The following is a 57671-nucleotide window of genomic DNA, read 5'->3' on the forward strand; positions in this document are numbered from 1 at the left end:
CCATCAACCATGCGTAACCGCAAGTTTAAGTCGGCCATACCGACTTAAAGGCCACCAACCGTGCGTAACCGCAAGTTTAAGTCGGCCATAACGACTTAAAGGTCACCAACCGAGCGTATCCGCTAGTTTAAGTCGATCTCGCCGACTTAAAGGCAGCCAACCGAGCGCAGACGCAAGTTTAAGTCGGTCCCGCCGACTTAAAGGCAGCCAACCGAGCGCAGACGCAAGTTTAAGCCGGTCCCGCCGACAATCTCGCTCGCCTCAGCGCCGCCACCGGCCCAGCAAACCGCCTCTCCGCTCGCATCGCAACGCTTAAGCGGCTACTTCCGCTTGGCTCTCGCGTTCAGCGTCTTGACGGCCTCCAGTACTTCGGCTGCGTGGCCCTTCACCTTGACCTTGCGCCATTCGCGGACCAGATTGCCCTTCGCATCGATCAGGAATGTCGAACGCACGATGCCCATGTACTCTCGGCCATACAGCTTCTTCATCTGCCAAACGCCGTACTGCTCGCATACCTTGTGCGCCTCGTCCGCCAGCAGTACGTACGGCAGCTCCTTCTTCGCTATAAAGTTCAAGTGCGACTTCACGCTGTCCGTGCTGATGCCGAGCACCACCGTATTGTGGTTCTCGAACTCGCCATAGTTGTCTCTCATATCGCAAGCCTGCTCCGTGCAGGTCGGCGTCATATCCTTCGGGTAAAAGAACAGAACGACCTGCTTCCCCCGCAAATCCATAAGCGACAGCGTCTCGCCAGTCGAAGCAGGCAGCTTGAATTTAGGTGCTTTTTTGCCTATTTCCAGCGTCATCGTTTCTCTCTCCTCTCTCAGCCCATCCGCAATCTAAGATCCCGCCCCGCGATACCGCTTCACGCCGTGATTCCATAGTGCAAGCCCGAGTCCGAATACGATCAGTCCCATGACCGGCGTCAGCAAAGCAAGCTGCGACAAGTCATCTGCTTTTTTCTCCAGGAAGAACGATGCCGGGATAACCCCCACGAACGCGAACGGCAGCAGCCAGGTGAGGAAAAAGCGGATGATTTTGTTATAAATGTTCACGGGGTAACGCCCGTAATTCTGAATGTTGTAGATCAGCGGCACGATGCCCGTCGGGGCGTCGGAGTAAAAGGATATCGCGCTCAGCGCGGTATACATACCCGCATAGATCAGTACCGCGCCAAGGACGAGCAGCAGCAGCACCAGCACATCAAGCACGCCGAACGGCAAGCCGAGCTCCGCCCAGCAAAGCCCCATAATGATAGCTCCGACCAAGGAGCCGATCAGCGATGGCGGATCAACATTCTCCAGCAGCACCTGGAACAGACTATGCGCGGGACGCGTCAGAACGCGGTCCATCTCGCCTTTGACAATATAACGTTCGCTGAAGTTCCAGATGCCAAAGAACGTGCTGAACACGCCGTACGGAATCATAAAGAAGCCATATACGAACACGACCTCCGCCTCCGACCAGCCGCCGAGCGTAGGCGTGTGCTGGAACACGACGAGGATAAAGATAAGGTTCATCCCTTGGAACAATAGATCGGAGATGACCTCGATCCAGAAGTCGGCGCGGTAGGTGAGCCTTGTTTTGGCATAGTTTTTGATATACTCCCAAAATAAAGCCATATATCGAATCATGTCTTAACCCCCTTGCACGAACAGCCGCTTGCGAGCTGCACGCCATGTCAGCCCGATCGGAACGAGCAGCAGCAAGAACCAGAACGCTTGAAGTCCGAACACTCCCGCGGCTTCGCCGATGGGGGTCCGCCCCGTAAAGACCGAGCTCGGCAAATACGTGATGGCCTGGAACGGAAGCCACTGCATTATCCCCGACAACCAGCCCGGGAAAAAGGCGATCGGCACGACGACGCCCGAGAACAAATCGACCATGACCCGCTTCATCCGCATCATGCCCTCGTTGTTTTCGACGAAAAAGGCGAACAGTCCCGTCAAAATATTAATCTGCGAATTAATCAGGAAGCTGAAGAACAGCATGACCAGATACACGAGCCAAACGACAGGATCGGTCGGAAGCTTTACCGGGAACAGCAGGCATACGATCGCCAGCCCCGGAATCATAAACAGCATGAAGCGGAACAACCCTTCCCCGAAGCCCTGCATCATCTTAACCAGCAAGTAAGAATAAGGCCGAATAAGCTGCACGGATACGCTGCCGTCGCGAATCTCGTTCGCGATTTCCCGATCCAGATTGTTGAAGTAAAACGCCCGAGCCATCCACGAAACCGCGATGTAAGTCGTCATCTGGGGAACGGTGAACCCCGCCAGCGACTCCTGACTTCCGTAGATAGCCAGCCACAGAAAGTAATACGCCCCGATATTAATGGCATAAATTACGATGCCGCTGTAATAATTTACGCGATAAGCAAGCATCATCAGGAACCGGATGCGAATAAAATCCAGATAGGCACTCGTCATGACGAAGCGATCTCCTTTTTCGCCGCTGCCGCCTCTGCTGAGCCGGATTGGTAGATCGCCCGGACGATCTCGTCCGTGTTCGTCTCGAAAATTTTAATGTCGCGAATATCCGCTCCCCCGACGACTCTTGCCATCGCGTCGGATACGCTGACGGAATGCGGCACGAACAGCTTGGCAGTCACGTCGTTTTCGATACTCCATGACACATCCAGCCCTTCGGTCAATCCGCTCAGCCTGGCAATCGGCGTATGGGCGGCGAATTGAAACTGGATCTCGCGGCCTTTGCTCCACCTGGCTTTAAGATCCTCCAAACCTCCATCGTAGATGATCTGCCCGTCATCGAGCATAATAACCCGGGAACATAACGCCTCGATGTCCTGCAGATCATGCGTCGTCAGCAAAATCGTCGTTCCTTCTTCCTTGTTCATCTGCATAAGGAAGTCGCGTATTTCCGTCTTGACGACGATATCGAGGCCGATCGTTGGTTCGTCGAGAAACAGGATCGACGGATTATGCAGCAGCGACGCCACCAACTCGCAGCGCATCCGCTGACCGAGACTCAGCTTGCGGACGGGGCGGTTCAGGAGATCGCCCAGTTGCAGCCTTTCGACGAGATTGTCGAGCCGCTTGCGGAAGTCGGGTTCTGACACCCGATACACCTTGCGAAGCAGCTGGAACGATTCGATAACGCCGATATCCCACCAAAGCTGGGAACGTTGGCCGAAGACGACTCCGATTCCGTTCACGAACTTCTCGCGATCCTTGAACGGGACGTAACCGTTCACCTTTAATTGACCGGCTGTGGGCACAAGAATGCCCGTCAGCATTTTGATCGTAGTCGACTTGCCGGCGCCGTTCTCTCCTATGTATCCACAAATCTCGCCCTGCGAAATCCGGAACGAAATATCTTTTACCGCACGGACCTCCCGATACTCTCGCTTGAACAGATCCTTGAAGGCGCCGGAGAGTCCTTCTCTATTCTTTTGCACGCGGAAGTCCTTGCGCAAATCTTTGACATCAATAGCTAACATTGCGTTGTAGCAGCCCCTCTCGCTTCGACATTTCCTGGGAAATAGCGATTATATTGTACCCCAAATGATAAAACTTGCAACTATATGCGCCTGAGCTTTATAATTTTATGATATGTAATCATACCTCAGTTATCGTGGGTCGTAAACGGAAGGTTACAGGGAAGTCCTATGCAGCCTTAATCTATAGCAGCGGCAAAACCATGATCTGAATCCACTTGGCGTCTATTCGAAAGGAGACCTATTAAACGCAATGCGTACGCGGTCAGAAACCCCTAAAAAACAGTCACGTTGGAAGTGGCTTATCATTACTTTATCGATCATCATCGTTGCCGTAGTCGCGGCCCTCGTCTATTGGGGAGTCGGCGTCTACAGCGCGCTAGATGATTTTAAGAAGGAGCCGGAAAAGTCCCGGTTCACCGACGTCACTCCCGAGAAGCCCGTCGAGGTTCCCAAGTGGGAAGGCAAGGAGCGCGTGAACATTCTGCTGCTGGGCGGCGACGCCCGCGACGCGGACGAGAACGGAATCGCGCGGTCCGACTCCATGATGGTCGCATCGTTCGATCCCGTCACGAAGAAGGCCCATCTTTTCTCCGTGCTTCGAGATACTTATGCGAGAATCGAAGACCACGGCAAGGGGCGCATCAACTCCGCCATTACAATGGGAGGACCTAACCTCGCCATGAAGACGGTTGGCGACCTGCTTGGCCTCGAAATCCAGTATTTCGTCTACACCGACTTCGAAGGGTTTAAATCGCTTATCGACACGATCGGCGGCATCTACTTCGACGTTGAGAAAGATATGCGCTATACGGACAACGCGGACGGCAATCGCTACGACATCGATCTGAAGCAAGGCTACCAGCTGCTGGACGGCGACAAGGCGCTTCAGTACGTACGCTTCCGTCACGACGCCATGAGCGATTATACGCGGACGGAGCGTCAGCGTAATTTCCTTAAGGCTGTTGCCTCCGAGCTGCAGTCCGGCTGGAACCTGATCCGAATGAAAGAAATTCTGGAGAGCGTTTCGCCTTATATCGAGACGAACTTGACCGTGGGAGATATGCTGAAGCTTGGACAGCTAGGCGTAGAGAGTCATGTCGGCGGTACGGCTCAAATCCCTCCGATGGAGCTTGTCAGCGAAGAGCATGTAGGCGGCGCGTCCGTCATCGGCATTCGCGACGAAGACGCGCTGATCGGATTCGTGCAGGAAATCCTGTCGACGGACGAGACGATCCCGGTGCCTTCGGAGTCGCCCGCGGCGGACGGATCATCGGAGGGCGATGGTGGCGGCACGAATAGCGGCTCCGGTTCTTCCGAAACTTCAAACCGCTCCGGCTCGAGTTCTTCCGCCCGCTAACGAGGCGCAAGACCAGTCGCCCCTCATGATCATCTACTTAAGAGCGACGTCGGGCCCTGCAAACCTATATCGCGCAAAATGAATAGAGCACCTATGTGCTCTATTTCCTTGTTCCGGCTAAGTTGTAGGCGTTATAAATGCTTATACGCCCCATTTCCGGCGCTCGCAAGCTCCATAGGCGTTTTAAACGCCTATACCGCCCATTTTCGGCGCTCGCAAGCTACATAGGCGTTATAATCGCCTATACGCACCACTTTCGGCGCTCGCGAGCTACATGAGGCTGTCGATTCATTGTGAGTAACGGAGCTGAAACGTTCAACTTTCGCTAACGGACCTCAGAGCCTCTATTTGCAGCATTTTCGCGATATTGAAAATCTAACGGACTCAGATGATGCTATTTGGTGCAGCGCCGCCCATTCTATGCGGTTTTGACGGAAGTAAGGTCGTCTGTGTCCGTTACAATTAAAACAGGCCCCATTTTTGCGAAATAGCGACTGTGGTGTCCGTTACGATCAGCCTTTACTTCACTGCGCTGCCGTCCACAATGAATCGACAGCCTCTACATACGCGTTATATACGCCTATACACCCTACTTTCGGCGCTCGTGAGGAGCTACACAGGCGTATTAAACGCTTATTCGCACCAATTTCAGCGCTCGCGAGCTCCAGCTATTAACCTTATTAACTATTCATCTCCACTCGAAAGGGGTTCTCCTACTCATGACCATTCATCGTCCAACCTCGGATCGACTTTATCAAGAAGCGCTTCAGCATATCGTCGGCGGAGTCAACAGCCCTTCCCGCTCTTACAAAGCCGTCGGCGGCGGCGCGCCTGTCTTTATGAAACGCGCCGAAGGCGCCTACTTCTGGGATGTCGACGACAATCGATATATCGACTATCTGGCCGCTTACGGCCCCATCATTACAGGACATGCCCATCCGCATATTACGGAGGCCATTATCGAGTCCGTGCGCAACGGCACGCTGTACGGCACGCCGACCGAGCTCGAAATCAAGCTGGCCCGCATGCTCAAGGAAGCAATCCCTTCCATGGACAAGGTGAGATTCGTCAATTCCGGCACGGAGTCCGTCATGACGACGATCCGAGTAGCCAGAGCCTATACGAAGCGGAACAAAATCATAAAATTCGCCGGCTGCTACCATGGCCATTCCGATCTTGTCCTCGTCGCGGCCGGTTCGGGTCCATCCACGCTGGGCATCCCGGACAGCGCGGGTATTCCGACAAGCATAGCCCATGAGGTTATCACCGTTCCGTTCAACGATCTGGACGCGCTTAAGGAAGCGCTGGAGCGCTGGGGCGACGATACCGCCGCCGTTATGGTGGAGCCGATTGTCGGCAATTTTGGCATGGTGATGCCGCATGAAGGCTATCTGGAGGGTCTCTGCAAGCTGACGCGCGATGCAGGAGCGCTTGTGATCTATGACGAAGTAATTAGCGCATTCCGCTTTCACTACGGATCGTCGCAAACCTATCATGCCTTCCCTGATCACAAGGCGATCGAACCGGATCTCACCGCGCTGGGCAAAATCATCGGGGGCGGCCTCCCTATCGGAGCTTACGGCGGACGCCGCGAAATTATGGAGCAGGTCGCGCCGCTCGGCCCCGCTTATCAAGCGGGAACGATGGCAGGCAACCCGGCTTCCATCTCCGCCGGCATCGCCTGCCTGGAAGTGCTGCAGGAGCCGGGCATCTATGATCGGATGGATCGTCTGGCCACCAAGTTGGCTGACGGAATGAGGGAAGCTGCGGCCGCGAACGGAATTCCGCTGACGGTTAACCAGATCCGCGGCTCGTTCTCCGCCCACTTCTGCGATCATCCCGTCACGAACTACGACGAGGCGCAGGATACGGACGGCGAACGCTTCGGCTCTTTTTTCCGCGCCATGCTGGATCAGGGCATCAATCTTGCGCCGTCGAAGTATGAAGCCTGGTTCTTGACGACCGCGCACACGGATGCCGATATCGAAGCAACGATCGAAGCCGCCAAAAAAGCTATGGCGCAGCTGTAATTTCTGCACCGCGTGCAACCCTACGCGCGGTGAGGCGGTACGGGAGTCACGACCCATTACCAAAAGAAACATTCCATTCGGGAGAGGAGCTGCTTGGAGGATGAAGGAAGAGTTGCTGGCTATTGTGAAACGTTTGGACAAACGCCGCGAGACGGCGCCGTTATCGCCTGCCGAAGTATGGGACGCAAACCTTGACGAGGATATCGTAAAGCTCGGGAAGAAGTATCCGCCTGCGAACAAGCAAGACATCGCCCTGATGGCCGGCCTGCATCTTCGCAACGACAGTCTGGATCGTTCCCACTCTTACGCCCAGCAGATCGAAGACGACGCAACGGGAAGCTACTGGCATGCGATCATGCATCGGATGGAGCAAGATTTCTGGAACAGCAAGTATTGGTTCCGCCAAGCGGGCCGCCATTCCGTCAAGGAGCGCACACGATCTGCTATTGCGGAGTGGTTGTCGACGCAGCCCGGATTAGACTCTTTTCCCGCCAATCCCATTGTTAACGCCCTTAAACGATTCCGGGACGTCGACGGCTGGAATACGGACGACTTCGTCGACATCATCTCCTTGCAGGAATCCGGCAAAGCCGCCGAGGATACCCGAGTCCTGCTGGAGGAGCTTCAGCGGATCGAGTTGATGGAGCTGTTCCGCTACACGTTGGAAGCATCGAATCGATAACACCGCACCGCGCCAAACAGCCTGTCTCATCGATGAGACAGGCTGTTTGCGCGGCAAGCAATCTAGATGACAATCAAATGAAACTGCAGTTCGAGACCCATGCACACCCGTGTAGCCATAATCACACGCCGCCTTATAAGGTGAGTTCTCCCCCATCCTCGTCAAGACGGATAATCCATAACAACCAGCCGATCTTCCGCCTCCGAGGAGATTCCCCCGCGACCGTCGGTGTTGTTGGTGATGAAATAGAGCTTGTCGCCGACCAGCTTGACGTCCCGGATCCGTCCTTCATCCTTGTGAATAACCGCCATCTCGCCTGTAGAAGGCGTATATCGGTAGATCGCCTCGCCTCGGAGCGTCGCGATGACCAGCCTTCCCTCGTCGTCGATAACCGTACCGGATGGCGCGATCGCGGGGTTTCCCGTATGGTATACCGGAGGCGTCAGTCCCTCCTTCTTATCGTCTCCATAGACGGTCGGCCAGCCGTAATTGGCGCCAGGCTGGATGACGTTAATCTCGTCATGTCCGCCAGGATTGCCCGACGGGCCATGCTCCGTGCTGTACATGCTGCCGTCCTTCGTCCACGCCAGCCCTTGCGGATTGCGGTGTCCGTACGAATATACGTATGAGTTCGGGAACGGATTGTCGGTCGGGATATCCCCGTCCGGCGTCATCCGCAATATTTTGCCGGCCAGACTGTCCCGGTTCTGCGCTTCGCTTCGATTTTCCGCATCGCCCGTCGTCGCGTAGAGCATGCCGTCCGGCCCGATGGCGAGTCTGCCGCCGTTATGGTTGCCGCTGCCGGGAATGCCTTCCAGAAGCGCCTTCTGTTCGGACCACTCGGCGCCTTCCTGTTTAAGCTGCACGATGCGGTTCAACGCCTTGCCTCCTTCCTCGTATGTATGATATACATACGCGAGCTGGGACTGGTCAAAGTCCGGCGCCAGCAGGAAGCCTAGCATACCTCCCTCTCCGCGATGAAGGACGGCCTTCTCCAGCCTTACGTTCTGACGCTTCTGCTGCCCGTCGGCGATGACGACGATATGCCCCTCACGCTCTGTCACAATGAACTCGGATCCATAAATCGTAATGGACCAAGGAATTCGAAGCTTCTCGGCCAATACGACGTATGGCTCTCCCTCGCCACTCTCGACAGGCTCTTCGGCAGCACTCGGCTTCTCGGTAGGCGCCAAGGTCGGCTCGGTCGTTTCCGTTGTTACCGCAGATGGGTGTGAACTCGAATCCCTCTCTTCATTCGCAGGCCCGCTGCAGCCTGCCAGAATCGCGAGGCTGAGCATCCATGCAAAAGCCCCCTTCTTCGTTCTGGACATCCTATCATCCTCCCTATACTCTCTTCATGAACGCAGCACTCACATCATGCTCGATCAGCGCGCAACGTTCGTCGCCCCCTCTAACCCTCTAACAAACAAGGACAACATAGCGCCTTGGCGTCTCTGTTGTCCTATCCTTCGAACATGATTAACTTCATCGGCTATATGGACGGAAAGTCCCATTATCCGACCGCTTCCGCTCCGGCCAGCTTGTCTAGCAGTTCAGCATGCACAAGCCCGTTCGTTGCGGCTATATTCCGAACCGCAAGATTATAGGGACGGCCACGCGTGTCCGTTACCAACCCGCCGGATTCCTGTACGAGCAGCGCTCCTGCCGCAATATCCCAGCTGCTGAGGCCGATCTCCCAGAAGCCGCTGAGCCTGCCGGCTGCGACATATGCAAGATGTATCGCCGCGGATCCTGCGATCCGAAGATTGCGTACCTCCGGCGCCACGCTCTGGATCCCCTTTAAGTTAAGCGGCAGCGCATAATGATGATCCGCCGGCAGTCCGGTCGCGATCAGACTGCCGCGCAGCGTCTCTTCTCCGGAGACGCTCATTTTTTTGCCATGCACGTAAGCGCCTTTCCCCTTCTCCGCCACAAACAATTCGTCCTTGCACGGATCATAGATGACGCCTACGATGACTTCACCCTGATAGGCTAACGCAATAGAAACACAGAAGAATGGGAAGCCGTGCACGAAATTAGTCGTGCCGTCGATAGGATCGACGATCCATAAGTATTCCGCGTCGCTCATCTCTGCAAGCGCTCTCGACGACGCTTCCGGTCCAGGCTCTACGCCTTCTTCGCCCAAGAAAGAATGATGGGGGAAGTGCGTTCCGATCAAGTTGCGGATCAGCCGCTCCGAGCCCTTGTCCACCTCGGTCACAAGGTCGTGAGCCGAATATTTGAGCTCCAGCTTGGAGTAGCCGCCCAGCTTGGTCATAATCCATTCGCCCGCCTTGGCGGCGCAGTTGATGGCAACCGCGGTAAAGCTCTTGCCGCCAATGATCGAGCCGTTACTGCTTTCGTTCAAGTCTATCACTCTCCCAGCTATAGAGGTAGTTGTCCATTTCGAATTCATCTTTTTCCGTTCATATCTACTCATCTTATTATAATACGTCCGTTGCCCGTGACTGGTTTCATCGTAATCCATCGAATGCCTGCTATCCGTCAGACGGATGATACACCCTCGAATATGAGCTGGATCGCAAGCGCCAGCAGCGTAATTCGAAGCAGCCACAGCAGCTTGTTACCGCTCAGCTTTACTGCGATTCGCGCGCCGATCCGTCCTCCAATCCAGGCTCCCGGAACGAGCGCAGCCACTAACAGCCAGTCAATCTCGCCTAAAGCTACATGCATGCCGCTCCCCAGAATGGCAGAGAGGAAGATGACGAACATGGACGTAGCGGTCGCTACATGCGGCGGGAAGCGGTAGAGAAGCACCATCATAGGTACGAACAAGGAACCTCCGCCTATGCCGAACAATCCGGAGATCAAGCCGACGCAAAATCCAATAGCCAGAGCCGACCATAGACCGTATCCATACGTATGAACGTTTCCTTGCGCATCTGTGATCGAACGCTGGATCGGCCACTCCTTCGCAAACGGTTTCATATAGTCCCGTCCGATCAATAGACCTGCCAGAAGCAGCATCAGCGAACCGAACAAGAGCTGGAACACGCCCGCCTGCATAAGGCCGGTCAGTGCCGCCCCCAAAATGGAAGCAGGTCCGCTCGTAATAAAGAAAAGCAGGCCGCTTCTGTAGTCCACAATTCCCCTCTTGGTGTAGCTTAATGTTGAAGCAAGCGCCGTCACGATCAATACCGTAAGCGAAATACCGACTGCCGTCGCGTGTTCGATCGGTTCGCCGATCAGCGTCGGGGCGAATAAGAGCAGGCCGGGAACGATAATGATCCCCCCGCCCAACCCGACGAGACTGCCGAAAGCGGCAGCCACAACGCCCAGCAGCATTAACAAAATCCATTCCATTCTTTGAAAGCCACCTTATCTATTCCGAATCGCTTTGGCAAAATTCTCAATCGTAGAACCATGCCATTATTATCCGTTCGGTTCAATCTCCACACAGCCGCCGTCCAGCACCTTTACCCCTTCGCCTCTCCGCTCCAGCTCCTTCAGATCCTCCATCAGCCGTAATAGCGCTGCGTCCTTGTGCTTCGCCTCCAGCATACAATCAAGCGCCGACGTCGTTCGCGCCGCTTGCCGCAAGAAGGCCAGCACGGGCTCCGCAGCAACCAGATCGGCATGGCCGCGCGGATCGGACAGGCTCTTGGGACTGGAGACATGAATCTTGGGAGGCAACTCCCGCTCAGTGCCGAGTCCCAGTCTGTCCCGCTCTATCCGCCAGGTTTCCGAGATGCGGGGCCAAAGCGCTTCTGTAAGCTCGTCCTCCGGAATGTCGCCTGGATTAACGGCGTGATGATGGATGTCGAGCACCATGGGCACGCCTGCCTCCTCGGCCGCTGCCAGCGTCTCCTTTACGTTAAACGTCTTATCATCGTTCTCGAGCGTCACACGCCGCTTTATTCGATCTTCCAGCTCTCCGAATTGGCGAACGAAACGTTCGGCCGAAGCAGGCTTGTCTCCATAAGCGCCGCCCATATGGATGTTATTTTTGCTGCGCTCGTCCAGCCCCATTGCTTCAAGCATCCTTACATGGTACTCCATATCCCTGATGGAGCTCTGCAGCACTTCGGGACGCGGCGTACTGAATACGCAGAAGTGATCGGGATGGAAGGAGACACGTATGCCTTGCTTCCGTGCATAATCGCCCACCTCGCGAAAGGCCTCTTGCAACGCCTGGAACGGGTCCCAGTCTAACAATGCATCATGAGTGGCGAGCGGAATCAGCTTGGAGGAGAACCGATACATTCGAATATCGTGCGCCATACAATGTTTCAGAATCCGCAGCGTGCTCCCCAAGTTCTCTTCTGCCAGCCTCTCCAGCCTTCTGAGCGCCGCATCGCGATCGCCCAGCTTCGAGAAGTTGGCATAAGTCTGAGTGCGGGAAGGCGAGGCGTTCTGGACGACCAGACTCATGGCGACGAATCCGAACCTTACAATCATGGTTTATTCCCGCTCTCCGAAAAACATTTCGTGCGCAAGCGCTGTCTGCACCCTTGATTCTTCTTCCGTCAGCTTGCGCACAAGCTCCATCTCCACTTGGGTGACTTCTTCTCCCTGGAAATTGATCTCCGCGATCGACGCCAGTATGCGTACGATGGCAATTGCCTGGTTGCCTGGCGTATAGGCGATGACCTTTTGCCCTGTCGGGAAAACGCGGAAACCGCTTTTTACCATCTTGCCCTTGCCGTACTCCAACAATTCATATAACTCCTGCTCCGACTTAAACTTGCATACCGAGTTAAACTCCGTCTCGAATCCCATATGTATGCCTCCCTTGTATATCGATTAGCTGTAATCATAATTGCTCTATATGGACGGGTACAGCCGAGACGCTTCTTGCGCGCCCCGGCCGCTGCCGAAAGTCCCTTCCTGCTTTTTGAACTCGCATTTATTGCACGCTTTCTCCCGTGTAATCGATGCGTTGCTTGGCAGCATGGCGTTCGACAGCCAGATCGATCAAGCTGGTAAGCAACTTTTTATATGGCAGTCCGGATTCGCGCCACATGAGCGGGTACATGCTAAATGGCGTAAAGCCCGGCAGCGTATTGACCTCGTTAATGAACAGCTTGTTGTCTTCCTTGCGCAGGAAGAAATCCACGCGCGATAGTCCCGAGCCGTCGATCGCCAGAAATGCCCGCACGGCCAGCTCGCGTACTTGCTCCGCGATCCCTTCCGGCAGCTCTGCCGGAATGATCATGCTGGACTTGCCATCGATATATTTTGCCTTATAATCGTAAAATTCATTAGAAGGCGCAATTTCGCCGGGCACGGATGCCTTCGGTTCGTCGTTGCCGAGGACGCTAACCTCGATCTCGCGCGCGTCTACAAACTCCTCGACGATGACCTTGCGGTCGAAGCGCAGCGCATAATTAACCGCCTCGATCAGTTCTTCCCTGTTGCGAGCCTTGGACACGCCTACGCTGGAGCCCAGATTGGCCGGCTTTACGAAACAAGGATAGCCGAGCGACACTTCGCATTCCATAATGAAAAAGGAAGCGTCCTTCTCCCATTGCGTGCGGTTGAAATACCGGAAGACGCATTGCGGCAGTCCCTCCTGCGCGAATACCTTCTTCATCATGATCTTGTCCATCCCTACGGCAGAGGCGAGAACGCCGGCGCCTACATAAGGGATATTCGCCATCTCGAACAAACCCTGGATCGTGCCGTCTTCTCCGAACGTGCCGTGCAAGAGCGGGAACATGACGTCGATCGGCGCCTCGGCCGGCGTATCGCCGCTAATCGCGATAACGTTAGTCTGTCCGCTAATATGCGCCTCGCCGCCGGGAACGATTGCCGTATGGCCAACTTGTCCCGAACCGTTGTCAAGCGCAGCAAACAGCGGCGCCAGCGAGCCGGACGAGCCGTTTTCGCTGGATTGGAATCTCAGCGCCTCCGCCGACTCCGGCGGAGACAGCAAAACGGGACCGCTCTTCCATTCGCCTTGCTTTGTAATATAAAAAGGTTTGATTTCGTATTGTCCGTAATCGAACTCGCCCATTACGGCGAATGCCGTCTGTAGAGACACCTCGTGCTCTCCGGATTTCCCCCCGTATACAAGACCTACTCTAACTTTGCTCCCCATGGCAATCCTCCGGTACGTTTATATATTTGCGCTCAGGTCGCCTGCGCTGCCATGCCGAATCAACATCAGATCATATCGGAGATATGGAAGAAACGATATCTTGTCGCAGGCGTCCAAGCATAAGAATCGCGATAATCCCAGTAACGGTGCCTGCTGGCGACCGTATTGGCGTTCACGAGCGGCTGGCCTGCGGAATCGAAGGCGGTGACGATGGTGCTGTGCTGGAATCTCCCGTCGCCATTCCAATCATAAGTAATGACGTCGCCGAGCCCGAGCTCGCCCGCCGATTGCACCATAATGGCGCGAAGTCCGGATTTGCGGGCGGCGCTCAAAAACGCCGTCATGGAATTGGCGACCGCCCAGCTGTAGCTCCACCACTCCTGGCCTTTGTTGCGGCCCTTGTACCACCATCCGCTGCCCCTTCTACCAGTATAGTCCATCGTTGCATTGCCTGCAAAGAGACATTGGGAAACGTAATTCGTGCAATTCACCTCGAACAGCTCATAAGCCGGGTTGCCTTCGTTCCACCAACGATCAGCATAGGCGGCAGCCAAATCCCTCCTGTAACGAATAGCTGCAGACCGGAGTTTGAAACCCGGCATTAGGTCATAATTTAAGTAAGGCATTGACGGCGCGATCGCCGCGGCGTCAGGAGCTGATTCCTGCTCCTCTTGCCATTCATGAACGGATGCCCCGTACTTGGGACGGCGTTCGGCAATGACGGGTTCGATCTGCATGACTTGCCATCCCCCGTCCGCAAGCCTTAGCCAGAGACGTTCGATTTCATAACGCTCTTCCATGTAGAATAATCCCGACTGTTCCATTCTGCGCTTTACGTGCAGGCGCAGCAGGACGGACACTTCGCCGGCAGACTCGTTCACTCGGATCAACTCGGCTTTCGTCTCGCTGCCCGCGGGAAGAACGCCGCGGAACAGATCCCGCTCGCGAAGCCTCTGCAGCCGTTTGCCGAATCGTTCGCCGTGAACGGGATCGAGTACGTAATCCGTCAGGACCCGCGCATGCTGATCCGTCTCCGCTTGATTGTACAAGCGGACATAACGCTGAATCGCCGCCTTCCAGTCCTTCTTTCCCTCATGCGGCTGAGAGACAAGTCCGGAGGACTGCAAAAGCGAGCTGAGCTTCGCTTTCTCCGGGGCATTGGCCATCCGCTCGGGCGCCGGCTCTGAGCGCGGCCGCCGACTCGGAGTTCCGGCTGTCGGCGACGTTTTCGCGACGCGCTTCTGCCGCCCGCCGGCGGCACCGATTCGGCTGCTTGGTTTGGACATCGTAATCCCTCCTGGCTATCAATCAATATCCATGAACAAGGTGAAACGGGCTGTCGCCGTCCTTTGAAGGTGCAGCGCGTTTCGTTCCGACACCGAACGCGCTTGCAAGAAGGGAGTCACCGTCCTTGCGAGACGCGCATAGAACAACTGGTTCATTATATGACGGAGCCCGCGAAATCATGTGAATTGTGGTCATAATTGGACTTTACGATGCCCTGTTTTAAAGCTATACTAGAGGCATAAGGTTTTTGAAATCGTGTTTCACAGAATGAAACAACGATCATTTTTTTAGAAGAGGAGAATAATGATGTCCAAACAAAATCAATATTCTGTTCGCACGACACTGGAATCGGGCGGCAAATCTTATGCCTACTACCGTCTAGGCGGTCTGGATGAGCAAGGCTTGGGCGACATTTCCAAGCTTCCGTTTTCCATCAAAGTTTTGCTGGAGGCAGCCGTTCGTCAATTCGACGGCCGCGGCATTACTCCCGAACATGTTAAGCAATTGGCCAACTGGGCAAACGGTCGCGAAGACAAGGAAATTCCTTTCATTCCCGCCCGTATCGTTCTTCAGGACTTCACGGGCGTACCGGTCGTCGTCGACCTTGCGGCAATGCGCGACACCGTCAAAAAAGCCGGCGGAGATCCGAAAAACATTAACCCGCTCGTGCCGGTCGATCTCGTAATCGACCACTCCATCATGGTAGACGCCTTCGGCAGCCCTCAAGCGCTTGAGTACAACACAAAAGTCGAATTCGAACGCAACGAAGAGAGATACCGCTTCCTGCGCTGGGCGCAGACGGCATTCGATAACTTCCGCGCCGTTCCTCCGGGCACGGGCATCGTTCACCAGGTTAACCTGGAATACCTTGCTTCCGTAGCGGCTACAAAGACGGTTGACGGCGAGACGGTCGTTTATCCGGATTCCCTGGTCGGCACGGATTCCCATACGACAATGATCAATGGTCTCGGCGTTGTGGGCTGGGGCGTTGGCGGCATCGAGGCGGAAGCCGGCATGCTGGGTCAACCGCTGTACTTCGTTATGCCGGAGGTTATCGGCTTTAAGCTGACGGGCAGCCTGGCCGAAGGTTCCACGGCTACCGACCTTGCTCTGACCGTTACCCAGATCCTCCGCAAAAAAGGCGTTGTCGGCAAGTTCGTCGAGTTCTTCGGACCCGGCCTCTCCAACATCAGCCTGGCGGACCGCGCTACCGTTGCCAACATGGCTCCGGAATACGGCGCTACGATCGGCTTCTTCCCTGTCGATGGCGAGACGCTGGACTTCATGCGCCAAACAGGCCGCAAAGAAGAGCAAATCGCGTTGGTAGAAGCTTACTACAAAGCACAGGACATGTTCCGTACGGACGAGACTCCCGACCCTGTGTTCACCGACGTAATCGAGCTGGATCTGTCTTCGATCGTTCCTTCCCTTGCTGGACCGAAGCGTCCTCAGGACCGCGTCGAGCTGACTTCGATGAAGGAAGCTTTCAATGATATTATCCGTACTCCGATCGATAAAGGCGGCTACGGCCTGTCCGACGAAAAGATCGCTGAGCAGGTTCCGGTACAGCACAATGATGGCGTTCAGTCCAAAATGGGCACTGGCGCGGTCGTGATCGCCGCGATCACAAGCTGTACGAATACATCCAACCCTAGCGTTATGCTCGGCGCGGGTCTCGTCGCGAAAAAAGCCGTCGAGCGCGGCCTTACGAAACCTGCCTACGTAAAGAGCTCCCTGACTCCAGGCTCTCTGGTTGTAACGGAGTACCTGAAAAAAGCCAATCTGCTGGACTCGCTCGAAGCGCTTGGCTTCCACGTTGCCGGCTACGGCTGCGCGACTTGCATCGGCAACTCCGGCCCGCTTCCTGACGAAGTAAGCAAGGCCATTGCCGACAACGATATGACGGTGGCTGCCGTATTGTCCGGCAACCGTAACTTCGAAGGCCGCGTCCATGCGCAAGTAAAAGCCAATTACCTGGCTTCGCCGCCGCTTGTCGTTGCTTACGCGCTTGCAGGCACGGTTAATATCGATCTTACGAACGATCCGATCGGTCACGACCAAGATGGTCAACCGGTGTACCTCAAGGACATCTGGCCAACGAACGCCGAGATCAAAGACGCTGTCGCAACGGCGCTGAATCCGCAAATGTTCAACGACAAATACGAGAACGTATTTACGCAGAACGAGCGTTGGAACGCCATCGACGTGCCGGAAGGCGAAAGCTACGAGTGGGATGCGAAGTCGACATACATCCAGAACCCGCCGTTCTTCGAGAACCTGGGCTCCGAACTTTCCGATATCTCCGATATCCATTCGGCTAGCGTGCTTGCGCTCATGGGCGATTCCGTTACGACGGACCATATCTCCCCTGCGGGCAACATTACGGTTAACAGCCCGGGCGGCAAATATTTGATCGACAACGGCGTAGAGCGCAAGGACTTCAACTCCTACGGCTCCCGTCGCGGCAACCATGAAGTCATGATGCGCGGCACGTTCGCCAACATCCGGATTCGTAACCAAGTGGCTCCGGGCACGGAGGGCGGCGTAACGACTTACCTGCCGACCGGCGAAGTCATGTCGATCTACGATGCATCCATGAAGTATCAAGCCGAAGGCAAAAACCTTGTCGTTATCGCAGGCAAGGAATACGGAACGGGCAGCTCCCGCGACTGGGCAGCCAAAGGCACTTACCTCCTGGGCGTGAAAGCTGTCATCGCCGAAAGCTTCGAGCGGATTCACCGCTCCAACCTGGTCGGCATGGGCGTTCTCCCGCTGCAATTCCAGGAAGGCAATGGCTGGAGTACGCTTGGCATTACGGGTCGCGAAACGTTCGACATCGTCGGCCTGTCCAACGATGTTAAGCCTGGCGAAACCGTAACCGTCAAAGCTACCCGCGAAGACGGCACTACGTTCGAATTCCCAGCGATCGTTCGTCTGGACTCCCTTGTGGACGTGGACTACTACCGTAACGGAGGCATCCTCCAAACGGTGCTTCGCCAAATGATCGCGAACATGAACTAAGAAATAGAGATTAAACAAAAAGAACCTCACAACACTATTTGGTGTGTGGGGTTCTTTTTTCATCCCGCGCTTACTTGCTCATCGTCCCCATCCGCTTTGCCGATTCTTGGATGACCGGAGCATATCCGCGCATCGTCTTTAGCGTCATGCGGCTGGAGGGCCCGGAAACGGATAACGCCGCAGACAGATTGCCGGATCGATCAAAGATGGGAGCCGATAGCGCCGCGGCGCCGGCTTCGCGTTCCTCGAAGCTTGTCGCATAACCCAGCTCCGTCACCTCTGTCAGATTCCTCGAGTACTGCTCCTTATCAAAAGAATCCGGCCACTCCAGCGATTCGAGGATACTGTTCCTTACCGACTCCTCGGAAAAGGCAATCAGCACCTTGCTTGACGCGCCGGCATAGAGCGGCAGCCTGACGCCAATCGGCGCCACGCGGCGCACAGCCTGGTTGCTCTGTACTGCTTGTATGCGAATCCGCTCCGAGCCGTCCCGTACGTAGATACTGACAGTCTCGCCCAACTGATCGCGCAGACGCACCATTTCCGGCAGCCAGATTGTTGCCTGGTCGTCGGAGCCCGACAAGTTGGCCGACAGCTCCCACATCCGCAATCCCAGATGGTAGCGGTCCGTCGAACGGTCGCGCTCGATAAAACCCTTCTCTTCGAGGGTAGCGAGCATCCGATGCACGGTACTTTTGTGCAAGCCGACATGTTCCGCAATCTCCGTCATTGCCCAATCGGTTCGATGCGTAAAGCACAACAATATATCCAACGCGCGGTCAACGGCTCGCACGGTCGATTTCCCATCCTCCACGAACACGCACCTCCTCTATTTATAATATATATATCCCCATTAAGTTTCAACGAATGAAACCGAATTCCATAATGATTGAAATCTATTCTCATTAGTATACATGAATCGCTCCATGGACGTAAAGATCATTGAATCATTACAAAATGATTACAGTCTATTAACATCCCCCTAACAATGCCTCGACATGAATTGACAGGCCGCCCGTATAGGACTACGATTAAAGTACTATACAATTAATAGCGCTTACATCGTCTTCATAACATAATCGCTTTTTGCAGAAGGAGGGCATGACGATGAACGCAACGATCGGAACTCCGCAGCCGCTTGAGAGCGTTGGACTAAGCGCCGTCCCTCAAGCCTTGCCCCTTCCACCCTTTCTAAAAACCAGTCTTGCTGTAGCCCAGCGGCGCAAGCATAAATGGATTGCAACGATTGCAGCTATAATTGCCATGTTTTTTATCGCGATAGTCATTTTCCATGGTTATGTAGCGTGGATGCTGGCTTATCCTTATGTTGCCCCGCTTGCCTCCAATCCCAAGGAAGCGATCGGCATCGATTACGAGGAAGTTATATACCCGAGCCATAGCGGCGAGACGACCGTCAGCGGCTGGTATCTTCCCGCTCCGGCAGTAGATGGTTCTAGCGATTTTTCGAAACGTACCGTCGTCTTTAGTCACGGATACGGCGCGAACCGCGAGGAGAGCTGGGTGCCCATGTACGATCTCGCCAAGCTGCTCCACGATCTAAGCTACAATGTCCTGTTATTCGATTACGGCTATGCCTCCAAACAATACAAGGCTCCCGCTACAGGAGGCCGGGAGGAATCGCAGCAACTGCTGGCTTCCGTCAACTACGCGCGTTCCCGCGGCGCGGAGGATATCGTCGTATGGGGATTCTCCATGGGTGCGGGCACGGCGCTCCAGACGGCGCTCGTAACGGACGAAATCGACGCGATGATTCTGGATAGTCTGTTCGTCCCGAGCTCGGAAGCGCTGTTCGATAATTTGAACCAGTTCGTGGAGCTTCCGAGATTCCCGTCGCTCCCTCTCATCGAGACGATGATTCCGCTCTGGACCGGTACGGACTTCGGATCCATTCCGGCGGAGGAAGTTGTAGCGCATCCCTACGATATGCCCATCTACATCATACACGGGACAAAGGACGCCAAGGCGTCTTACGAGACGGCGCAAGCGATCTCGGCGAACCAAAAAAATGCGATGTCCCGATCCTGGATTGTGGAGGATGGACAACACGAAATGATCTTCCGGAAGCATCCTACAGAATACATCGGCCGAGCCGCGATGTTCCTCAGCCAGGTCGATTCTGTCATCGCGGCGGAGCATGAAGGCGAGCCCGCTGTCCAAGTCGCGGCTGTTGAACAATAGAAAAGGAGCAAGGAGCATGCCCTGGTAAATGCAGGCAGCTTCCTTGCTCCTTTCTTAAGTTCCTTCAAGAGGTTATTGCTTCAGCAATGCTAGAAATTCCGAGCGCAGCGGCGAGCTTGTTCTGAATTCGCCTCGAACGGCAGAGGTTACCGTCTTGCTGCCAGGCTTCTTTACGCCTCTGGAGCACATGCAGAGATGTTCCCCCTCCACGACGACCATCACGCCATGGGGAGAAAGTTCTTGCTCCAGAATATCGGCGATCTGCGTCGTAACTCGCTCCTGCACTTGAAGCTTTCGCGTAATCGCATCGACCAGACGCGCCAGCTTGCTAAGTCCCGCGATCTTGCCGCTGGGAATATAGCCGATATGAGCCTTCCCGAAGAAAGGCGCCATATGGTGCTCGCATAGGCTGTAATAGACGATGTCTCTGACGATGACCAGCTCTTCGTGCTGCTCGTCGAATGACACGCCGAGCACTTCGCGGGGATCGACATCGTAGCCCGCGAAAATTTCCTCATACATCCGTGTAACCCGCGCCGGCGTTTCTAGAAGTCCTTCCCGCTCGACATCCTCGCCGATCAGCTTTAGAATTTCCTTCACATGATGTTCGATTTGCTCCCGGTTGCTTGCCACTTTCGAATTGACGTAATCCTTCCGTCCCGCCATTCGCCACCGCTCCTTCCGCTCACTGCCGGTCCCCCGTTATTTGCGGGGAAACTTTTGATTTTTCATCATATTTTGAGCTTTCGACATTTGTTGTTTGTTTAGATTGTAGCCCATTTGCTTCGCCATCTTCTGAATCATCGCAGGATCGTTTTGCATACGCTCGATCTGTCTGCGAAGATAGAAAACGCCGATAAGAAATCCGCCAACCGCTCCGAGAATCAAAGTAACGATCGGGATTACGATATTGTACCATTCCATGCCGTTCACCTGCACCTTTCCATATTTCGATAACACTTACAAAGCTGACATCCATGTATCATAGCATGTCCAAGCCCTGCGGCGCAATGAATTCGCGCAAGGTAAAACGGTTGTATAGTCCCCTGGCAGCCCAGCGCGTATAATTAGGCGAATTACGCGCGTTCTCGCTCCCGAATCGCCCCTATTGCCGCTTCGATCGAAGCAATGGCTTCCTCGTCCCGTTCCCTCATCGAAGCCTGTTCCAGAGCTTCTGCCGCGGCCTCGCCGCCGATCCGGCCAAGCGACCAGGCAGCCGTCCCGCGCAGCACCGGCCTGGGATCATCGTGGAGTACACGAATAAGGTCCGGTACGGCACTTGCTTCCTTAAAGTTGCCAAGCGCGATGACCGCGTTGCGCTGAATCGGCTTCCGTCCGCGCCAAGCGGAGGAGGTATGACCGTAACGCTCCTTGAACTCCTTGTTCCCCATCGTCAACAGAGGAATGAGAAGCGGCTTGGCGAGCTCGTTATCCGGCTGCAGCTCGGGCTGATTGGTCCAGTTTTTGCCCCGGTTGACGGGACATACGATCTGGCATGTATCGCAGCCGTATAGACGATTCCCGATCTTGCGCATAAATTCGTCCGCCACCATTCCCTTCGTCTGGGTGACGTAAGAGATGCAGCGCTGAGCGTTCAGTTGGCCCGGAGCGACGATCGCCCCGGTGGGACAGGCGTCGATACACTTCGTGCAAGAGCCGCAGCCTTCCGTTACGGGCTCGTCGGGGGGCAGCGGAAGATTGGTAATCATCTCGCCCAGATAAATCCAGGAGCCCAGCTCGGGGGATATAATCGAGCAGTTTTTGGCGCTCCAGCCAAGCCCTGCCCGCTCGGCAACTGCCCGATCCGACAGCTCTCCTGTATCCACCATGCTTTCGACACGCACGTCCGGAACGCGCTCCCTCAGCCATTGCTCGAGCCTCGCCAGACGGTCGCGCAATATTTTGTGGTAGTCCTCGCCCCATGCTGACCTGGACATGATGCCTCTCCTGGCGCCGGGTTCCGACTTCGGCGGGTCGATCAGCTTGGATGGGTACGCAACCGCTATCGCTATAATGCTTTGGGGTCGGTCGAAAATCAGCGACGGGTTCGTGCGTTTCTCGATATCTTGCTCCTCGAAGCCGGATTCATAGCCGAGCTCGCGATGCCGAATGAGGCGTTGCTTGAGCGTTACGAATGGGTCCGACGATGCGACGCCAATCGCATCGATTCCCAAACTTTGCGCAGCCTCTTTCATCTCGTCTTTCAACGCTTGCCACTCGTCTGTCATCGCCATCGGCTTATAACCGTTTGATCGCTTCGCGCGCCAGCTCGTCGCAGCGATTGTTCCATTCATTGTCGCTATGGCCTTTCACCTTTACATACTCCACCTTGTGCTTGCCCATCAGCTCCCACAGCTGCTTCCACAGATCCTGATTTTCCACGGGCTCCTTCTTGCTGTTCTTCCAGCCGTTGCGCAGCCAGCCATGAATCCAGCCCTTTTGGAAGCAATTAACGACATAGGCAGAATCGCTGTACACTTTGACCGTGCAAGGCTCCTTAAGCAGCGCGAGCCCTTCGATCACGGCCTGGATTTCCATCCGGTTATTCGTCGTCGCCTTCTCCCCGCCGGAAATCTCCTTTTTGTGCGCACCGTAAAACAATACGGCTCCCCAGCCGCCGGGGCCCGGATTGCCCGAACAGGCTCCGTCTGTATAGATCATGACATCTTTCAATGGTAACCCCCCATTCTTTCTAGCATAGGTCTTGATAAATCCTGACTTTTACAACAGCCTCAACTGCGGGATTGGCCATACTATCGCTTCCGCCCGGCCTATGATTAGTTCTCTCGGTACGGCATGGAACGTTCGGCTATCCAGGCTCGCCCGCTCATGTCGATTATCCCCCATGACGAAAAAATGCCCTTGCTGGATAACTTCTGGTCCGTAGTTCATACCTTCGATAGGCGAATCCGTATATGGCTCGTCCACCAGCTCGCCGTTAATATACAACTGCTGCCCCGCTATCTCGACTCGGTCGCCCGGCATGCCGACGATTCGCTTTACGAGATATCGCAACTTGCCCTCCGATCCCGACGGATCCTTCAGCACGATGACATCGCCCCGGCCTGGACTCCCCAGCAAATAGCCTATTTTGTTAACGAACAGCCACTCGTCCTGTGCCAGCGTAGGCTCCATGGAGCGGCCATCCACGGTTGAGAGGTTAAATACGAAATAATGTAATAACAATACAAGTCCTAATGATAAAAGTATCGTCTTTAGCCAATCCATCATCTCGCGTCGCAGCGTCTTCATTGTTCGGCTTCTCCGAACCTCGTCAGCCATTCCTCGTAGTAACGTATCACCACGTCGTCCTGAAACGGCTCACGACTGCTTTCAATCCGCGACAACAGAGCATTCAGCCCTTCGCGCACCTTATCCTCGACTTGTCTTGGATAATGGTACAACTGCTTGTGCTGTTCGTATTCGTCCTGATCGACGATATAACGGCTTCCGTCGGCCGTTCTAATGACATCAAGATCATAGTCGATATACGTCAATACGCCGCCCTGCAAATAAGGAGGGGATGCCACGTTGCAATAATAGCGCACCCCGCTTGTCTCCAGCAGCGCAACGACATTAAACCACTCGCCGGGGATGAAGAAGGACACGGCCGGTACTCTGCTGATCCACTGCTTGCCGTCGGATTCCTGGATGGGAGTCTGCCTGTTAATGAGCACGATCATCGATTCGGCCCGATGCCCGGGTGCGAGCGCATCGTCCGGCACAAGCCAATTCTGCTGCCAGAGCCGATGGATTTGACCATTGTGTTTGAAGCTTTTGATCACGCATCGTTCATATCTTTCCATGCTGTTCATGCTCCTTGCTAATGGTAGTTCGAACGCGCATATATAGTAATAAGAAAAGCATATCCGAGCGCCAATTGCAACGGCGATGCTGGATATGCCCCTAATATACCGTCCTTGAAGGACTAACTCTCTATTTACCCGGCAACAATGCTAAGCTTCTGGAACGCATGGAAGAAATCCGACGTTTCGTACCCCATCGATTCATACAGAGGCAGTACAGGCTCATTATGTTCGTCAGCCGTAATAAGGATCTTGCTGACGCCACGCTGTTCGAATCGTCCGCGCAAGCCCGTTACAAGGGCCTTGCCGATGCCGATCCGTTGATGCTCGGGGGAAACTGCGATGCGATAATAATACCCTTTGTTATTGTCGATCGTGCCGATAATCATGCCCACGATCTCTGATTCTTTGACAGCGACAAGCACTAATTCGCTATCCCATGACAATTGGCGAGCAAATGCTTCCATCGTTTGCTCATAACATTCCTCGGTAAGCACTTCCTCAAGCAATGCAGTAAGTGGTTTGTAATCGGATAATTGGAAGGAACGAACGTTCATACCTTAACACCTTCTATACCTTGTCATAGTCGAGTACTTGTCTATCATACGACGAATTCCGCCAAAATCACACTAAAAAATTTAAAATTCTTAAAAAAATCTATATAAATCGCCCATTTTCTACTGAAAACGCTTAATATTAAGCGCTTACACGATTTATTGCTTATGCAATTTTCATTTTTTCCATAATTATGCGCTTCTTTTGCATAAATCAAGGAAGCTATGGGAAATCTACAGGTTGATGTCGGCGGGAAAGTCGCGTTCAAGCATTTGACTTTTTCAACAACGATGTTGATTTATTCATTCCGATAGAGGATAATGGGAATGATTACACACTACATACCATTTAGGAGGACCTTATCAATGGCACATCAACTTCCTGCTTTGCCTTACGCGCACAACGCTTTGGAACCGCACATTGACGCAACGACAATGGAAATCCATCACGGACGTCACCATAACGCTTATGTAACGAACCTGAACGCTGCACTGGAGTCCGCTCCCGAGCTGCAAGAGAAATCGATCGAAGATTTGATCGCTGATCTTGCAAGCGTACCTGAGTCGATCCGTACGGCTGTCCGCAACAATGGCGGTGGACATGCTAACCACAGCCTGTTCTGGGAAACAATCGGACCGAACGCGGGCGGCGCTCCTTCTGGTGCTCTTGCAGCGGCTATCGAGAGCGAGCTGGGCGGCTTCGACACGTTCAAAGCTGACTTCGCTAAAGCTGCAGCTACTCGTTTCGGCAGCGGCTGGGCGTTCCTGGCAGTAGCTAACGGCAAGCTGAAAGTATACAGCCTGCCTAACCAAGACAGCCCGATCATGGAAGGCGAAACGCCAATCCTCGGCCTGGACGTTTGGGAGCACGCTTACTACCTGAACTACCAAAACAAACGCCCTGACTACATCGCAGCGTTCTGGAACGTTGTGAATTGGGACGAAGTGGGCAAACGTTACGAAGCAGCGGTTAAGTAATATCCGCTTGGACTATACAAAAAACGTCAACCTTCCGGATCACCGGCGGTTGACGTTTTTTTGTGGGCGCCCACGCCTGCCTGCGCCCCATTGTACTCGCTTTTTCATACACATTCGCACGTCTATGCCCGCCAACGCCCCATTGTACTCGCTTTTTCATACACATTCGCTCGTCCATGCCCGCCTGCGGCCCATTATACTCGCTTTTTCATACACATTCGCTCGTCCATGCCCGCCTGCGCCCCATTGTACTCGCTTTTTCATACACATTCGCTCGTCCATGCCCGCCTGCGCCCCATTGTACTCGCTTTTTCATACACATTCACTCGTCCACTTCCGTCATAATTTCACTGAAGATTACCTAATCACTGGCTGCTAAATGTTTAATCTCACGAACATCAAGAATTACATCCTTTTTGCTGAGAATTTGTGGTTTAGTCAAAACCACTCTTACACTGTCTCCTATCTTGTAATCATCATGTTTTAATTCATTCCCTTGTATATCTTTGAACATAATTTCACTATCGATTTTTATCGCACAATAGTATCCTATATCGTCACCTGGTCCATCATCAATCGGACAACTCACATAAAACTTTTCATCTTCAATTTTGAAAATAGAAGTATCGAAATATTCAATCTTTTCTTTGCCACACCCTGCTAAAATTACACTCAAAGCAATTAGAAACGTGCAGATTTTTTTATTCATGTTATCCTCCTTTGAACTTTTTACAAATATACTTACGCATCTTATTATACACATTCCCTCAGGTATATATTTCCATGTTAAACCAGCGCTCTTCTTACGGCTATACATGACCGTCTCGATATCTGGCTCATGGGATGTGAATGCGGCAAACACCTCGGCTTCGATAAACAGAAACAAATTCATCTCCACGTTATGTTTCAAATTTGACAAACAAGGTTAATGAATGAACAAGCAGCCGATCACCTAGCCGCACAGTCGGTAGCAACTCCCATCGACGCTGCAAATCTATGGAAAGAGGTGCTTTCGAAATGAGTACAACGAATACTTCTTACCGAACAGGTGAATACGCGGAACGGGAAGGCGATTACATCTGTGAGGCGGGACGCCGTCTTACGCTGAAAGAAGGCGACAAGTTCCCTTATTGTCCCATTACAGGTCTCGATACGAACTGGTACTACGCCGAATCATAACAAACAGCCTTCTAAGTGAGAACAAATAAGAATATCCACAGCGGAGAAATGGCAGTCCCAAAAGCAGTTTTATTCGCTTGATGAGACAGCTCACTTCATGAAAGAAACAGCAAAAACAAAGAAATGGCGGTGCTCGGGTTCAATCCCTGCACCGCCATTTCTGCCTTTTGATCCATTGATGCTTTCTTGAGTGAACTGGTTTTCTGTACCGATCTGCACATTGAAGCCAGGTATAAATATTCACACTAAGCAGCATGTAAAAGCGCCTACCCAACTAAACAGCGAACACGCCAACTCCTTTTTGGCCATATGCCGCTGTCGAAAACTTTAACGTGTGCCTTGCGCATGCTCCTCCAGCTTGTGGAACAAATCCTTGAAAATCGCGTCCCGATTGACCCCATTGGCGCAGCGAATGAAATGACGGCCGCGATCCACGCTCCAGGTCACCTGATCCGTCAGCAACGGACTATGCACAAAATCGGTCGGGACATACGAAGGATCCAGCAAGTACGCGACAGCCGACAAATCCCAAATAACCCGGGAATATCCAAAATGATCGCTGCTGCAGCCTTCATAGCGTTCCGCCAGAAAATCACCAATTTCCCCTCTGCCTCGCACATAACGCTCGATCTCCGGCAAACTTGTAATCAGATGAGAAGCAACGCCGGCGCATGGAATGAGGACGGACGGTACGCCGCTGTCCAGAATGACCCGCGCCGCATGTATATCTTGAACCAAATTGAATTCTTTCGTATCCCTCCATGAGAGCGCGTGACCACCGAGCCAAATGACAACGATTTTGCGAATAATGGAAGGTTCCAGCAAAATCGCCGACGCAACATTCGTGATTGCGCCGATCGCGGCGACGTATAGCGGTTCGTCATCGGGCATCGCGAGCGCTTTGGCAACGAGATCGCGCGCCGCCGGGCTGTCGACGGGCGTATGCGCGCCGGGCAAATAGCTTTCCGAGCCGCGAAATACGATCCCCTCTCTCATACGCTGCAGCCTGGTCAAAATGTGTACGATTTCGTCATAGCTTTTTTCCATCCCGTCTTTGGGTCCGTTGGATAGATCGTTAAAGAAAGGAGCGGCATAGACCGCCTCCAGCCGTAGTCGTTCCGGGGACAGAAGCGCATGGGAAAGTGCGAACTGGTCGTCAATCTCGTTGAAAGTGTCGGTGTCGAGCACCATGCGAATGATTCCGTCGCGGGGTTTCAAGCGTTCCATCCGAAAGTTCTCATCAAGCTCTGGATACATAATAGGCGCCGCCTTCTTGTTGGTCATTGACCGGACCTCCCTAAAATTATATGATTTGGTTTAATGATTTTATTTTCAACCCAATTGTACAGAAAATTAAGGAATTATGGTTACACCATCCGGCTAATTTATTACATAATTCGGCTATATTCCAAGGAGAGGACGAATGAGTTGAGCGCTCGCACAGACTTCATCTTTCAAGCTTGGCACGAGGCCGGAACATCGGTTTCCATGCACCGGCATCGCTGTTATGAAATTGTTTATTACCGGCAAGGCAGAGGGTCAACCCGCATCGGCCGGGCTGAATACGTCTATGAGCCCGGAAGCTACGCTGTCGTACCTCCCGACACGCTTCACGACGAGATTCGCCGCGAGGCTACGGAAGTGCTGTGCGCCGGCTTCCGGCTGATCGATTCCGAGTTTCCGTCTTCCGTTCGGGAAGGGTTATATAACGATGATGACGACTGCACAATTGGCAAGCTGCTGCTCGCGATGCAGCACGAAATCACAGCCAAGCCGCCGCTTTATGCGATTAGGCTTAATCTCTGTATAAGCGAGCTTCTCGTTGCCCACTTTCGTCTTTGGGGCGTAGCCGAACGGGACAAACAGGATCGGCCGCTCTATTTTGCCCGCAACTATATGGACGAGCATTATCAAGAGCGGATCGATATCGCCAGCTTGGCGCGCATGTCGGGCTATAGCTACGATAGATTCCGTCATCTGTTCAAGTTGGCCTACGGTGTATCCCCGTTGAATTATGTATTGGAGCGACGAATCGACTTGGCGAAAAAACAGTTGGAGCAGACCGAAGTTACGGTATCCTCCATTGCCGCCGGCTGCGGCTTCTCGACCACCGCGCAGTTCTGTACGTTGTTCAAGCGGGAGGCAGGATTGAGCCCACTGATTTATCGAAAAATATCGAGAATGGCTGACTTCAAATCGTCTGAACATGCAAGTATGTCTTCGCGCCCTGTGGACGGCGGGGATGCTTTGTAGTCAAAGATTTTGTTCAGCATCCGAACAATTATCGCCACCGACTCATTGCGGCTGGCTTTATCATCAGGCTTGAACTGATTGCCGCCAGTACCGCTGACGATGCCCGCGTTATATAGAGGATGGAGCTACGGACCAATCTCCGGAATTCGCACGGAATAGGCGAAAGTGCATATGATACTTTATGATATTCGCCTAATTCGTTCAGATCGAGATCGGAGGTCAACATGACAGACATAAGCTCAAGCATCAACACCAAGGATCAACATAATAAAATGAGCATCCGCTACGCGTCAACCAGAGGTTGTGGCTGCGGGGGCAGCATTCGCAGCAGCGAACGAAGCTTGCTGCCCCTTCTATTGCCTGGACTGGGACTGGGAGGTTCAGGTCCTTGGGGACCCGGATCAGGACCTTGGGGACCCGGACACGGACCTTGGGGACCCGGACCAGGACCTTGGGGGCCAGGGCACGGACCTTGGGGACCCGGACACGGACCTTGGGGACCCGGACACGGACCTTGGGGACCCGGACACGGACCTTGGGGACCCGGACACGGACCTTGGGGGCCCGGACACGGACCTTGGGGACCCGGACACGGACCTTGGGGGCCGGGGCACGGACCTGGCGGCGGACCGGGGCACGGACCTGGCGGCGGACCGGGGCACGGACCTGGCGGCGGACCGGGGGGACGCCTGCAGTTCCCTTTTGATGCTACATTAAATGAGCATGATTCCGACAATGAACCGAACATGTACGACACCCATCAGACCACTCGCCCCCCTCATGGTTCTGGCGGTTCCGGACACGGGACGGGGCATGGCTCTGGGCACGGGCCAAGTCACGGCTCAGGCCATGGGCAAGGACATGGATCCGGACACGGGCCGGGGCACGGTCATGAATCCGGACACGGCCATGGACCCGGGCACGGTCATGGACCTGGACACGGCCATGGACCGGGGCATGGACATGGACCAGGACACGGACACGGGCCTGGCTGGCATGGTCCTGGGCTGGGACCATGGGGCGGACCGGGCTTTTGGCCGCCAGTCCCCCTTCCGATTCCTCTCCCCATTCCTGTTCCGGTATCGGGTCCAGGACCGGCAATTACCTCTGCGCCTCAAGCCTTCGTAACGGTTGTCATCAATGGCGGGGCCGCGTTTCCGGGAGTGACAAACAGCTTCACGATTCCATATCGGCAAGGACTTACGATCGGAAGAGCGCTTGCTTCGACAGGCTCTGTCGGCTTCTCCGCAGACGACCAGATCGTCAGCATCGGCGGAGTTCCGATAAGCGGCAATGTCGGTTATCAGATCAAGCTGAACGGACGAACCGTACCGGCAACATTATTAAATTACACGATTCAGCCTTCCGATACCGTTACATTAGAGCTTTACGCATTATAAGCCGCCGTCCCGGCTGCTAACCTCTTATCCTGCGAGTCATCTTCCGCCAAGCAATTACGGTCATTACACCAAACAGACGCCCCATCCTCCCAGTCAGGGTAGGATAGAGCGTCTGTTTTTTCAATGCCTAATCGCTAGGGCAGTTGAAGTTGATCCCGACATGCTAACCGCGTGTCCCCTCTTAAAGCTTCACCGACAACCCGCTAGCTCTGCTCTCTTCCGCCGCCTCAAGAAACCGGATGATCTCCACCGTCTCCGAAATCTCAACCGCGGGTTTCCTTGTTTGCAAGAAAGGGATGACCTGCTCCAGCAAGCTGGCGTAAAAAGGTTTTGGCGCGGAACCGACCTGGACATAAACCGTCTCATCGCGGCGATGAATATGCGCACCGAACTCGTCATTGCCATTGAGATTGCCGCGCACCGTACCGATTCTCCCATCCCGCCATCTGCCTTTGATCAGCTCGAACTCTACCGTAGTTTCCACCGTTACTTCCTCGCAGCCAGGACCAAGGATGGCGTACAGCATCTCTGCTGCATGAATACCATACCAAAAGTAATGAGACTGCGTTGCCTGAATATGCAGCGGACCAAAAGCTTCCGCTCCCGAGATTGAGGCCGCCGCTTCTCGACCAAGCTCCGCGCTAAGCGCGTCTGCGTACCGCAGCGAAGAAGAGCTCATGATCGGAACGCCGTTAACGTCGGCGATTAAAGCGATTTCCTTGGCTTCGGATGTCGTTAACGCCAATGGTTTATCAATGAATACCGGCTTGCCGTACTTCGCGATGGCCCGGAATTGCTCCAGATGGACCCGTCCGTCGGCCGACTCCAGCATAATCGCGTCGCACTCTTCCGCCACCTCTTCCAGAGAATCTGCAATACGTACGCCGTATTGCTCTCGCAGCTCCCCCGTATATCCCGCTACCCGATTGAAGCTGAGCGGGAAGTCCGGAGATCCTCCCGGATACGCGGCGACAACTCGTCCGCCGGTCACATGATAGGGATGCGTTGCGTCATGCAACAGCTTGGTGAATATGGACACGTGAGAGGTATCGAGACCAATCATACCGATTCGAAGATTATTCATACGTTTATGTTAACTCCTTCCCCCATATACGGCCTGAATATCGCCATCGCCCAATGATCGCTCGGCACGTCGGGCCAGAGAGGATCAGCATGAACATTTGGCTCTACGCCAAGCAACGCGTTGATCATAACCAAAATCATTATTTGCGTATCGCCTTGCCTTTGCCGGAGATCAGCTTAAGCTGGTCGTTTTCGTAGCCGATCCGATAGCTGACTTGATATTTGCTCAGTGCGTACTTGCCGTCCTTGCGTTCGTCGACGGATAAAATCGCCGTTACAGTCGCTTCGTTGTCCTCTGGAGAAGAGACGTGCATATCGTCAATGACGACGTTACGAGTTGTCAAATATCCCTCGCGGAATTTGACATAGCTCGTCCCTTCCTTCCATCCTTCTCCAAGCAACGAATAAGCATACACGTAATCGCGATTGTTCAGACTGTCGTAATAATGTTTCACCAAATATTCCGCCATCTGATCCAGAGAAACATCTTGTTCTTTCTCATCGTGCGTCTCCACAACCTTCAGATTGGGAAGCCTGTCCATCGGCTGCCTGGACCATCCCTCTGCCATCGACAATACGTTCGAGATCGGTATGCTAAAGCCGATGCCTTCATCCTCCAGGCCCGCCGAATTAATCCCTAGCACGGCGCCGGTATTCATGTCGACAAGCGGACCTCCGCTGTTGCCGCGGGCGATTGGAGCGGAGATTTGATACAAATCCTTGTACGTGTACGGCGCGATCTGGAAGCTTCGTCCGACGCCGCTTATAATGCCTGTCGTGACCGTGTTCTGGAAGCCCAGCGGGCTTCCGATCGCCATGACATCATCGCCGACTTCCCCGCGCTCATATCGCATCATGGACAGCGGCTGGGTGCCGACAAGCTCCCTCACCCGCACAACCGCCACATCCGTTTCGGTGCTGATTCCGATCACCTCTCCATCGAGATCGCGCGCATCAGCCGTCTTCACTCGCACATGCCTGACTCCTTCCACGACATGGGCGTTCGTAATGAGATCTCCCTCGAGATTGTATAGAAAGCCGGAGCCCTGCAAGCCCGTTTCCGTCTCGATCATGACAACCATCTTCTGCGTTTCAAAAATAATATCCTTTAGCGACTTCTTTACTTCGCCTACGGCGATAAGCGGAGTGCCGTTTAATTGACCCGGCACTTGCTCGTTTACCGCGTAACCCGCAGCAGCGCCTCCCGCCAGAATAAGAAGGGAGCCGATGAGCGCAATCCGCCATTTGATTCCCATATCCATGCTCCTTAATCCAAATACCAAGTCTTATTATCGATAACGGCAACGACATCCCCTTCATAAATGCCGCTCACTGTCGCCGTAAATGTCATCTCTTCGCCCGGTTCGATATATTCCGGCGTTGCGCTCGCCGTTCCGCTTCCCAGCACTTCACCGGTTGAACTCTTAACGGAATAAGTAATTTCGACGCCGTAAATCGGTCTTGTCGCTTTGTTTCTGAGCTTGCCGACAACCGAAAGGTCGCCGAATTCATCCAACGAATGATCAATGCTTATAACCTCGATCGCGTCCGTCTGATTAATCAAATCTTCCTCCGCCGCGTTTTCCATCGCCTGCTGAATTCGAAGCTGCTCCGCTTGCTCATAAGCATGTTTCTCTTGCTTGACGCGCTCCTTAAGAGCTAGCAGCTCCACATCCTCCTTTGCCCAAGTCAACGCTTTGTCGCAGGCTGACAATGCACCGGAGAAGTTTTTTCGCTGGAGCAAATACTCCGTTTCGGCAATCGTTATTTTCCGTATACTGTTCAGGATAAGAGCGCGAAGCTCCTCCGCCTCCTGCCCGATCAAGCCGTTCACGACGTTCAACATTTCTCCGTGCTCCTCGATCGTCGTCAAGGTGGTCAGATCGCCTGCCAGCTCCAGCAGTGTAAGCTCCATGGAAAAGCCGTCCGCCTTCTCCTTAAGCTTGTCGTAGATAGGCTCCTTGTGTCCGTTCAGCTCGGACTTCAGATGCTCGAGCTCGCTCAGGGCAACCTCCGCATCGCCTTTGTCCAGCCTTTGCCGAATTTCAACGGACAGTCGCTCGAGCTCCGCCGCATGATGAACCGTTTCGTTATCGTCGATAATCGCGCGAAAATCCGGCCGGGCTTTTATCGCTTGCTCGAGCAGCGCGATCGCCTCGTCGTACTGGCCGCCCAAGGCTGCCGCCCTTGCTTCGACCTGCAGCCGCAGCACGTCTTCGTTCGTTTTCAGTTCATGCTTGTAGAACAGGAAAAGCCCCGACGCAACGACAAGAACCAGCGCCGCGAGTCCGAAGAAGACGGGCCAGAGCGTCTCGCGCTTTCGTACGGCTTGCGTTCCTTCAATCGTCTCGACGTCTCCCGGGAACTTCGTCTCTTTCGTATCGATCCGATTCCCGTCCGCTATTTCCAGCGATGCCACACTCTCCTGCTCCGCCAATCCGACCGCGCCGTGATCCCCTTGCTCCGCTTGAATCGTTATGGCATGAAGCCTTCTCCCGCATTGGCTGCAGAACCTTGCATCCCTTGCGTAGCTTCTTATACATTGATGGCAATACAAGTAAGTCATCTCCCAGCCCAGTAACTCTCTCTATCTCTCTATTCTAGCTCAAACAGTAAAAAATCACCATTTCAAAATAGTGGCAGGCTTTCGACTCAGCGTTCTCCCTGCAGCCTGCCTCAACAAGGCGAAACGGCTGCGGCTTCCTTTGGCGACGGGACGCGTTCTGTTTAGTTTTTTTGCAAAAAGACAGCCGACGCGGCGCTGAGCCATGAGCGACTGTCTCTTTAAGTGCGAGTTCAAAACTTCTATAGCTTAGAGGCCGCAGCCTGTAACGAGTCTTCGAGAAAGACACTGTACAAACAGTCTTTTTCTCTTAGCAGTCGACCGAGCCGTTTTAAGATTCCTTCGGCAAGCCCAGACTCTCCAGCATATAACGCCTCACGTCCGCGGACAAATCATCCCGCTCCAAAGCGAAATCGATCGTCGCTTGCACGAAGCCCAGCTTGTCGCCGACATCGTGCCTGCGGCCATCGAAGCGGAATGCGGTCAGCGAAGACAATCGGTTCAGCTCTTGCAAACTGTCGGTCAATTGAATTTCTCCCCCTTTGCCAGGCTTCGCGGCTTCCAGCAAGCCAAAGATGGACGGATGCAGCACGTAACGTCCCACTACCGCATAATTGGATGGCGCTTGACCTGGCGCCGGCTTCTCGATAATATTTTTAACCCTGGCTACTCGGCTCCCTTGCTCGATGTCCACGATACCGTATTTATGAGTCTGATCCCAGGGCACTTCCATAACCGCTACAACGGATGATTGCTCCTGCTCGTAAATTTCGATCATTTGCTTCAGGCAAGGCGGGTTCGAGGTCAAAATGTCGTCGCCGAGCAGTACCGCAAACGGTTCGTCCGCGACGAACCTGCGAGCGCACAATACGGCATGCCCAAGCCCGAGCGGCTCCTTTTGCCTGACATAATAAATATCCGCGAGCTGCGAAATTTCTTTGACGATGGCAAGCATCGTCTCGTTATTGCGCGCTTCCAGCTCCGCCTCCAGCTCGAATGACTTGTCGAAGTGATCCTCGATCGCACGCTTGTGCCGGCCGCTTACGATGACGATGCTGTCGATCCCGGAACGAACGGCTTCCTCTACAATGTATTGAATGGCCGGCTTGTCGATCAGCGGCAGCATCTCTTTGGGCTGCGCTTTCGTTGCCGGCAGGAACCGCGTGCCGAGTCCTCCCGCAGGTATGACGGCTTTCCGGATTGATGTACTCATACGCAATTCGCTGCTCCTCTCTTAAAGACGGTTGCGACTGGCAATCAACGTCTTATTCTCTGTCTCCATCATACTCGTTTTGAGGTGAAATCGCCAATCCGAAGCCGTGAATTCTGACGGCTCGATCCATTCTATCGCAGGTAAGATGAAGGTTAGATGAACTGTATTGACTTATGTTACAGTTTGTAATAATTTTAAGGTAACACTTGCGCAAAAACGCGCGAAAAGAGAGAACATCATACTGGAGGTAACGATTATGCACAAAACCATTATTATCGGAACAGGTCCTGCAGGCTTGACGGCGGCCATCTATCTCGCCCGCGCCAACATGGAGCCCCTCGTCATCGAGGGCTGGCAGCCTGGCGGCCAGTTGACGACAACAACGGAGGTCGAAAACTTTCCTGGTTTCCCGGATGGCATCCTCGGAAGCGAGTTAATGGACAATATGCGAAAACAAGCGCAGAAGTTCGGCGCTACGTTCAAGATGGGCTCCGTCAAGAGCGTCGACTTCGGCAAGCGGCCTTACACGCTTGAAGTAGAAGGACTTGGGCAGCTGCAAGCAGAATCCATCATTATCTCGACAGGCGCGTCCGCCAAGTATCTCGGCATTCCCGGAGAGCAGGATAATATCGGTCGCGGCGTCAGCACTTGCGCCACTTGCGACGGATTCTTCTTCCGCGGCAAAAAGCTGATCGTCATCGGCGGCGGCGATTCCGCCATGGAGGAAGCAAGCTTCTTGACCCGCTTCGCCACCGAGGTTCGCGTCGTAAACCGTCGCGAAGAGCTGCGCGCTTCGAAAATCATGCAGGATCGCGCCCGCTCCAACGAAAAGGTAGCCTGGAGCCTGAACCGTACGCCGCTGGAAGTCGTAGCCGGCGAGAACGGACTGCAAGGCCTGAAGGTCCGTAACAACGAGACCGGCGAAGAAGAGCTGCTGGAAGCGGACGGCGTATTTGTCGCCATCGGCCATACGCCGAATACAGGCTTCCTTGGCGGACAGATCGAGACGGATGCTCAAGGCTACATTTTGGTGAAGCCGGGCACTTCCGCAACGAATATTCCCGGCGTGTTTGCTTGCGGCGACGTGCAGGATACCACCTATCGCCAAGCGATCACGGCCGCTGGCAGCGGTTGTATGGCCGCTTTGGACTGCGAACGTTACCTCGAAGCGCAGGCCCACGAAGCTGCGGCGCTCGTTTAATTTTCGGATTCGCGTCGGCTCGGACTTATCCAGGGAAGGATGCAACCTCTGCTTTAATGCGGAGGTTGTATCCTTTTTTTCGTGCTCGTACAACCACCCTTCCACACATTCGCTCGTCCCCGCCTGCCAGCGCGCTAGCGAATGCAAATAACGATCAAAGCCTTGACATCCCGCCCCTAATTTGTAATAATTATAAATAAGGAATTGATCTAATTATAATATCCAATCTCTTGCAGCCTCAATGCATACAGCCGATCACAGAAGAGCAAACTAGTCGTTGGATTGAAATGAAATGTTTTCCTATTGCAGCATATCCAAGGAAACAAGGTTTCACTGCCGCTATTCCGGTTTACTTATATGAAATAACCAATCTCAACAATCGAAAGGATGAAAAAACATGACTACCAAAACAACAAAAACCGTCCAACAACATCTCAATCGGCAGATCGCCAACTGGAGCGTTCTCTATATTAAGCTTCACAACTACCACTGGTACGTAAAAGGCTCGCAGTTCTTCACGCTCCACGCGAAGTTCCAGGAGTTCTACGAGGAGGCGGCGCTGCATGTCGACGAGATCGCGGAACGTCTCCTAGCGGTGAAAGGCAAGCCAATCGCGACAATGAGCGAGTACCTGGAGGAATCTACCGTTAAGGAAGCCAGCGGCAAAGAATCCGCTGAAGGAATGGTCGACCAACTCATCAAGGACTTCTCGACGGTTATCGACGAGCTTAAGGAAGGTATGGAGGCTGCACAGGAAGCCGGCGACGAAACAACGGCCGATATGCTCCTCGCCATCCATACTTCACTGGAGAAACATGTATGGATGCTGAACGCGTTTAATGGCAAATAAGAGCGAGAAGGTAAACGAGCTGAGCCCCTACTCTCTGGTGGTGCAGCTCGTTTCACTAAACTCTGGGCACCGCGAAAGTTAACGGAATTGGCGTCGAAACTTCCCTTTTCTTTCGTGTGTATCAGAAAAAGGTACAAGAACTTAAAAATTTTTAGATTTTCAAAAAGACGAGCACCGCGGTTTAAGCGCGATGCTCGTCTTTTGGTTACTATTTAAAAAGTTCCCGCCGAGCTTGAAGATTAACCTACTCGTCATTGCTCCGAAGTCCCTCCGCCGCCTTCAGCTTTAAAGCCGCTCTTGCGGGCGCAATATTGACGAGCACCGAGAGCAGCAGAAGCCCGAGCATGATCGGCAAAATGATCTCATAGAGGTAGGACGGCTCGAACGCCATATAATCCGGCATGTCCCGCCTCGCAGCTTGCGTAAACAATAAAGCGCCGCTGGCGCCGATGCCCCAACCGGTCAGCAGACCGGCTGCGCTGATAACAATACCTTCGAGCATAAACATCCAATAGATTTGTTTGCCAGGCACGCCGATGCAGCGCATCATCGCGATCTGCCGGCCTCTTTCTCTTACTGTCCGATACTGAACAACCGCGAGTCCCATCAAGCTGATGATCCCGGAGAATACCGCGCAGCCTACGAAACCGATGCCTAACTGCTTGTTCATCAGATACTCCGCGCTATTATTCAGATAAGGCACCGTAAATCCCAGTACCCCGTTTAGAGCGAATCGATCCTCCAACTGTTGGGCGAGCTCGACATCCCGATAATCGAAATCGAATAAGACGAAGCCGAGCGCCCTCTGATTTTCCCATTTGAAGCCAAATGCCTTAAGTTCGTCCACGACATCCGCGTGCATAAAAGTCTCGCCGTAATAATCGATGACGTGAAGATACGCCTCTTTCTGGAGGAATCCCGCTACGGTGAGTGATTTCTCGAACAACAGCACTTTGGGTTCATCCATCGCTCTAAGCTTTTTGTATTCATACACCGGGAACGCAGCAGTGTCGCCCGCCTTTAGTCCGGGTTTAAAGACATCGTCTCTCGTCTTGTAAAAGTACGGCAGCATAATATAACCGGGATCATTCAACACCGCTTCCCAAGCTTCCTCGTCGCTGCCGAACCTGGGATCGCGTTCCGCCAGCGGGGGAAGCTCTCTCTTCAGCAGCTCCTCCGTTACTGGCAAGATGGCTTGCGCCACCCAATCCGGCGTCATTTCGATCATAAACGGCTCAGAAATCATGTGAGCTTCCACATGCTCGGAGATAAAATCATCCCCGTCCGCCACGGACAAAATATGATCCCGCTCCGACTCCGACTGGTATGAAGCATATCCGCCGTTGCCCAGCACCGTCTGCGGGGTCTGGCTGACGTCGCCCGATGCCGTTATCAATCCCATGATGGTCACCGTAAACGTCACGATCATCATGATCAGAGCGAATAATAACGCCGTAGTGTACGTTCTTCCGGATTGGCTGCGGGGATACTTCGTCGCAAGCATGACCGAGAGAGGCGGAATCCCCAGCCGCCCGAACAACTTGCTCAGAGGCCCGCTCATGATGGACAACAGCCGTATGAGGAGGAACAAGAGGAAGCAACATGCGCCTAACCACGAGACGCACACCCACAACAAGTTTCCCCCGCTCAAATCCGGTGTCTCGACAAATGCCAGATAGAAGTGAATCACCGTGAAATAGACCCCTGCCCCTGTCAGTACCCATCCGAACAAACGATGCTTGTATCCTTTTCGTGCCAGCCGCTCGCCTCCGCCGCGCAGCGCTTCGACTACCGGGAACCGGCCAGCCCTGTGTGCGGCGAATGCGGATACGACAGCCAGGAAAACGAAGATGGATATAAAGAGCAATACCGCGCCAACTATCGAGAGATGCGGATGAATTGGAATATGCATGCCCGTCATCCGTTGCAAAACGTCGCTGTACGTACCGTAGAACAGAGATACCAGACCGTATCCTGCGCCTATTCCGATAAGCGAGCCGACCAAGGCGCTAAGCAACGACAAGAGCAACGCTTCGGCCGCAAACATGGCGCCGATCTGACCGGGAGACAAACCGATCGCTCGCAGGACGCCGTACATGCCCCTTCTCGACTCCGAGATCATAACGAGCACTTGCCGCATGAAGATCAGGCTGGAAGCAATGGCTACCAAGCTGATTATCCCGATGATGATGGTGAAATTTAATCTTTCGAGTTTGTCGCGATAATCGGCCTTCAAATAATGAATCTCGTAATTCAGCTCCGGAAGGATGAACATCGCTCTGTCAGGCAGGGAACCATTAACCGTCCCCGTCCATATAGCGGGATAGATGCCCTCGCCGATCTTCGCAATCTCGCGCGCCAGCGCCTCCGATACGATCGCCGTGCCGCCATAGGCGCCGTAATCCCTGAAGCCCGTCAAACCTTGCTCCGGCGTTATTTCGCGAACGCGCAGCAGCTTGGAGCCGTCAGAGGCGATGAGTTCCAACACATCGCCGGCCGCAACGCCGAGCTGCGACGCCGTCGCCTCGTTCAGAATGACCTCGTTTTCGCCAATGCCGCGGCTCCACAGCTCCGCTCTTGCAGAATCGAATCTCGCCGCCTTCTCCGTGGAGAAGCCAAGGACCAGCACCGACTTCAGCACTCCGCTCTCTTCGCCTTTTGAGTCATGAGCCCGGAGCGTCGCCTCCGCTCCGACATAAGGCAACACCCGATAATCAGTCGATCGTTCGTCCACGTATTTCTCCAGCAAGGCGACTTGTTCTGAAGTAAATCCGGCAGAAAGCTGCTCCTCCGGCGTCAGCTTCGAACTGATAGGGCCCAGCCTCGTCTCTATCCACCGTTCTCCGCTAATGCGGACGGAATCGTAATTAACAAAGCTGACCGCGATGAGCATCGCGCCGATCGCCCCTGCCGCGATCGTTAGCAGCGTCTGCTTCCATTGCTTGCGGAGATTGCTCCACGCCATCCGCCATACGATGCCGGAGCCGATCATAATCCGTTTCCTCCGTCATGAACGATTCTGCCGTTCTGCATCCGGATTGTACGATTCATGCGCGACGCGATGCCCGGATCATGCGTGACGACCGCGATCGTCGTTCCGTAATGACGATTAAGCATTTCCAGCAGTCCGATGATTTGCTCCGCCGTATCCGTATCAAGCGCGCCGGTAGGCTCGTCCGCCCATATAATGTCCGGTCTTGCGACAATGGCTCTGGCTATGGCGACGCGTTGATTCTGTCCGCCCGACAACTGAGCCGGATAGCTGTTCTCCTTGTCCGCAAGCCCAACCTCGGACAAAGCCTCTCGCGCTCTGACTCGAGCCTTCCCCGTGGGCATGCCGGCTGCAATAAGCGGCATCGCCGCATTCTCCCACGCCGTCAGTACAGGAACGAGATGATAGGACTGGAAGACGAAGCCCATCTTCGCCAGTCTGAGCTTCGCGATTTTGGCGTCATCCCACTCATGAATCGGCGCGTCGCCGATCCATATTTCGCCGCTGTCGCATGATTCGATGCCCGCGAGAATGTGGAGCAATGTCGTTTTGCCGCAGCCGGACGGTCCCGTAATGGACACCATCTCGCCCTTGTCCAAGTTAAGCGATACTTCCCTAAGCGCCTTCGTCGCCGCGGTCCCCTTGCCGTAAGTTTTGGATAATCCTTGTACGCGAATAAACATGCTTTTCACCTCTTGTTCTGCTAATGACGTAACTGTAGCAGAACATTATGCATTCCTAATGAACCAAATGTGCAGATATTATGCAGAAGGGGCTGGCATCCCCTATCTTCCCCTTATTCCTTCATGACCGGCAGCGTTACGACAAAGCTGGCTCCCTCGCCATAACGGCTTCTTACCGCCGCCTCCCCGCCATGAGCTCGAGCGAATTCGCGGACAATGGCAAGACCCAGACCAAGCCCCGTTCCGCGTCCTCTGCCGCCTTTGGCTGTTTCCGTTCCCCGATAGAAGCGGTCGAACACCCTCTCCAACTCCTCCTCTTCGATTCCCGGACCGTCATCGCTGACTGTAAGCTGGATCGAGCCTCCCGCTAACGCTAAATCTACCGTCACCAGAGATTGGGCATGACGGAACGCATTGCCGACAAGATTAATTAACAATTGCTTGATGCGTCCGCGATCTCCGTACATCGTTGCATCCGGAAGTCCCGTAATGTCATGCCGTATGCCGCGTTCCTCTCCGGCCGCCGAAAGCGTCTCCAACACCTCTTCGGCCAGCTCTGTCATAGAAAACCAGGACTTGAACAGCGGCAAATGTCCGCTCTCCGCAAGCGCCAGTTCCTGCAGATCGCGGACGAGACGGCTTAACCGCAACGTCTCGTCATGAAGAACGGCAAGCTTGTCCGGCGCCAGCGGAGCACCTGACTGCAACGCATGATCCAACGTTGCACGCATAATGGCAATCGGCGTCCGCAGCTCGTGGGCGATATCCGCCACCATCGTCGTTCTGACCGTCTCCAGCTGTTGATTGCGACGCATGAGGTCGCCAACTTCACCCTTCAAAGACGTCCAATCCCGCTCTCCGGAATCGACGGGCAAATGGCGATGCTGCGCCATATACGTCTTCAATTCTTCGGCAAGACGCCGACCGGCCTGATCTTCCGTCCGATTCAACTTATGCTGAAGGATCAGACCGCAAGTCAATACGACTAGCCCCGTCATACAAGGAACAACAAATTTTATGAACCATGAATGGCCAAAGGAGGTAATGCTCGTCTCGGTATAGCCGACAATTCGACCTCCGATCATAACCGGCAGCTTGCGTCCGCCGCTCCATTTATCGCCCCGCGAAACCTCTGCTACTTTCTCGTAATGATCATCATCGCCTGCATAGATCCGAACGGCGAAGTCGGAATCCGCACCATACACATACCCGTCTCGCACAAGCCGCTCCTGTAAACCGTCAAAGCCGCCATTCAACTCGACAAACATGACTGCATAGCCGTTCCAATACAGCTCTGCCCTCTCCCGTTCCCTGCTCTCCATGCCCAGAAGTACAAACTGTACGATCCATCCTGTAAGCAAAGCCGCCGCTATGCTAATCGCAACCAGTCGCAGCCGCTTTGCTAACCCATTCCGTCCGCGTCCACTGGTCAAGCCGTCAGTCTGCGCGCCGGTCATCCCGGTCACCTCGCCTCTTCGGAAAACCGATACCCGATGCCATATACGGTCTCGATGTAAGGCTTCTCCGCTTCGTTATCGCCAAGCTTCTTGCGCAAATTGCGAATATGCGAATCAATCGTCCGCTCGTAACCGATATAATCGTCGCCAAGCGCTTCGTCCATGAGATGGGTTCGCGTGAACACTCGTCCAGGATGGGAAGCAAGCTTCCAGAGCAGCATAAATTCCGTGCGAGTCAGCTCCAGACGGCGATCCTCGAGCTGCGCCGCATATTTGTCGTTATCCAGCAGCAGCAATCCTCGCTGTAATCGCACATCTTCGCGATGCCTTCCGTCCTCCCGGACGTTTCCCTTGGATGTGCGCCGCAATACCGCTTTCATTCTAGCGCCCAGCTCCCGCAGACCGAACGGCTTCGTCAAATAATCGTCCGCTCCCAGCTCCAGCGCCAGCACCTTGTCAAACTCATCGCCTTTAGCCGTCACCATAATAATGGGCAAGCCCCATTCCCGCTCGTTGCGCTTGCATAGATCCAGCCCGCTCTCTCCTCCGGGCAGCATCCAGTCCACCAGCAGCAGATCCGGCTTCTCTTCCCTAATGAGCGCCTCGGCTTCCGACAGCGTCGCCGCTCCGTGAACCTCGATATCTTCCCGCCGCAAATATTCCGCGCATTCCTTGAGCAGCTCGGTCTCGTCTTCGATCCATACGACCTTCAATCGGCTCCCCCCTTAATGAGGTTGTTCAAAAAGTCCGCTTCCCATTACGAAGTAATTCTAGAAGCTTACTCGACGTCGAATATTTCCTGAAACCCACGAAAGTGAAGGGAAGCTTCGATGTCAATTCCGATTACTTTCGCGGGGCCCAAGGTTTGCCGAACCTAGCTATGCTCACGTAGCTTCCACTACGCTCCGCTCCTCAGGTTCTAGCTACATCCAATCTTCTTGGTACTGATAACCGAACTTTTTGAACTCGAATATAATGTAGACGATTATTCCACAAATTCACTCCGATGTCGATTGATCTTGCATCCGATTGCAACACTTCGCTTTTCTGGTACGTTCTTAATGCATAAGGCAAGGTGAAACGGCTACGCCATCGTTTGGCGGCGCGGCGCGTTTCATTCCGAGAAATATAGAGAAAGTATGGCGAAATCCTTTCCTATATTTTGAATAAGACGAACAGGAGGATTCCTTTGAAAACAATAGGCAAACTCATTCTGCTGGCAGCTTTGCTGACCGGCATTGCGATGGCATACCTGCCTCAAACAACGTTTGCATGCAGTTGCGCGGAGCCGAAGCCTGTTACGGATGCCGCCGAAGGGGCACAAATCGTATTTGCCGGAAAAGTTGCTGATGTAACGGAGGCCAAAAGCAAACAAGGCTTTTTCATTAAAAATATCCAGTTCGAGACGGAGACCGTGTACAAGGGTGAAGCCGGCTCGCGTATTACGGTGTGGACCGGCAGCGGCGGCGGCGATTGCGGCTTCTTCTTCCAGAAAGGCATGTCCTATCTGGTTTACGCCTACGCTTCCGGCCCTGACGGAAACGGAGACGAACCGGGTACGGGGATATGCACTCGTACGAAGGCGCTCTCGCAAGCTCAAGGGGATCTTGATCTATTGGGTCAAGGAATGCCGCCGAACAAAGATCTCGATCAGCCCATTGCCGATTCGGCGAAGGATATTGACGTCAAGCTTCCATGGCCCCTGCTTGCCGGCGTCGTTGCGGTAATAGCGGCAAGTATCGCGATTGGGTTGCTTCTGAGAAAGAAACGCGGCGCCGGACGTTGATACACGGCCAGTACGATTCCGCTTGGACCGAAAACTTATACGTTCGCATGTGGAAAAAAGCTCGCCACGCTCGCTCCCGTTAAAGGGTGCTGAGTTTTGGCGAGCTTCTTTCATTTGTTTTCGCAACGGCGTTTCCTGTTCCCATCGCTCGGCAACGGAGTTTAATTCTTTAATGCCACCCTGCAAGCGCCCAGCTTCTGCTCGCCCCAGAACGCCTGGAGCGTTTCGCCGTCCCGAAGGGCGGCTACGCCCGCGGGCGTGCCCGTAAAGATCAGATCGCCGGGGCCAAGGCCGTAGTTTGCCTCGATATGGCGAACAAGCGCAGTCACGTCGAACAGCATGTCCTTCGCACAGCCGCGCTGGGCGACTTCGTCTCCGCGTTGCAAGGTGAACTCCGTCTCTGCAAGAGCTGCCTCGCCCGGGTACGGAATCCAATCGCCCAGCGGGGCCGAAGCCTTGAAGCCTTTGGCCGCCAGCCAAGGATGCCCCTTTGCCTTAAGCTTCGACTGCACGTCGCGAAGCGTCAAGTCGAGTCCCAGCGTCATGCCGTCAAACATTTCGTTGGTAGGAGCGCCTGGTTTGTACCCTTCTCCGACGCGCAACACGATCTCCAGCTCGAAATGCACCTCGCCGACGCCGCCCGGAAGCTCTACCGTGCTTCCATCCATCGCGGCTACTGCATGGCTCGGTTTCGTAAACACCATCGGGGAATCCGGCACCTCGTTGCCCAGCTCCAGCGCATGCAGCCGGTAGTTGCGGCCGATGCAATAGATGTTTTTGATTTCTTTGGTTTCGACGGAATGCGACCCCATGCGAAAAGCCTCCTTTAATGAGAAAAACTTTTATCGAAGTATTTCGGTGATGAGCGACCTTCAGCTTTGCCAAGCAAAGCCGCTTCGTAAGCATAAGGAAGTTTTATCGCCAATAAGAATTTGTTTTTCGGTAAGCCAAGCGCGTCATGGATTGGATCAGCCCTTCTTCTGCGCGGCAATCTCCTCCGCGAGCAGATTAAGCTCCGTCCACCGCTCCATAAGCGATTCCAGCTTTTCTTCCAGCTGCTGCTGCTTGGCGGCAAGCTCTTGCAGCCGCACCGAATCGCTGCTGGCCGCTTCCATTTCTTCGGCTACGGCGGAGAGCTCCTCCTCGGCTTCGGCGATCCAACCGTCGATCGCCTCGTAGTCCTTCTGATCCTTGTACGACATCTTGAGCGCGCGCTCGCGACCGGATGAACCACTCGTTGCTGCACTGCCTTGTGCGGCAGAAGCTCCGCTTGCGGAGCCGCTCGCCTTGCCTTCATTCGCGCCAGGGCCTGCTCCGCCAGAGAATCCGCCCGACTTGCTACTATTCCCTCCGCCGCCGGACATCGCTCCGCTGCCGCCTCCCGCTCCTGCGGCAGAGCGCTTATCCGCATACTCCCGGTATTCCGAATAATTGCCGGTATGCTGCGTAATGACGCCGCCTTCTTCGAAGGCGATAATGCGATCCACCGTTCGGTCGAGGAAGTAGCGGTCATGGGAGACGACGAACACGACGCCGGGGAAGTCGTCGAGATAATCCTCCAGCACGGTCAACGTTGCGATATCGAGATCATTCGTCGGCTCGTCGAGCAGAAGCACGTTCGGCGCGTTCATCAGCACGCGCAGCAGCTGCAAACGCCGCTTCTCGCCTCCCGACAGCTTCGAGATCGGCGACCATTGCAGCGCCGGAGGGAACAGGAACCGCTCCAGCATCTGGCCGGCGGAGATCGTCGTGCCGTCCGCCGTCTTCACCTGCTCGGCATCCTCGCGTATATATTCGATAACGCGAAGGCTTTCGTCCATCTCCTCGCGCTCCTGCGAGAACCAGCCCAGCTTTACGGTCAAGCCGCGCTCCACCGTTCCTTCGTCCGGCTGAATCTTCCCGGCCAGAATGCGAAGCAGCGTCGACTTGCCGCTGCCGTTGCGTCCGACGATGCCGACGCGATCCTCCGGCACCGAGATATAGCTGAACCCGGAGAAAAGCTTGCGATCTCCGTAGCTTTTGCCTACATCCTCGGCTTCGACGATCTTCTTGCCCAGCCGCGATGAAGCCACCGACAGTTCCAGCTTGCCGTCCGCTCCCTTGGGTCCTGCCGCCTTAAGCGCCTCGAACCGGTCGATCCGCGCCTTCTGCTTCGTCGTCCGGGCCTTAGCTCCCCGCCGAATCCACGCCAGCTCATTGCGCAATAAGTTCTGGCGCTTCGCTTCCGATGCGGCCTCCCGCTCCTCGCGCTCCAGCTTGAGCTCCAGAAAGCGGCTATAGTTCGCCTGGTAGAAATGGGCTTGTCCGCGGTCCAACTCGATCACGCGGTTGCTGACCCGATCAAGGAAGTAGCGGTCATGCGTAATCATGAGCAGCGCGCCGCGCCGCTTCTGCAGCATCCCCTCCAGCCAGGCGACCGACTCATTATCGATATGGTTTGTCGGCTCGTCCAGAATCAGCACGTCGGATGGCAGCAGCAGCGCCGCCGCCATGGCAACCCGCTTGCGCTGGCCGCCCGACATCGTCTCTACCTTGGCGCCATGATCGTGTATGCCCAGCTTGGAGAGGGCCGTCTTCGCTTCGTTCTCGAGTCCCCACGCGTCCAGTTCGTCCATTTTCGCGTTCGCCGCGATCAGCTCCTGCTGCAGCTTCTCGCTGCCCGCATTTAGCCCGATAGCTTCCATGGCCGCCGCATAAGCTTGAACCGCCCGCAGTTGCGGGGAGTCCCCGCCCAGTACATGCTCCAGAGCCGTCTCGCCAGCCGCGAACACGGGGTCCTGCGACAACATGCGGATGACAACCCGATTGCCCACCGATACGGTTCCGGAATCCGGCTGCTCCAGCCCTGCGATGACCTTTAGAAACGTTGACTTGCCCGTGCCGTTGACGCCGATAATGCCGATTTTGTCTCCGTCCTCGACCCCGAACGTGACATCCTCGAACAGCAGCTTCTCGCCATAGCTTTTTGTTATATGTTCAACCGATAATAGATGCATAAGCAAACCTACTTTATATTTAGTATGAAACGATGGAAACCATAAGTATCATACCATAATCGGCAGCAGCCACGCGACGCTTGGAAGCTCAAGGCTCGATCACTCCCAAAAAAAAAGAGAAGTATCTGGTCAACGACCAAATACTTCTCCCCAGTTTACGTCTTATTCATTTTCTCGCGGCACACCGCGTTTGCGCAACTAGTCGATCACCCAGCCGCCGCGAGAAACTTGATAGGTAAACCGATCATCGTCAAAGTCCAGCCCGAATCCCGCTTTGGGCGGAACAAAAAACATTCCGTCTTGCACGGAATAGGCGCTGTCGTCCATCCCTTCGATCGCAATATCGTCCCATTCTACGAACTGAAAACCTTTGATGCCCGCAGAAAGATGGCCCGTTGCATAAATGCCGTAAGCGTTGCCGTAACAGTGAGGCGCGGTCAACAAAGCGTGCTCATCCAGTTTCGCGCCAAGTTCCAGCCAATGAGTAAAGCCCGGATGTATAATATCGTATTGCAGCACATCGACTTTGCCCTGAATTGCCCAGTCAATCAAACGAGGGGAGGCATACCCTTCTCCGTCCGCGATCAGCACGTTCTGATTCCGTTCCTTGAGCCACGACTTCAAATCCCCGTACAATGCTTCATCTTCGTGAAAAGCTTCTTCGATCCAATACAAGCCAACATCCGATAAAGCGGTCAGAACTTCTTTGGTCAGGTTAAGATTATACGCATTGTTGGCATCGATCATCAGCTTGCCCTCCGGGCCGGCGACTTCTCTTACGCCCTCTACAATCGCAATGTCCCGTCTGGTTCCTTCCATCAGCGGCATATGCATCCCGCCTCGTCCTACTTTTATTTTAAAATGACGATGTCCCTTCGCGTACCCTTGTCTGGCTTCTTCCTGAATGAGCGCTACCGCATCCTTGTCATGGGTCAGATGCAAATCGTCAAAATAAAGAGAAGTATCATAACATGGAACGGCCAACCCGCTTGGCGCTTGACTTCGCGCTCCGTTATATAGTTCATACACCGGCTTGTTCCATCTGCGTCCGAGCCAATCCAATAATGGATATTCGAGACAAATGCGATAGGGCTCGCGTATTTTTCCGCTATCGTCGAATAAGTCGCGAACAGGTTTTCCGATAAACGTTTTCGCCTGCTCCGTCGTAATGCGCGAGGCGCCGTATGCCGTCTGACCGTCAATCGTGATCCGGACAATGCTAACCTCGCAGGCCGTGCCGTGAACGCCTAGTCTGGCGTTCGCCCCGGCGCTGCGAGCACGCTCCCCATGTAATTTAGCGAATGCGATCTTCTCGATCACCCAATTTTTATCTATACGTTCCAGATTCATAATAATCCCGCTCCCTCATAATTAGCTATTACTGTAATCTTTATTTCTCGTTCATGCTCCGGTATTCCCCGGGCGTCTTGCCTGCCAGCTTCTTAAATACGCGGTTAAAGGAGACCGAATGGGTGTACCCGACCAGATTGGCAATTTGTTGAATGGGCTCCGTGGTCGCCTTCAAATATTGTTTGGCCTTCTCCATCCGAAAATGAATCAAATAACTGACGAAGCTTTCTCCGAACTCCTCCTTGAACAAACGGCTTAAATAATTTCCGCTCATGCCGAATTTCTCGCTGATCGAGGTCAAAGACAGGTTGGAGTCATGATAATTGATTTCGATATAACTTTTAATGTCTTGAATCATTTCGTGGTTGCTATGATTTTCCCGCAAAGCCTGAATGTCGTTGAACAAGGTCATGAGAATGCTTTTTAAATTTTCCTGGGTAGCCGTAACGGACTCGATGATGTAAATCTCTTCCCGTATATGGGACAAGCTGTTTTCTTTTAAAGATTCTATGGGCCCCATATCCAGGTAAGATAGTTCCCTATCCAGCTCAAAGAGCAGGTAATTCAGTAAGTTCACCATATCTTCCGAGGTTAATATGGCTCCTTTCACTTCGCTGAACAGCCGCTCGAAAAGGGTCTCCCACTTCCCGTCGCCCACTCTAAACGAGTCGGCGAGAGCATGGACCAGATGCTGGTATTCGTAATAAACCTTCCCCGTTTTCCCCTCGACATCTTCGCGCGAAATCACTTTACGGTCTTCAAGCAGCCATTTATAACGCAAAATCTCATCCGCATCCCGGTAGGACCTGTTTAAATCGCGAATATAAAACACTTCGCGGCCTATGCCGACGGTTATGCTGAACGTCATAAATCGTTCCATCCAATCGATTACTTCCCGCCAAAATCCGTTCGCGGTCTCGGACATGTTGCACGAATCGGATTCGCCAAGGCTAAACAAAAGGATCAGCCTTGTTGGCGACATCCATTCGCAATAAATGCCGAATGGATAATACTCCGCAATTTCCTGAATCGCTTTGGTTACGGCGTATCTTAACAAATACTGATCAGACGCCGTGTATTGTTGGTCGAACTGGTGGAAACGGTCGATCTCGGCGATCGAAAATTGGAACTGTTTGGACTGGATCAATAAATCTCCGTCCTTCAATTCCGAAAGCAATTGTTCAACCTCCCCGGTGACGTCCTCGCTCATGATTTTTTGAAATACATGCTTGCGCTTGATGATATCGTCCTTTACCGATTGCTCCCGGAACTTGCCAAGCTCCTCCGCCATATTTCCGAACATGGATTCGATAAACCCGAATTCGTCCATATGCCGGACATCGGCAAATTCGTCTTTTTTGACCGGAGCATTCATCCGAATGCGGGTTATAATCGATTCGATCGGCTTGTAATTTCTGCGCGTCGCATACACCACCCAAATCACGCCCACTATCGTGACCAACGATCCCAAAATGATCCATAAGTACGAAAAGGCAGAAGCGTAGCTGATTATGCTGCCTTGCTTGATTCCGCTTTCAAATGTCCATCCTGTATAGGGCGATGTGACGCTAGCCAGCTGCAAATGATTGCGCTCGGCGTTTTCTTTCGATCTGTTGCTCGTATCGAGCAGCATGTCCCCTTGCCTGTTAATCGCGATAAAACCTAACGTTAAAGCCGTCTTTTCTTCAATCGATTGGGCAATAGCCCGGGTCCGAATATTAACGACAACCATCCCCTGGCTGCCATGCTCCAGGGGCACCTTGCGTACAAGGGTAACCACCTTTCGCGACGGATCATCCAGCTTAAACGGATCTTGTCTTCCGATCCAGTTTGGAAGGTTTGTTGAGTTCTGAGCTTCTTTAATAAACGCTCCGTCCAAAAATTCATCCAAATTGGCCAAGCCGTCTTGAGCTAGCAGCAAACGATCGGACCATCGAACAACATAGATGGATGAAATCCAGGGATTGGAATCCATCCATCCTCTCAATTTTTGACCCATTTCGTAATTCAGGAAATACGTGTTCGCCGACCCCTTTTCGTTAAAGAAAGCGGAGAACAACTCATCCGTCTGAATCCCTTGCATAATGACGCTATCGATCGTCTGCAGCGACTGGTCCACGGATTGCATCACGGTCTGCACGAACATCGCGTTGGCCCGTCCCGCTTCTTCCTCCGACAGCTTTACAATGAACAGGAAACAAGTGATAATCAAACCCGAAACGACAAAGAGCAGGATCGGGAGATAAGAGAACAACAACCGATAAAACCAGTTATTCCGCTTCATTCTTTATCCCCCCGCCCTTTTTTTGAATGTTATGTGATTTTACTTCGTATATAAATCTTTGGTTAAATAGGCCGTTTCTTTATTTGCATTATACCAATCGCTCCACCAATCGTCGATTTGCTCTCCCCCGACCTGTTTCCATACGTTTTGCGCATCGGCGATCGCCTGATCCGCGGTGTAGGAATCGCCGCTGACAATCGCTTTCTTAAGAATATTATCGATCTGCCCGTTTACGGTAGAGGAGATCGTTTGCAGCTCTTTGGGCAGCACCGGCCTGAACTCGCCGAAAGTAAATCCCGGGTATGGACGATCCGGACTCAAGTAATTTTCCACCGCTTGCCCGTAAAGCTCAAGCCAAACCTTTTCTACCTTGTTGTCGCGGTTCAAAGAATTGATATAAGCAGGCACGCTCCCGAAGAATGCCGGCGAATACAATAAATTAACGTCGTTTGTCCAGGCGAACTTCGGATTATCCGTCTGCTTCAGCGCGGGATAACCAGCCTCCGACAGTGTATGATCGGTTCCTTCATCTCCATAAGCCAGCTTGGTCATGCTCGCTTTATCCGACAGGAAATCGATATACTTCATCACGGCTTCCGGATCTTTGGCTTTGGCGTTAACGATACCCACCACCTGGATCGGCGGGATCAGGCCGCCGCTGAACTGGCCGTACGAGCTCGCAGGCAGCGCAATACAAAGCACTTCTGCATTCGGGTTATTGTTCATTAATGTAGCGAGGACCTGCATTTCGTCGATTCCGTCGATCGAGCCCCCGTAAATCCCCAGCTTGCCCGTTACCCATTCTTCCTTCGCTTTGGCCCCGTCTTTATCGTTCAGGAAGTCTTTATTTACAATGTCCGCATCAAATAGCTGCTTCTTGAAAGCCAGTGCATCCCTTTTTCGATCCCAGCCATTTACCAATTCATCGTTTTCCACAACAGGGCTCATATTTCCGAACATAACATCAATCAAGGAGCCGGTAATAAAACTCATCGCTATCCCGTGCGTATCGTTCTCCCCGTTGCCGTCCGGATCCTCGGTTGCGAATGCCTTGGCCACTTCAAAGAGCTCCTCCGTCGTTTGCGGAACCGACAAATTCAACGCTTTCAGCCAATCCGCCCGAATAAACAAAGCATCATTGGGCTGCAATCCATTCATCCGGCCAATTTGATAAATATGTCCGTCCGGATCTGTCGTAAGTTTTTTTAGCCCCGGGTATTCCTCTAACAACTTCTTGTACGTGGTGCTCGTTTCGTTGATTAGATCCTCGAGCGGCATAGCTTGACGCTGGTTAATCAGTTGTCCTTTGAAATCGCTACTGTAAGACCATACGATGTCCGGAGCGTTGCCTGCCGCGAATAAAGTATTGTATTTTTCCGTATCCGAAAAGCGCGGGATCGGGACGAACGTGACCTCGGAGGGTCCCTCCTGGTTGATCCATTTTGTTGCCCAGTTATCTTGAATGGTGCCCTGATCGGCAGGGACATTGCCCCGATCATACACGGCGGCGGTCATTTTGCCTTTGGCCGCTGTTTTAGTTCCGTCCGTTCCCGGATCGGACTCCCCGGATGGAGCCGTAGAGCAACCCAGTACCGTTACACTGCCCAATAAGATGTAAACGATCGCCATCATCGAACCCCGTCGAAATTTCCAATTGGTCATTTGATGCGCCTCCCTTTTCATATTCATCCTGTTTTGGATGTAAAATTATGTTGTCATGCCTGGCCTCCGCTAACCTTTTAATGATCCGATCATCACTCCTTTTACGAAATGCTTTTGAACGAAAGGATAGACGATCAGTACCGGAAAAACCATAACAAGCACGCCGGCAGCCTTCACGCCCTCCGGCGTAATCGCTTGCTGCAAATCCGAATCGATGGCCAACTGCGGGTTCGAGGCGGAAAATATCATTTGCTGCACTAACACGGCCAAATTGTATTTGCTAGTATCATTGATATAAATCAGTACATTAAAGAAATTGTTCCAATACGCGACGCCGTAAAACAAGGAGATCGCCACGAGCATTGGCAGCGATACGGGAAGCACGATTCGCATAATCAATCGAAGTTCGCCGCAGCCGTCGATGCGGGCCGCATCCTCCAATTCTCTGGGGATGTTTTGAAAAAACGTTTTGACAACCCACATATTATATTGCTTATCAATCCCGGCAACCACAGAGCCCAGTAGGAATTGACCAAACCAAGCGACTTGACCAGCAAATAATTAGGAATTAATCCTCCGCTAAAAATCATCGTAAAAATGATGGCCAACGATAAAAACCGGCGGCAATAAAAATAATCCTTGGACAAGGGATACGCCACGGCGATAGATGCCGTCATGCTGCACAACACGCCGACAAGCGTAATGACAATACTGTTTCCGAAAGCATCCACGATCCGGGTCCCGACAAATAAGGCCTGATAAGAATCCCAATTCCATTGGACCGGCCATAGCGAGACTCGTCCCGCCATAATCATGCCGGGGTCGCTGAAAGAGGTTGCGAAGAGATGAATTAATGGCAAGAAACAAAGCAGTCCCGCCACCGACAAAACGAAATAATTAACCGCGTAGAAAACTTTTTCCCCAGAGGATGCGCGCATCGGTCCATCCCTCCTTTACCACAGTTCTTTTCCCATGCGGCGGGCGATTTGGTTCGCCGTAAGGATCAGCAGCAACCCGACCAGCGATTCGAATAAGCCCATGGCTGTCGTAAGGCTGAATTGCGCCCCCTGCAGTCCAAGCTGATAGACCCATGTGCTGATGACTTCCGAGATGCTGGACACGACGGGATTGCCCAAAATATAGATTTGATCGAACGAAACCTCCATAATGCTTCCCATGGACAATATCAGCATCATCGCAACGACCGTGCTGACCCCCGGCAACGTAATATGCCAAATTTGCCGCCATTTGCTTGCGCCGTCGATCGCAGCCGCTTCGTACAAAACCGGGTCGATCGCGGCCAGAGCGGCCAAATAAATGATGGCGCTAAAACCCGCCTCCTTCCAAATCCCCGATCCGAGATAAATCGTTACCCATGAAGGCACATCGTACATAAATGGATGGGTATATCCGAACCATCGTTCCAGCAGCAGGTTCAAACTTCCCGCCTCTTGCGAGAACAACGTCAGCACGATGCCCCCTACAATTACCCATGAAAAAAAATGAGGCAAAAACACCATCGTCTGAATCGATCGTTTAAACCACGTTTTGCGCACTTCATTGAGCAGCAAAGCCAGAAGAATCGGAAACGGAAAACCGACGACGAGCCGGAGCAAGCTTAGCCACAACGTGTTCAGAATGATGTCCGTTGTCAGGGCATTGCTAAAGATCAGGCGGAAATTGTCGAGCCCGACCCAGGGACTGCGTACGATTCCGTCATGAAGATTGTAATCCTTGAACGCGATCACGAGCCCCGCCATCGGCGTGTACTTGATTAGAAGATAAAAGATCGCTCCCGGAATAAACATCCATAAGAGCGGCACATTTTGTTTGAACCGTCTACTTGCGCTTGTTCCCATACGTCACCTCCAGGTTGTTCGCGAAGCCCGTTTTCATTTCATCGTACCTCCTCCGTCCGGCAATAATTGGGATGTGCGCTTATCGAATTCGAATTCCTAATCATCATCGAGCTTTTGGAGTTCCGCGACAAGATACAATAAAAACGAAGCTAAACCAAATGAGGAAAAAGCGTACTAAACACTTTCAATCGAATAAACATTTTCAGCAATTCCCCCTTGCAAACCTGACCAAACAAGAAAAAACGGCTGTCGCTGCCCTTAGGCGGCACAACGCGTTTCATTGCGGGAAATAGAGGTCAAGTTTAAAGAAACAAAAAAGCGGCAGTCTTGGACAAGTAATAAAGTCCAAAACTGCCGCTTCGCTATTATACTGTAATGGAATAGACTAACCTCGCGCCGCAGCGTCCGCATAAAAGATGACCGCAAAAAACTTCGCCGTCTCCTCGCCATGATTCCGGTACGTATGAGGCCGATTCGCGTGGAAATGAACGGCGCTGCCTGCCGGCACTTCGTAGCGTTCATCCCCGTGCTCCAGCTCCAGGACGCCCTCCTGGACGAATAAATACTCCTCTACGCCGTCGTTATGAGGCTCGGAGACATGCTCGCAGCCCGGCTCTATAACGACCAGGTAAGATTCGAATTTGTTCCGCAGCCGATAGGGGAACAGCGGAAATGTCCGGTACGCGCCCTCTTCTTCCGCAAACGACTCCAGATCGCCCGGCGTCGCGATTGTGACGTCCGAATCCACCTCTTCGATCAGCGTCGTAAAAGAGATACCCAGACCGTTTACGATACGCCATAGCACCGAAATCGTCGGATTGGAATCTCCCCGTTCGATCTGGCCCAGCATCGCTTTGCTCACGCCGGTCATCTCGGCGACGTTGTCGAGGCTGAGGCCCCTCGACTTCCGGATGGCGTGCAAATTTTTGCCAACCTTCTTATGGATGGGCTCCAACGGAATCGGCCTCCTCGCATTATCGTTTTGTCGTTTCATTCTAGCCTATCATGAGAAAAACTTCAATCGTATACGCTATTGCGGCAGCAAAATCGAGCCTCCCCCGCTACCAAGCAGTTTGCGGGAAAGAGTCGTCAGCATCTCGTCGGTCGTCCGGTCCAGATCAAAGGCGGGTCGGAAACCCCACTCCTCGCACGCGGCCGAAGCATCGATCGCGTCAGGCCAACCGTCCGCAATGGCCTGGCGAAGGGGATCGATATGGTAGCGGAGCTCGAAACCCGGCATCTGTCTTCGGATGCTGGCCGCAATCGCTTCGGGATCTATGCTCATGGCCGTTATGTTATAGGCATTGCGGCGCTTTAGCCGGGAAGCGTCGGCTTCCATCAGCAAGGCGACGGAAGCGATCGCGTCCGGCATGTACATCATATCGAGGAACGTTCCTTTCCCGATATAGGAAGTATAACTTCCGCTTTTGACAGCATGGACGTACATCTCGACGGCGTAATCGGTCGTTCCGCCGCCAGGAGGGGCGGCATGCGAGATCAAGCCGGGAAACCGCAAGCCTCTTACGTCTACGGCATACTTCCTGTAATAATAGTCGCTCAACTGCTCGCCGGCCGCTTTGCTGATCCCGTACATCGTTCCCGGACGCAGCGGCGCGTCCTGCGGCGTGCCTTGCCTGGGGGCGTCCGGTCCAAAAGCGGCGATCGAGCTCGGCACGAACAATTGACAGCCCAGCTCACGGACCGTCTCCAGCGCGTTCAGCAGCCCTCCCATATTCAGCTGCCAGGCGAACAATGGCTTCGCTTCGGCCGTCGCGGACAAGAGTGCCGCCAGATGGATGATCGTGTCGGCCCGATGGGCCCTGGCCGCCTCATAAAACGCCCGTCCGTCCGTGACGTCCAGCAGCTGGAAGGGTCCGCCTTGCGCCGCCTCGCTCCGGTCTTCCCGAACGTCCGTCGTCAAGACTGCGTCACTCCCGTACAATTCCCGCAGCCTGACCGCGAGCTCGCTCCCGATCTGTCCAAGCGCACCGGTTAACAGTATTCGTTTCATCCCGCATTCCCCCTATCCAATGATTCCGAGTTCGCGGCCCGCCTTCTCGTATGCGGCGAGCGTACGGTCGAGCATTTCCGATGTGTGCTCGGCAGTCGGCATATTTCGGATGCGCCCCGTTCCTTTAGGCACGGTTGGGAACACGATCGCTTTGGCGTATATGCCTTCCTCGTACAGCATGGCACTGAAACGCTGCGTCTTCCCTTCGTCTCCGATGATACACGGAGTGATAGGCGTCTGAGTCGGACCGATGGAAAATCCCAGCTTCCGGAGACCGTTCTGCAGATAGGCCGCGTTGCTCCACAACCTCTCCTGCAGCTCCCGGCTCTCTTGCAGCCGATCGATGGCCGCGATGCTTGCAGCGACCGCTCCCGGCGGCAGCGACGTCGAGAAGAGGAACGGCCTGCTGCGCGCCTTGAGCCAATCCGCAACCGGTTCGGAGCATGCGACGTATCCCCCGACGACGCCGACGGCCTTGGACAACGTGCCGATCTGCAGATCGACGCGGCCGGATAACCCGAAGTGCTTCACGGTACCCGCACCGCCGCCGAGTACACCCGAACCATGGGCATCGTCCACATAGGTGATCAGGTCATAGGTCTCCGCGATACCAACGATCTCGGGAAGTTTCGCGATGTCGCCATCCATCGAGAACACGCCGTCCGTGATGACCATGATCTTTGCGTATTGGCCCGATTCTCTGGCCTCCTTCGCCTTTCCTCGCAGATCGTCCATATCGGAGTGGGCGTACCGGATGACCTTCGCCTTCGTCAATCTGCAGCCGTCGATAATGGACGCGTGGTTGAGCTCATCCGACAGAATCGCATCCCCTTTGCCCATAATGGCCGAGATTGCCGCCATATTGCAGTTGAATCCCGATGGATACGCGACTGCTGCTTCCGTCCCTTTGAACGCCGCCAGCTTCTCCTCCAGCTCGACATGGAGAGACAACGTCCCGTTAATCGTACGGACGGCGCCGCTGCCGACCCCGAATTGTATCGTAGCCTGTACGGCAGCGTCCACGAGCCCCTTGTCGGTCGCCAATCCCAAGTAGTTATTGGAAGATAGGTTCACGTACGACCGGCCTCCCATTCGGATAACCGGACCGTTCGCGCTCTCCAGCGGCTCGATCGTGTTGTATAACCCTCGAACCTTTAGATCGGCCAATTGAGCGTTTATAAACGAAGACAAAGTAGAGCTCCCCATTCGAATTCCCCCATTCGTCGCTTGGACAACGTGTATGCGATAGTATATTTTATTACACTATCACATTTATATGTTATACTACACAAAAATACGACATATTGCAATATAGCGTTTTCATTTGAAATCCTCCAAGCCTCGGATCCTTCTGTGCCGGAAACAAAAAAAGCCCCGAGGCGATTTATCCTCGGGGCGGCCGCGAAGCGAC

The 57671-nt window shown here is 53.8% G+C and carries 52 protein-coding genes and 3 pseudogenes; 12 read left to right on the top strand and 43 right to left on the bottom strand.

The genetic code is table 11. The features are described from left to right. Positions 1 to 320: 320 nt before the first annotated feature. Genes bcp through B1748_RS20460 form a run of 4 tightly spaced genes read right to left on the bottom strand, consistent with a single transcriptional unit; the run spans position 321 to position 3463 of the window. Complete coding sequence (gene bcp / locus B1748_RS20445; protein ID WP_087569803.1) at positions 321 to 806, bottom strand: thioredoxin-dependent thiol peroxidase; 486 nt, start codon at positions 804 to 806, stop codon at positions 321 to 323. A 33-nt stretch (positions 807 to 839) separates the two neighbouring features. Continuing rightward, entirely contained in the window at positions 840 to 1631 is a 792-nt protein-coding gene (locus B1748_RS20450; RefSeq protein ID WP_087569897.1) for an ABC transporter permease, read from the bottom strand. A gap of 6 nt (positions 1632 to 1637) precedes the next feature. Further along, the gene (locus B1748_RS20455; RefSeq protein ID WP_087569804.1) at positions 1638 to 2432 is read right to left on the bottom strand and encodes an ABC transporter permease; all 795 of its coding nucleotides are present in this window, start codon (positions 2430 to 2432) and stop codon (positions 1638 to 1640) included. Beyond that, the gene (locus B1748_RS20460) at positions 2429 to 3463 is read right to left on the bottom strand and encodes an ABC transporter ATP-binding protein (protein WP_087569805.1); all 1035 of its coding nucleotides are present in this window, start codon (positions 3461 to 3463) and stop codon (positions 2429 to 2431) included. Before B1748_RS20460 ends, B1748_RS20455 begins: the two co-directional genes overlap by 4 nt. Before the next feature lie 250 nt (positions 3464 to 3713). Between B1748_RS20460 and B1748_RS20465 the strand changes: the two genes are divergently transcribed. The 3 genes from B1748_RS20465 to B1748_RS20475 all read left to right on the top strand — a co-directional run bounded on the left by B1748_RS20465 (position 3714) and on the right by B1748_RS20475 (position 7532). Next, complete coding sequence (locus tag B1748_RS20465; RefSeq protein WP_087569806.1) at positions 3714 to 4820, top strand: LCP family protein; 1107 nt, start codon at positions 3714 to 3716, stop codon at positions 4818 to 4820. 719 nt (positions 4821 to 5539) lie between these two features. Beyond that, the gene (locus B1748_RS20470) at positions 5540 to 6850 is read left to right on the top strand and encodes a glutamate-1-semialdehyde 2,1-aminomutase (RefSeq protein ID WP_087569807.1); all 1311 of its coding nucleotides are present in this window, start codon (positions 5540 to 5542) and stop codon (positions 6848 to 6850) included. Positions 6851 to 6950: 100 nt separating this feature from the next. Further along, on the top strand, positions 6951 to 7532 hold the full coding sequence (locus tag B1748_RS20475) for a hypothetical protein (RefSeq protein WP_087569808.1): 582 nt from the start codon (positions 6951 to 6953) through the stop codon (positions 7530 to 7532). A gap of 161 nt (positions 7533 to 7693) precedes the next feature. On the opposite strand, the gene B1748_RS20480 is transcribed toward B1748_RS20475, so the two are convergent. The 7 genes from B1748_RS20480 to B1748_RS20510 form a co-directional block, all read right to left on the bottom strand. Then, on the bottom strand, positions 7694 to 8863 hold the full coding sequence (locus tag B1748_RS20480) for a PQQ-dependent sugar dehydrogenase (protein ID WP_087569809.1): 1170 nt from the start codon (positions 8861 to 8863) through the stop codon (positions 7694 to 7696). Positions 8864 to 9045: 182 nt separating this feature from the next. Next, positions 9046 to 9900 (bottom strand): inositol monophosphatase family protein, encoded by an 855-nt coding sequence (locus B1748_RS20485; protein WP_256975792.1) that lies wholly within the window; start codon positions 9898 to 9900, stop codon positions 9046 to 9048. A gap of 137 nt (positions 9901 to 10037) precedes the next feature. Further along, positions 10038 to 10856, bottom strand: a complete 819-nt coding sequence (locus B1748_RS20490; protein WP_087569810.1) for a sulfite exporter TauE/SafE family protein — start codon at positions 10854 to 10856, stop codon at positions 10038 to 10040. A gap of 69 nt (positions 10857 to 10925) precedes the next feature. Further along, positions 10926 to 11951 (bottom strand): UV DNA damage repair endonuclease UvsE, encoded by a 1026-nt coding sequence (gene uvsE, locus B1748_RS20495; protein ID WP_087569811.1) that lies wholly within the window; start codon positions 11949 to 11951, stop codon positions 10926 to 10928. 3 nt (positions 11952 to 11954) lie between these two features. Beyond that, positions 11955 to 12272, bottom strand: a complete 318-nt coding sequence (locus B1748_RS20500) for a hypothetical protein (RefSeq protein WP_087569812.1) — start codon at positions 12270 to 12272, stop codon at positions 11955 to 11957. A 127-nt stretch (positions 12273 to 12399) separates the two neighbouring features. Further along, positions 12400 to 13593, bottom strand: a complete 1194-nt coding sequence (locus B1748_RS20505; protein WP_087569813.1) for a D-alanine--D-alanine ligase — start codon at positions 13591 to 13593, stop codon at positions 12400 to 12402. A gap of 65 nt (positions 13594 to 13658) precedes the next feature. Continuing rightward, positions 13659 to 14879: an amidase domain-containing protein gene (locus B1748_RS20510; RefSeq protein ID WP_256975793.1), complete on the bottom strand. Its 1221-nt coding sequence runs from the start codon at positions 14877 to 14879 to the stop codon at positions 13659 to 13661. 307 nt (positions 14880 to 15186) lie between these two features. On the opposite strand from B1748_RS20510, the gene acnA reads away from it, so the two are divergent. Further along, on the top strand, positions 15187 to 17901 hold the full coding sequence (gene acnA, locus B1748_RS20515; RefSeq protein ID WP_087569814.1) for an aconitate hydratase AcnA: 2715 nt from the start codon (positions 15187 to 15189) through the stop codon (positions 17899 to 17901). Positions 17902 to 17971: 70 nt separating this feature from the next. Here the strand turns inward: acnA and B1748_RS20520 are convergent, their stop codons facing one another. Beyond that, positions 17972 to 18715 carry an IclR family transcriptional regulator gene (locus B1748_RS20520; protein ID WP_087569815.1) on the bottom strand — a complete coding sequence of 248 codons (744 nt, stop codon included), beginning with the start codon at positions 18713 to 18715 and terminating at the stop codon, positions 17972 to 17974. A gap of 293 nt (positions 18716 to 19008) precedes the next feature. On the opposite strand from B1748_RS20520, the gene B1748_RS20525 reads away from it, so the two are divergent. After that, positions 19009 to 20100, top strand: coding sequence for an alpha/beta hydrolase (locus B1748_RS20525; protein WP_108994677.1), 1092 nt, complete (start codon positions 19009 to 19011; stop codon positions 20098 to 20100). A 72-nt stretch (positions 20101 to 20172) separates the two neighbouring features. On the opposite strand, the gene folE is transcribed toward B1748_RS20525, so the two are convergent. From folE to B1748_RS20560, 7 genes are all read right to left on the bottom strand, one after another. After that, positions 20173 to 20766, bottom strand: a complete 594-nt coding sequence (gene folE, locus B1748_RS20530; RefSeq protein ID WP_087569816.1) for a GTP cyclohydrolase I FolE — start codon at positions 20764 to 20766, stop codon at positions 20173 to 20175. A 36-nt stretch (positions 20767 to 20802) separates the two neighbouring features. Then, a complete protein-coding gene (locus B1748_RS20535; protein WP_087569900.1) occupies positions 20803 to 21024 on the bottom strand; it encodes a YneF family protein in 222 nt (73 codons plus the stop codon). A 152-nt stretch (positions 21025 to 21176) separates the two neighbouring features. After that, entirely contained in the window at positions 21177 to 22334 is a 1158-nt protein-coding gene (gene queG / locus B1748_RS20540; RefSeq protein WP_373271292.1) for a tRNA epoxyqueuosine(34) reductase QueG, read from the bottom strand. Positions 22335 to 22338: 4 nt separating this feature from the next. Then, positions 22339 to 22773, bottom strand: a complete 435-nt coding sequence (rnhA, locus tag B1748_RS20545) for a ribonuclease HI (RefSeq protein WP_087569817.1) — start codon at positions 22771 to 22773, stop codon at positions 22339 to 22341. A gap of 48 nt (positions 22774 to 22821) precedes the next feature. Then, on the bottom strand, positions 22822 to 23352 hold the full coding sequence (lepB, locus tag B1748_RS20550; RefSeq protein ID WP_256975794.1) for a signal peptidase I: 531 nt from the start codon (positions 23350 to 23352) through the stop codon (positions 22822 to 22824). Next, complete coding sequence (locus B1748_RS20555) at positions 23349 to 23906, bottom strand: DUF402 domain-containing protein (protein WP_087569819.1); 558 nt, start codon at positions 23904 to 23906, stop codon at positions 23349 to 23351. The genes lepB and B1748_RS20555 overlap by 4 nt, the downstream gene beginning before the upstream one ends. A 134-nt stretch (positions 23907 to 24040) precedes the next feature. Continuing rightward, positions 24041 to 24463: a GNAT family N-acetyltransferase gene (locus B1748_RS20560; RefSeq protein ID WP_087569820.1), complete on the bottom strand. Its 423-nt coding sequence runs from the start codon at positions 24461 to 24463 to the stop codon at positions 24041 to 24043. Positions 24464 to 24826: 363 nt separating this feature from the next. Here B1748_RS20560 and B1748_RS20565 point away from each other — a divergent pair, with 363 nt between their 5' ends. After that, positions 24827 to 25438: a superoxide dismutase gene (locus tag B1748_RS20565; protein ID WP_087569821.1), complete on the top strand. Its 612-nt coding sequence runs from the start codon at positions 24827 to 24829 to the stop codon at positions 25436 to 25438. A 361-nt stretch (positions 25439 to 25799) separates the two neighbouring features. Here the strand turns inward: B1748_RS20565 and B1748_RS20570 are convergent, their stop codons facing one another. Then, positions 25800 to 26147: a hypothetical protein gene (locus B1748_RS20570; protein WP_143810348.1), complete on the bottom strand. Its 348-nt coding sequence runs from the start codon at positions 26145 to 26147 to the stop codon at positions 25800 to 25802. Positions 26148 to 26455: 308 nt separating this feature from the next. On the opposite strand from B1748_RS20570, the gene B1748_RS36930 reads away from it, so the two are divergent. Next, complete coding sequence (locus B1748_RS36930; RefSeq protein ID WP_179215706.1) at positions 26456 to 26617, top strand: hypothetical protein; 162 nt, start codon at positions 26456 to 26458, stop codon at positions 26615 to 26617. 327 nt (positions 26618 to 26944) lie between these two features. On the opposite strand, the gene B1748_RS20575 is transcribed toward B1748_RS36930, so the two are convergent. Continuing rightward, positions 26945 to 27901, bottom strand: coding sequence for a nucleoside hydrolase (locus tag B1748_RS20575; RefSeq protein ID WP_256975795.1), 957 nt, complete (start codon positions 27899 to 27901; stop codon positions 26945 to 26947). A 144-nt stretch (positions 27902 to 28045) separates the two neighbouring features. On the opposite strand from B1748_RS20575, the gene B1748_RS20580 reads away from it, so the two are divergent. Then, a complete protein-coding gene (locus tag B1748_RS20580; protein ID WP_179215707.1) occupies positions 28046 to 28870 on the top strand; it encodes an AraC family transcriptional regulator in 825 nt (274 codons plus the stop codon). On the opposite strand, the pseudogene B1748_RS38075 reads toward B1748_RS20580, so the two are convergent. Beyond that, positions 28780 to 28980: pseudogene (locus B1748_RS38075) on the bottom strand (hypothetical protein); the annotation flags it as partial. The gene B1748_RS20580 and the pseudogene B1748_RS38075 sit on opposite strands and share 91 nt — an antisense overlap. A 114-nt stretch (positions 28981 to 29094) precedes the next feature. Between B1748_RS38075 and B1748_RS37835 the strand changes: the two are divergent. After that, positions 29095 to 30270 carry a hypothetical protein gene (locus B1748_RS37835; RefSeq protein ID WP_179215708.1) on the top strand — a complete coding sequence of 392 codons (1176 nt, stop codon included), beginning with the start codon at positions 29095 to 29097 and terminating at the stop codon, positions 30268 to 30270. A 181-nt stretch (positions 30271 to 30451) separates the two neighbouring features. Here the strand turns inward: B1748_RS37835 and B1748_RS20600 are convergent, their stop codons facing one another. From B1748_RS20600 to galU, 4 genes are all read right to left on the bottom strand, one after another. Then, positions 30452 to 31354, bottom strand: coding sequence for a Gfo/Idh/MocA family protein (locus B1748_RS20600; protein WP_087569826.1), 903 nt, complete (start codon positions 31352 to 31354; stop codon positions 30452 to 30454). A 139-nt stretch (positions 31355 to 31493) separates the two neighbouring features. After that, on the bottom strand, positions 31494 to 32609 hold the full coding sequence (locus B1748_RS20605) for a S1C family serine protease (RefSeq protein WP_256975796.1): 1116 nt from the start codon (positions 32607 to 32609) through the stop codon (positions 31494 to 31496). 11 nt (positions 32610 to 32620) lie between these two features. Then, a complete protein-coding gene (locus tag B1748_RS20610; protein WP_087569828.1) occupies positions 32621 to 33910 on the bottom strand; it encodes an FxLYD domain-containing protein in 1290 nt (429 codons plus the stop codon). Positions 33911 to 34247: 337 nt separating this feature from the next. Further along, complete coding sequence (gene galU, locus B1748_RS20615) at positions 34248 to 35129, bottom strand: UTP--glucose-1-phosphate uridylyltransferase GalU (RefSeq protein ID WP_087569829.1); 882 nt, start codon at positions 35127 to 35129, stop codon at positions 34248 to 34250. A gap of 256 nt (positions 35130 to 35385) precedes the next feature. Between galU and trxB the strand changes: the two genes are divergently transcribed. Both trxB and B1748_RS20625 read left to right on the top strand, forming a co-directional pair. Continuing rightward, positions 35386 to 36330 (top strand): thioredoxin-disulfide reductase, encoded by a 945-nt coding sequence (trxB, locus tag B1748_RS20620; RefSeq protein ID WP_087569830.1) that lies wholly within the window; start codon positions 35386 to 35388, stop codon positions 36328 to 36330. Positions 36331 to 36727: 397 nt separating this feature from the next. After that, entirely contained in the window at positions 36728 to 37180 is a 453-nt protein-coding gene (locus B1748_RS20625; protein WP_087569831.1) for a Dps family protein, read from the top strand. Between the two features lie 244 nt (positions 37181 to 37424). Here the strand turns inward: B1748_RS20625 and B1748_RS20630 are convergent, their stop codons facing one another. From B1748_RS20630 to B1748_RS20645, 4 genes are all read right to left on the bottom strand, one after another. Next, positions 37425 to 40172, bottom strand: coding sequence for an ABC transporter permease (locus B1748_RS20630; protein WP_087569832.1), 2748 nt, complete (start codon positions 40170 to 40172; stop codon positions 37425 to 37427). Next, positions 40169 to 40855, bottom strand: a complete 687-nt coding sequence (locus B1748_RS20635; protein ID WP_087569833.1) for an ABC transporter ATP-binding protein — start codon at positions 40853 to 40855, stop codon at positions 40169 to 40171. Before B1748_RS20635 ends, B1748_RS20630 begins: the two co-directional genes overlap by 4 nt. Positions 40856 to 40968: 113 nt before the next feature. After that, positions 40969 to 42312 carry a sensor histidine kinase gene (locus B1748_RS20640; RefSeq protein ID WP_087569834.1) on the bottom strand — a complete coding sequence of 448 codons (1344 nt, stop codon included), beginning with the start codon at positions 42310 to 42312 and terminating at the stop codon, positions 40969 to 40971. Positions 42313 to 42317: 5 nt separating this feature from the next. Continuing rightward, the gene (locus tag B1748_RS20645; protein ID WP_087569835.1) at positions 42318 to 43025 is read right to left on the bottom strand and encodes a response regulator transcription factor; all 708 of its coding nucleotides are present in this window, start codon (positions 43023 to 43025) and stop codon (positions 42318 to 42320) included. Between the two features lie 476 nt (positions 43026 to 43501). On the opposite strand from B1748_RS20645, the gene B1748_RS20650 reads away from it, so the two are divergent. Then, a complete protein-coding gene (locus B1748_RS20650) occupies positions 43502 to 44098 on the top strand; it encodes a hypothetical protein (RefSeq protein ID WP_087569836.1) in 597 nt (198 codons plus the stop codon). A gap of 161 nt (positions 44099 to 44259) precedes the next feature. On the opposite strand, the gene B1748_RS20655 is transcribed toward B1748_RS20650, so the two are convergent. The 13 genes and pseudogenes from B1748_RS20655 to B1748_RS20700 form a co-directional block, all read right to left on the bottom strand. Further along, complete coding sequence (locus B1748_RS20655; protein WP_087569837.1) at positions 44260 to 44910, bottom strand: fumarylacetoacetate hydrolase family protein; 651 nt, start codon at positions 44908 to 44910, stop codon at positions 44260 to 44262. Between the two features lie 156 nt (positions 44911 to 45066). Beyond that, positions 45067 to 45729 carry an ATP-binding cassette domain-containing protein gene (locus B1748_RS38080; protein WP_373271293.1) on the bottom strand — a complete coding sequence of 221 codons (663 nt, stop codon included), beginning with the start codon at positions 45727 to 45729 and terminating at the stop codon, positions 45067 to 45069. Between the two features lie 18 nt (positions 45730 to 45747). After that, positions 45748 to 46062, bottom strand: a pseudogene (locus B1748_RS38085) (ATP-binding cassette domain-containing protein); the annotation flags it as partial. Positions 46063 to 46260: 198 nt separating this feature from the next. Beyond that, positions 46261 to 47094: pseudogene (locus B1748_RS38090) on the bottom strand (ABC-F family ATP-binding cassette domain-containing protein); the annotation flags it as partial. Positions 47095 to 47292: 198 nt separating this feature from the next. Then, positions 47293 to 48444, bottom strand: coding sequence for an enolase C-terminal domain-like protein (locus tag B1748_RS20665; RefSeq protein WP_087569839.1), 1152 nt, complete (start codon positions 48442 to 48444; stop codon positions 47293 to 47295). 40 nt (positions 48445 to 48484) lie between these two features. Next, on the bottom strand, positions 48485 to 50728 hold the full coding sequence (locus tag B1748_RS20670) for a helix-turn-helix domain-containing protein (RefSeq protein ID WP_087569840.1): 2244 nt from the start codon (positions 50726 to 50728) through the stop codon (positions 48485 to 48487). Between the two features lie 39 nt (positions 50729 to 50767). Next, the gene (locus B1748_RS20675; protein ID WP_179215710.1) at positions 50768 to 52390 is read right to left on the bottom strand and encodes a type 2 periplasmic-binding domain-containing protein; all 1623 of its coding nucleotides are present in this window, start codon (positions 52388 to 52390) and stop codon (positions 50768 to 50770) included. Between the two features lie 69 nt (positions 52391 to 52459). Continuing rightward, a complete protein-coding gene (locus tag B1748_RS37840) occupies positions 52460 to 52873 on the bottom strand; it encodes a carbohydrate ABC transporter permease (protein WP_306299334.1) in 414 nt (137 codons plus the stop codon). Then, positions 52786 to 53328 (bottom strand): carbohydrate ABC transporter permease, encoded by a 543-nt coding sequence (locus tag B1748_RS37845; RefSeq protein WP_306299335.1) that lies wholly within the window; start codon positions 53326 to 53328, stop codon positions 52786 to 52788. The genes B1748_RS37840 and B1748_RS37845 overlap by 88 nt, the downstream gene beginning before the upstream one ends. A 15-nt stretch (positions 53329 to 53343) precedes the next feature. Further along, complete coding sequence (locus B1748_RS20685) at positions 53344 to 54249, bottom strand: ABC transporter permease (protein WP_087569842.1); 906 nt, start codon at positions 54247 to 54249, stop codon at positions 53344 to 53346. Positions 54250 to 54634: 385 nt separating this feature from the next. Beyond that, entirely contained in the window at positions 54635 to 55204 is a 570-nt protein-coding gene (locus tag B1748_RS20690; RefSeq protein WP_087569843.1) for a helix-turn-helix domain-containing protein, read from the bottom strand. A gap of 75 nt (positions 55205 to 55279) precedes the next feature. Continuing rightward, positions 55280 to 56260, bottom strand: a complete 981-nt coding sequence (locus B1748_RS20695) for an NAD-dependent epimerase/dehydratase family protein (RefSeq protein ID WP_087569844.1) — start codon at positions 56258 to 56260, stop codon at positions 55280 to 55282. A gap of 12 nt (positions 56261 to 56272) precedes the next feature. Continuing rightward, on the bottom strand, positions 56273 to 57466 hold the full coding sequence (locus B1748_RS20700; RefSeq protein ID WP_087569845.1) for a glycine C-acetyltransferase: 1194 nt from the start codon (positions 57464 to 57466) through the stop codon (positions 56273 to 56275). Positions 57467 to 57671 lie beyond the last annotated feature (205 nt).

The organism is Paenibacillus sp. MY03, assembly GCF_002165585.1.
Classification (GTDB): Bacteria; Bacillota; Bacilli; order Paenibacillales; family Paenibacillaceae; genus Pristimantibacillus; species Pristimantibacillus agaridevorans.

Coding starts and splice junctions, on each gene's coding strand:
- galU (WP_087569829.1), bottom strand. CDS start 35,129: ATGAGTACATCAATCCGGAAAGCCGTCATACCTGCGGGAGGACTCGGC.
- B1748_RS20510 (WP_256975793.1), bottom strand. CDS start 14,879: ATGTCCAAACCAAGCAGCCGAATCGGTGCCGCCGGCGGGCGGCAGAAG.
- B1748_RS20480 (WP_087569809.1), bottom strand. CDS start 8,863: ATGTCCAGAACGAAGAAGGGGGCTTTTGCATGGATGCTCAGCCTCGCG.
- B1748_RS20700 (WP_087569845.1), bottom strand. CDS start 57,466: ATGGGGAGCTCTACTTTGTCTTCGTTTATAAACGCTCAATTGGCCGAT.
- B1748_RS20695 (WP_087569844.1), bottom strand. CDS start 56,260: ATGAAACGAATACTGTTAACCGGTGCGCTTGGACAGATCGGGAGCGAG.
- B1748_RS20600 (WP_087569826.1), bottom strand. CDS start 31,354: ATGAATAATCTTCGAATCGGTATGATTGGTCTCGATACCTCTCACGTG.
- B1748_RS20565 (WP_087569821.1), top strand. CDS start 24,827: ATGGCACATCAACTTCCTGCTTTGCCTTACGCGCACAACGCTTTGGAA.
- B1748_RS20675 (WP_179215710.1), bottom strand. CDS start 52,390: ATGACCAATTGGAAATTTCGACGGGGTTCGATGATGGCGATCGTTTAC.
- B1748_RS38080 (WP_373271293.1), bottom strand. CDS start 45,729: ATGAACGCGCCGAACGTGCTTCTGCTCGACGAGCCGACGAATGATCTC.
- B1748_RS20555 (WP_087569819.1), bottom strand. CDS start 23,906: ATGGAAAGATATGAACGATGCGTGATCAAAAGCTTCAAACACAATGGT.
- B1748_RS20575 (WP_256975795.1), bottom strand. CDS start 27,901: ATGACCAACAAGAAGGCGGCGCCTATTATGTATCCAGAGCTTGATGAG.
- B1748_RS20625 (WP_087569831.1), top strand. CDS start 36,728: ATGACTACCAAAACAACAAAAACCGTCCAACAACATCTCAATCGGCAG.
- B1748_RS20685 (WP_087569842.1), bottom strand. CDS start 54,249: ATGGGAACAAGCGCAAGTAGACGGTTCAAACAAAATGTGCCGCTCTTA.
- B1748_RS20465 (WP_087569806.1), top strand. CDS start 3,714: ATGCGTACGCGGTCAGAAACCCCTAAAAAACAGTCACGTTGGAAGTGG.
- bcp (WP_087569803.1), bottom strand. CDS start 806: ATGACGCTGGAAATAGGCAAAAAAGCACCTAAATTCAAGCTGCCTGCT.
- B1748_RS36930 (WP_179215706.1), top strand. CDS start 26,456: ATGAGTACAACGAATACTTCTTACCGAACAGGTGAATACGCGGAACGG.
- B1748_RS20630 (WP_087569832.1), bottom strand. CDS start 40,172: ATGATCGGCTCCGGCATCGTATGGCGGATGGCGTGGAGCAATCTCCGC.
- B1748_RS20490 (WP_087569810.1), bottom strand. CDS start 10,856: ATGGAATGGATTTTGTTAATGCTGCTGGGCGTTGTGGCTGCCGCTTTC.
- B1748_RS20535 (WP_087569900.1), bottom strand. CDS start 21,024: ATGGAATGGTACAATATCGTAATCCCGATCGTTACTTTGATTCTCGGA.
- B1748_RS20460 (WP_087569805.1), bottom strand. CDS start 3,463: ATGTTAGCTATTGATGTCAAAGATTTGCGCAAGGACTTCCGCGTGCAA.
- B1748_RS20505 (WP_087569813.1), bottom strand. CDS start 13,593: ATGGGGAGCAAAGTTAGAGTAGGTCTTGTATACGGGGGGAAATCCGGA.
- B1748_RS20470 (WP_087569807.1), top strand. CDS start 5,540: ATGACCATTCATCGTCCAACCTCGGATCGACTTTATCAAGAAGCGCTT.
- uvsE (WP_087569811.1), bottom strand. CDS start 11,951: ATGATTGTAAGGTTCGGATTCGTCGCCATGAGTCTGGTCGTCCAGAAC.
- folE (WP_087569816.1), bottom strand. CDS start 20,766: ATGGCGGGACGGAAGGATTACGTCAATTCGAAAGTGGCAAGCAACCGG.
- trxB (WP_087569830.1), top strand. CDS start 35,386: ATGCACAAAACCATTATTATCGGAACAGGTCCTGCAGGCTTGACGGCG.
- B1748_RS37840 (WP_306299334.1), bottom strand. CDS start 52,873: ATGTGGGTTGTCAAAACGTTTTTTCAAAACATCCCCAGAGAATTGGAG.
- B1748_RS20605 (WP_256975796.1), bottom strand. CDS start 32,609: ATGGGAATCAAATGGCGGATTGCGCTCATCGGCTCCCTTCTTATTCTG.
- B1748_RS20570 (WP_143810348.1), bottom strand. CDS start 26,147: ATGAATAAAAAAATCTGCACGTTTCTAATTGCTTTGAGTGTAATTTTA.
- B1748_RS20635 (WP_087569833.1), bottom strand. CDS start 40,855: ATGTTTATTCGCGTACAAGGATTATCCAAAACTTACGGCAAGGGGACC.
- B1748_RS20640 (WP_087569834.1), bottom strand. CDS start 42,312: ATGACCGGCGCGCAGACTGACGGCTTGACCAGTGGACGCGGACGGAAT.
- B1748_RS20525 (WP_108994677.1), top strand. CDS start 19,009: ATGAACGCAACGATCGGAACTCCGCAGCCGCTTGAGAGCGTTGGACTA.
- B1748_RS20665 (WP_087569839.1), bottom strand. CDS start 48,444: ATGAATCTGGAACGTATAGATAAAAATTGGGTGATCGAGAAGATCGCA.
- B1748_RS20475 (WP_087569808.1), top strand. CDS start 6,951: ATGAAGGAAGAGTTGCTGGCTATTGTGAAACGTTTGGACAAACGCCGC.
- B1748_RS20655 (WP_087569837.1), bottom strand. CDS start 44,910: ATGGGGTCGCATTCCGTCGAAACCAAAGAAATCAAAAACATCTATTGC.
- lepB (WP_256975794.1), bottom strand. CDS start 23,352: ATGAAGACGCTGCGACGCGAGATGATGGATTGGCTAAAGACGATACTT.
- B1748_RS37835 (WP_179215708.1), top strand. CDS start 29,095: ATGACAGACATAAGCTCAAGCATCAACACCAAGGATCAACATAATAAA.
- B1748_RS20670 (WP_087569840.1), bottom strand. CDS start 50,728: ATGAAGCGGAATAACTGGTTTTATCGGTTGTTGTTCTCTTATCTCCCG.
- B1748_RS20455 (WP_087569804.1), bottom strand. CDS start 2,432: ATGACGAGTGCCTATCTGGATTTTATTCGCATCCGGTTCCTGATGATG.
- acnA (WP_087569814.1), top strand. CDS start 15,187: ATGTCCAAACAAAATCAATATTCTGTTCGCACGACACTGGAATCGGGC.
- B1748_RS37845 (WP_306299335.1), bottom strand. CDS start 53,328: ATGCGCGCATCCTCTGGGGAAAAAGTTTTCTACGCGGTTAATTATTTC.
- queG (WP_373271292.1), bottom strand. CDS start 22,334: ATGGCGATGACAGACGAGTGGCAAGCGTTGAAAGACGAGATGAAAGAG.
- B1748_RS20500 (WP_087569812.1), bottom strand. CDS start 12,272: ATGGGATTCGAGACGGAGTTTAACTCGGTATGCAAGTTTAAGTCGGAG.
- B1748_RS20560 (WP_087569820.1), bottom strand. CDS start 24,463: ATGAACGTTCGTTCCTTCCAATTATCCGATTACAAACCACTTACTGCA.